54 protein-coding genes and 1 pseudogene (1 of these 55 cut by a window edge) are annotated in these 55624 nt (G+C 65.2%); 23 read left to right on the top strand and 32 right to left on the bottom strand.

Going from position 1 to position 55624, the window contains the following annotated elements; all coding sequences use genetic code 11:
* Positions 1-834 carry the start of a tetratricopeptide repeat protein gene (locus ACSFA7_RS31590; protein WP_435503007.1) on the bottom strand. The gene continues 1917 nt to the left of window position 1, outside the view, so 834 of the gene's 2751 nt are visible here — the first part of the coding sequence; it begins with the start codon at positions 832-834; the stop codon falls past the left edge of the window.
* Positions 835-1414: 580 nt separating this feature from the next.
* Here ACSFA7_RS31590 and ACSFA7_RS31585 point away from each other — a divergent pair.
* Positions 1415-2038: a hypothetical protein gene (locus ACSFA7_RS31585; RefSeq protein WP_435503006.1), complete on the top strand. Its 624-nt coding sequence runs from the start codon at positions 1415-1417 to the stop codon at positions 2036-2038.
* Positions 2039-2302: 264 nt separating this feature from the next.
* On the opposite strand, the gene ACSFA7_RS31580 is transcribed toward ACSFA7_RS31585, so the two are convergent.
* The 6 genes from ACSFA7_RS31580 to ACSFA7_RS31555 all read right to left on the bottom strand — a co-directional run bounded on the left by ACSFA7_RS31580 (position 2303) and on the right by ACSFA7_RS31555 (position 5462).
* The gene (locus ACSFA7_RS31580) at positions 2303-2626 is read right to left on the bottom strand and encodes a hypothetical protein (protein ID WP_435503005.1); all 324 of its coding nucleotides are present in this window, start codon (positions 2624-2626) and stop codon (positions 2303-2305) included.
* Between the two features lie 533 nt (positions 2627-3159).
* Positions 3160-3510, bottom strand: coding sequence for a hypothetical protein (locus ACSFA7_RS31575; protein ID WP_435503004.1), 351 nt, complete (start codon positions 3508-3510; stop codon positions 3160-3162).
* Positions 3511-3578: 68 nt separating this feature from the next.
* Entirely contained in the window at positions 3579-3968 is a 390-nt protein-coding gene (locus tag ACSFA7_RS31570; protein ID WP_435503090.1) for a hypothetical protein, read from the bottom strand.
* Between the two features lie 150 nt (positions 3969-4118).
* On the bottom strand, positions 4119-4481 hold the full coding sequence (locus tag ACSFA7_RS31565) for a hypothetical protein (protein WP_435503003.1): 363 nt from the start codon (positions 4479-4481) through the stop codon (positions 4119-4121).
* Between the two features lie 129 nt (positions 4482-4610).
* Positions 4611-5033, bottom strand: a complete 423-nt coding sequence (locus ACSFA7_RS31560; RefSeq protein ID WP_435503002.1) for a DUF7684 family protein — start codon at positions 5031-5033, stop codon at positions 4611-4613.
* A 129-nt stretch (positions 5034-5162) separates the two neighbouring features.
* Positions 5163-5462 (bottom strand): hypothetical protein, encoded by a 300-nt coding sequence (locus ACSFA7_RS31555; RefSeq protein WP_435503001.1) that lies wholly within the window; start codon positions 5460-5462, stop codon positions 5163-5165.
* A gap of 243 nt (positions 5463-5705) precedes the next feature.
* Here ACSFA7_RS31555 and ACSFA7_RS31550 point away from each other — a divergent pair, with 243 nt between their 5' ends.
* Positions 5706-6065 carry a hypothetical protein gene (locus ACSFA7_RS31550; RefSeq protein ID WP_435503000.1) on the top strand — a complete coding sequence of 120 codons (360 nt, stop codon included), beginning with the start codon at positions 5706-5708 and terminating at the stop codon, positions 6063-6065.
* A 128-nt stretch (positions 6066-6193) separates the two neighbouring features.
* On the opposite strand, the gene ACSFA7_RS31545 is transcribed toward ACSFA7_RS31550, so the two are convergent.
* The 3 genes from ACSFA7_RS31545 to ACSFA7_RS31535 form a co-directional block, all read right to left on the bottom strand.
* On the bottom strand, positions 6194-6616 hold the full coding sequence (locus ACSFA7_RS31545) for a DUF4279 domain-containing protein (protein ID WP_435502999.1): 423 nt from the start codon (positions 6614-6616) through the stop codon (positions 6194-6196).
* Between the two features lie 140 nt (positions 6617-6756).
* Positions 6757-7143: a hypothetical protein gene (locus ACSFA7_RS31540; protein ID WP_435502998.1), complete on the bottom strand. Its 387-nt coding sequence runs from the start codon at positions 7141-7143 to the stop codon at positions 6757-6759.
* Between the two features lie 531 nt (positions 7144-7674).
* On the bottom strand, positions 7675-9348 hold the full coding sequence (locus ACSFA7_RS31535) for an InlB B-repeat-containing protein (protein WP_435502997.1): 1674 nt from the start codon (positions 9346-9348) through the stop codon (positions 7675-7677).
* Positions 9349-9573: 225 nt separating this feature from the next.
* Here ACSFA7_RS31535 and ACSFA7_RS31530 point away from each other — a divergent pair, with 225 nt between their 5' ends.
* The 3 genes from ACSFA7_RS31530 (at position 9574) to ACSFA7_RS31520 (ending at position 12535) form a co-directional block, all read left to right on the top strand.
* Positions 9574-9963 carry a hypothetical protein gene (locus tag ACSFA7_RS31530; RefSeq protein ID WP_435502996.1) on the top strand — a complete coding sequence of 130 codons (390 nt, stop codon included), beginning with the start codon at positions 9574-9576 and terminating at the stop codon, positions 9961-9963.
* Positions 9964-10067: 104 nt separating this feature from the next.
* Positions 10068-10676, top strand: coding sequence for a response regulator transcription factor (locus ACSFA7_RS31525; protein ID WP_013543490.1), 609 nt, complete (start codon positions 10068-10070; stop codon positions 10674-10676).
* Positions 10673-12535 carry a sensor histidine kinase gene (locus ACSFA7_RS31520; protein ID WP_435502995.1) on the top strand — a complete coding sequence of 621 codons (1863 nt, stop codon included), beginning with the start codon at positions 10673-10675 and terminating at the stop codon, positions 12533-12535. The genes ACSFA7_RS31525 and ACSFA7_RS31520 overlap by 4 nt, the downstream gene beginning before the upstream one ends.
* 119 nt (positions 12536-12654) lie before the next feature.
* Here ACSFA7_RS31520 and ACSFA7_RS31515 read toward each other — a convergent pair whose 3' ends face one another.
* The 5 genes from ACSFA7_RS31515 to ACSFA7_RS31495 all read right to left on the bottom strand — a co-directional run bounded on the left by ACSFA7_RS31515 (position 12655) and on the right by ACSFA7_RS31495 (position 17323).
* Entirely contained in the window at positions 12655-13656 is a 1002-nt protein-coding gene (locus tag ACSFA7_RS31515) for a Bug family tripartite tricarboxylate transporter substrate binding protein (RefSeq protein ID WP_435502994.1), read from the bottom strand.
* A 92-nt stretch (positions 13657-13748) separates the two neighbouring features.
* The gene (locus tag ACSFA7_RS31510) at positions 13749-14735 is read right to left on the bottom strand and encodes a Bug family tripartite tricarboxylate transporter substrate binding protein (protein ID WP_435502993.1); all 987 of its coding nucleotides are present in this window, start codon (positions 14733-14735) and stop codon (positions 13749-13751) included.
* Positions 14735-15940: a 3-oxoadipyl-CoA thiolase gene (gene pcaF / locus ACSFA7_RS31505; RefSeq protein ID WP_435502992.1), complete on the bottom strand. Its 1206-nt coding sequence runs from the start codon at positions 15938-15940 to the stop codon at positions 14735-14737. Before pcaF ends, ACSFA7_RS31510 begins: the two co-directional genes overlap by 1 nt.
* 37 nt (positions 15941-15977) lie before the next feature.
* Positions 15978-16619, bottom strand: coding sequence for a 3-oxoacid CoA-transferase subunit B (locus ACSFA7_RS31500; protein ID WP_435502991.1), 642 nt, complete (start codon positions 16617-16619; stop codon positions 15978-15980).
* 2 nt (positions 16620-16621) lie between these two features.
* The gene (locus tag ACSFA7_RS31495; protein WP_435502990.1) at positions 16622-17323 is read right to left on the bottom strand and encodes a 3-oxoacid CoA-transferase subunit A; all 702 of its coding nucleotides are present in this window, start codon (positions 17321-17323) and stop codon (positions 16622-16624) included.
* A gap of 93 nt (positions 17324-17416) precedes the next feature.
* Between ACSFA7_RS31495 and ACSFA7_RS31490 the strand changes: the two genes are divergently transcribed.
* On the top strand, positions 17417-18202 hold the full coding sequence (locus tag ACSFA7_RS31490; protein ID WP_435502989.1) for an IclR family transcriptional regulator domain-containing protein: 786 nt from the start codon (positions 17417-17419) through the stop codon (positions 18200-18202).
* Between the two features lie 79 nt (positions 18203-18281).
* Here ACSFA7_RS31490 and ACSFA7_RS31485 read toward each other — a convergent pair whose 3' ends face one another.
* On the bottom strand, positions 18282-19289 hold the full coding sequence (locus tag ACSFA7_RS31485; protein WP_435502988.1) for a Bug family tripartite tricarboxylate transporter substrate binding protein: 1008 nt from the start codon (positions 19287-19289) through the stop codon (positions 18282-18284).
* Positions 19290-19465: 176 nt separating this feature from the next.
* On the opposite strand from ACSFA7_RS31485, the gene ACSFA7_RS31480 reads away from it, so the two are divergent.
* Positions 19466-19966, top strand: a complete 501-nt coding sequence (locus ACSFA7_RS31480) for a hypothetical protein (protein WP_435502987.1) — start codon at positions 19466-19468, stop codon at positions 19964-19966.
* Here the strand turns inward: ACSFA7_RS31480 and ACSFA7_RS31475 are convergent.
* From ACSFA7_RS31475 to ACSFA7_RS31435, 9 genes are all read right to left on the bottom strand, one after another.
* The gene (locus tag ACSFA7_RS31475; protein ID WP_435502986.1) at positions 19947-20969 is read right to left on the bottom strand and encodes a branched-chain amino acid ABC transporter permease; all 1023 of its coding nucleotides are present in this window, start codon (positions 20967-20969) and stop codon (positions 19947-19949) included. The genes ACSFA7_RS31480 and ACSFA7_RS31475 overlap by 20 nt on opposite strands.
* Before the next feature lie 14 nt (positions 20970-20983).
* Positions 20984-21847 carry a branched-chain amino acid ABC transporter permease gene (locus ACSFA7_RS31470; RefSeq protein ID WP_435502985.1) on the bottom strand — a complete coding sequence of 288 codons (864 nt, stop codon included), beginning with the start codon at positions 21845-21847 and terminating at the stop codon, positions 20984-20986.
* Positions 21840-22559: an ABC transporter ATP-binding protein gene (locus ACSFA7_RS31465; protein WP_435502984.1), complete on the bottom strand. Its 720-nt coding sequence runs from the start codon at positions 22557-22559 to the stop codon at positions 21840-21842. The genes ACSFA7_RS31470 and ACSFA7_RS31465 overlap by 8 nt, the downstream gene beginning before the upstream one ends.
* On the bottom strand, positions 22556-23275 hold the full coding sequence (locus ACSFA7_RS31460; RefSeq protein ID WP_435502983.1) for an ABC transporter ATP-binding protein: 720 nt from the start codon (positions 23273-23275) through the stop codon (positions 22556-22558). The genes ACSFA7_RS31465 and ACSFA7_RS31460 overlap by 4 nt, the downstream gene beginning before the upstream one ends.
* 1 nt (position 23276) lies before the next feature.
* Positions 23277-24530, bottom strand: a complete 1254-nt coding sequence (locus ACSFA7_RS31455) for an ABC transporter substrate-binding protein (protein WP_435502982.1) — start codon at positions 24528-24530, stop codon at positions 23277-23279.
* Positions 24531-24584: 54 nt separating this feature from the next.
* Positions 24585-26048, bottom strand: coding sequence for an aldehyde dehydrogenase family protein (locus ACSFA7_RS31450; protein WP_435503089.1), 1464 nt, complete (start codon positions 26046-26048; stop codon positions 24585-24587).
* 83 nt (positions 26049-26131) lie between these two features.
* Positions 26132-27139 (bottom strand): hydroxyquinol 1,2-dioxygenase, encoded by a 1008-nt coding sequence (locus ACSFA7_RS31445; protein ID WP_435502981.1) that lies wholly within the window; start codon positions 27137-27139, stop codon positions 26132-26134.
* Positions 27140-27152: 13 nt separating this feature from the next.
* Positions 27153-27674 (bottom strand): cupin domain-containing protein, encoded by a 522-nt coding sequence (locus ACSFA7_RS31440; RefSeq protein WP_435502980.1) that lies wholly within the window; start codon positions 27672-27674, stop codon positions 27153-27155.
* 117 nt (positions 27675-27791) lie between these two features.
* Positions 27792-28754 (bottom strand): LysR family transcriptional regulator, encoded by a 963-nt coding sequence (locus tag ACSFA7_RS31435; protein WP_435502979.1) that lies wholly within the window; start codon positions 28752-28754, stop codon positions 27792-27794.
* A 210-nt stretch (positions 28755-28964) separates the two neighbouring features.
* Here ACSFA7_RS31435 and ACSFA7_RS31430 point away from each other — a divergent pair, with 210 nt between their 5' ends.
* From ACSFA7_RS31430 to ACSFA7_RS31355, 16 genes are all read left to right on the top strand, one after another.
* Positions 28965-30116, top strand: a complete 1152-nt coding sequence (locus ACSFA7_RS31430; RefSeq protein ID WP_435502978.1) for a nuclear transport factor 2 family protein — start codon at positions 28965-28967, stop codon at positions 30114-30116.
* The gene (locus ACSFA7_RS31425; protein WP_435502977.1) at positions 30083-31588 is read left to right on the top strand and encodes a L,D-transpeptidase family protein; all 1506 of its coding nucleotides are present in this window, start codon (positions 30083-30085) and stop codon (positions 31586-31588) included. The genes ACSFA7_RS31430 and ACSFA7_RS31425 overlap by 34 nt, the downstream gene beginning before the upstream one ends.
* Before the next feature lie 424 nt (positions 31589-32012).
* Complete coding sequence (locus tag ACSFA7_RS31420; RefSeq protein WP_435502976.1) at positions 32013-32210, top strand: Flp family type IVb pilin; 198 nt, start codon at positions 32013-32015, stop codon at positions 32208-32210.
* 3 nt (positions 32211-32213) lie between these two features.
* Positions 32214-32711, top strand: coding sequence for an A24 family peptidase (locus ACSFA7_RS31415; RefSeq protein ID WP_435502975.1), 498 nt, complete (start codon positions 32214-32216; stop codon positions 32709-32711).
* Between the two features lie 72 nt (positions 32712-32783).
* Positions 32784-33782 carry a Flp pilus assembly protein CpaB gene (gene cpaB, locus ACSFA7_RS31410; protein WP_435502974.1) on the top strand — a complete coding sequence of 333 codons (999 nt, stop codon included), beginning with the start codon at positions 32784-32786 and terminating at the stop codon, positions 33780-33782.
* 44 nt (positions 33783-33826) lie between these two features.
* Positions 33827-35203 (top strand): type II and III secretion system protein family protein, encoded by a 1377-nt coding sequence (locus tag ACSFA7_RS31405; protein WP_435502973.1) that lies wholly within the window; start codon positions 33827-33829, stop codon positions 35201-35203.
* Positions 35204-35238: 35 nt separating this feature from the next.
* Positions 35239-36522: a CpaE/TadZ family protein gene (locus ACSFA7_RS31400; protein WP_435502972.1), complete on the top strand. Its 1284-nt coding sequence runs from the start codon at positions 35239-35241 to the stop codon at positions 36520-36522.
* A gap of 4 nt (positions 36523-36526) precedes the next feature.
* On the top strand, positions 36527-37840 hold the full coding sequence (locus tag ACSFA7_RS31395; protein ID WP_435502971.1) for a TadA family conjugal transfer-associated ATPase: 1314 nt from the start codon (positions 36527-36529) through the stop codon (positions 37838-37840).
* Positions 37833-38822: a type II secretion system F family protein gene (locus ACSFA7_RS31390; protein ID WP_435502970.1), complete on the top strand. Its 990-nt coding sequence runs from the start codon at positions 37833-37835 to the stop codon at positions 38820-38822. Before ACSFA7_RS31395 ends, ACSFA7_RS31390 begins: the two co-directional genes overlap by 8 nt.
* Positions 38819-39778: a type II secretion system F family protein gene (locus ACSFA7_RS31385; protein ID WP_435502969.1), complete on the top strand. Its 960-nt coding sequence runs from the start codon at positions 38819-38821 to the stop codon at positions 39776-39778. Before ACSFA7_RS31390 ends, ACSFA7_RS31385 begins: the two co-directional genes overlap by 4 nt.
* Positions 39775-40761 (top strand): tetratricopeptide repeat protein, encoded by a 987-nt coding sequence (locus ACSFA7_RS31380; protein WP_435502968.1) that lies wholly within the window; start codon positions 39775-39777, stop codon positions 40759-40761. The genes ACSFA7_RS31385 and ACSFA7_RS31380 overlap by 4 nt, the downstream gene beginning before the upstream one ends.
* Positions 40758-41141, top strand: coding sequence for a DUF3613 domain-containing protein (locus tag ACSFA7_RS31375; RefSeq protein ID WP_435502967.1), 384 nt, complete (start codon positions 40758-40760; stop codon positions 41139-41141). The genes ACSFA7_RS31380 and ACSFA7_RS31375 overlap by 4 nt, the downstream gene beginning before the upstream one ends.
* A 30-nt stretch (positions 41142-41171) precedes the next feature.
* Positions 41172-41672 (top strand): TadE/TadG family type IV pilus assembly protein, encoded by a 501-nt coding sequence (locus tag ACSFA7_RS31370; RefSeq protein ID WP_435502966.1) that lies wholly within the window; start codon positions 41172-41174, stop codon positions 41670-41672.
* Positions 41669-42166, top strand: a complete 498-nt coding sequence (locus tag ACSFA7_RS31365) for a TadE family protein (protein WP_435502965.1) — start codon at positions 41669-41671, stop codon at positions 42164-42166. Before ACSFA7_RS31370 ends, ACSFA7_RS31365 begins: the two co-directional genes overlap by 4 nt.
* A gap of 11 nt (positions 42167-42177) precedes the next feature.
* Complete coding sequence (locus tag ACSFA7_RS31360; protein ID WP_435502964.1) at positions 42178-44139, top strand: pilus assembly protein TadG-related protein; 1962 nt, start codon at positions 42178-42180, stop codon at positions 44137-44139.
* Positions 44140-44204: 65 nt separating this feature from the next.
* Positions 44205-45632, top strand: a complete 1428-nt coding sequence (locus tag ACSFA7_RS31355; protein WP_435502963.1) for a sigma 54-interacting transcriptional regulator — start codon at positions 44205-44207, stop codon at positions 45630-45632.
* Positions 45633-45770: 138 nt separating this feature from the next.
* Here ACSFA7_RS31355 and ACSFA7_RS31350 read toward each other — a convergent pair whose 3' ends face one another.
* The 7 genes and pseudogenes from ACSFA7_RS31350 to ACSFA7_RS31320 form a co-directional block, all read right to left on the bottom strand.
* On the bottom strand, positions 45771-47339 hold the full coding sequence (locus ACSFA7_RS31350; RefSeq protein ID WP_435502962.1) for a TolC family protein: 1569 nt from the start codon (positions 47337-47339) through the stop codon (positions 45771-45773).
* Positions 47336-48658, bottom strand: a complete 1323-nt coding sequence (locus ACSFA7_RS31345; RefSeq protein ID WP_435502961.1) for an HlyD family type I secretion periplasmic adaptor subunit — start codon at positions 48656-48658, stop codon at positions 47336-47338. Before ACSFA7_RS31345 ends, ACSFA7_RS31350 begins: the two co-directional genes overlap by 4 nt.
* Positions 48659-48699: 41 nt before the next feature.
* On the bottom strand, positions 48700-50514 hold the full coding sequence (locus ACSFA7_RS31340) for a peptidase domain-containing ABC transporter (protein WP_435502960.1): 1815 nt from the start codon (positions 50512-50514) through the stop codon (positions 48700-48702).
* Between the two features lie 91 nt (positions 50515-50605).
* Positions 50606-50860 (bottom strand): hypothetical protein, encoded by a 255-nt coding sequence (locus tag ACSFA7_RS31335; protein WP_435502959.1) that lies wholly within the window; start codon positions 50858-50860, stop codon positions 50606-50608.
* A gap of 20 nt (positions 50861-50880) precedes the next feature.
* Positions 50881-53964, bottom strand: coding sequence for a glutamate ligase domain-containing protein (locus ACSFA7_RS31330; protein ID WP_435502958.1), 3084 nt, complete (start codon positions 53962-53964; stop codon positions 50881-50883).
* Positions 53965-54081: 117 nt separating this feature from the next.
* Entirely contained in the window at positions 54082-54588 is a 507-nt protein-coding gene (locus tag ACSFA7_RS31325) for an OmpA family protein (protein WP_435502957.1), read from the bottom strand.
* Positions 54589-54673: 85 nt separating this feature from the next.
* Positions 54674-55624, bottom strand: a pseudogene (locus tag ACSFA7_RS31320) (hypothetical protein); the annotation flags it as partial.

The raw sequence follows: 55624 nt of genomic DNA, 5'->3' as shown, positions 1-55624 counted from the left end.
GCAGGCCACCAGCGCCCGCGCGTATTCGCCGGCGTCGTCGAGCATGTCGGCGCGCAGGAACCCGGCGCGCGCATGCACTTCGCGCAGCGCCTCGCGCGGATCGCCGGCGTAGGCGGCGAGCACCTCGTCGAGCATCGGGATGGCCTCTTCGACGCGCCGGCCGGCCTCGGCCAGAACCATCGCCTGGTTGATGCGTGAATGGCCGACGCGCGCGGCCACGGACGGCTCGGGCGCGTAAGCCAGGTCGCGCCAGACGGCATCGAAGGCCTCGCGCGAGTCGGCCGGATAGTCCAGGTCGGCGAGCAGTTCACCGCGCCAGATGCGGGCGCGCGCCACGATCTCGCGCGTGGCCTCGGGCGCATCGTTGGCGTAGCGGCGAGCGATGTCTTCGCAGCTGCGCACCATATCGACCTTGGCGAACGCGCCGCCCAGCGAGCCGGCCACCACCGCGCGCTGGAAGGCCGCATGGGCCACCCAGGTGCGCACTTCGGGCGTGGTCGCGTCGGCAAAACGGCGCTCGACTTCTTCATACGCCCCGATCTCGGAATTGGCCTTGCCGACGGCGCGCCATGCCAGGCCCTTGGCGTTCAAGGCCTGCACGATCCAGAGCGCGCGGCCGGCGGGGGCGGCATCGGCATGTGCGATCAATGCATCGCAGAGCTCGACGCGCTCGGCATGCCGGCCGAGTTGGGCCAGTGCTTCGCCCTTGCGCAGCCAGGCTTCGTAGAGGTGCTCTTCGAGCAACGGGTCGTTGGCGGCATGCAGGCGGTCGATCACCTGCTCGGCTTCGGCGATGCTGGCCAGTGCTGCGGCTTCGACTGCGGTGGGGGTCAATCGGGGTCCTTCCCTTCTTGCGTGCTGGTGCTGCTGGGGCGGCACGCTGTGTGCCTGCTTGTTGCGGGCAGGGCGGACTTTAATGGAAGGCGGGTCGAGGGATGGGTAGGACGCTGGCGGCAGTTCGAACTCGCGGGACATCGGCCTCGCAGCGCCAGCAGACGCCCAACTTGAGGGGCATTGCGCCGACCGCGCACATTGCCCTCGCCTCGTGATGAGCGGGGCCGGGTTTGACAGCCCGCCCACATCTGCGACGAAAGCCGCAGTCACCGCACAGGGTCTGCGGCTCATCGCTGTATCGCTGGGCCTACTCCATGCACGCATTGAAGGCCAGTGCGAGTCATTGACGGGGTAGCAGCGACGTACAACCTTGGCACGTACAGTTGCGGGCATTTCGGCCCATCTGCGAAGGCAGTGCGACCGGCTACAGTCGTCCAGAACCGGCCGTTCACAGTGTCGGCACAGTGTGCGAACAGCGATTCGAGGAGATCAAATGACACCGGACGAGGAGAAGCTCTTAGGCACAAGTGCCGTGGGTGTGATTCATGCTTGTTAAATTGCGAACTCTGCGGAGAATGCGATGCGTCTATTCACCGTGATTACCTCGGCGCTCATTGGCTGTGCCCTGCTGACGTCATGCGCGCACCCAAAGCCGGAGCCGCTACCTGCGGACGCAGGAGTGAGCCCTGTGCAAGTTGCCGAGGCGACCGCCGCAAGATTGGAGGGACTTCCTGCAAAATACCTTGTCCCTGCGGGTCGATACTTGCCAGTGATGGGAGATGCACAAGGCGTGTACTTCGCTTGCCCTTCCGGACTTGTGATCCACGTTCAAGATAGAAATATTGACCAATACTCGCGCGTTGCTGGCGGAGTATTTCTACCCAAGAATGGCGCGCCGCCGAGGCTGTGGATCGTAGCGGCGGGAATGGCGGCGTCTCGCGGTGATCGCAACCTAGCTAGCGAAAAAGGTCGCCGGCTTGGCAACGATTGCTTTCAGGATGAAGAAAATGCACTTCTGGGCGGCCGGGGCGCGACGATTGTGACTACGGTAAATCGTGCTGGGCCAACAAACTCGCGCGTTATCACCGGCGACCTAATGGGCGGTTCAATTGCCGGAGCTATCGTGACTGCCATCATTAACGAGGGAGGCGTCGTTTTTCCTTCCATCTCAGGATGGGGGAAGTCTCTCATCATTGAGCATTGACCTCGCAATCTCAGAGAGTGTCGACTGGACAGTTCATGAGGCTTGACCTCTGCGCAAACTGCAGGGGTAGCGACGTCGCCTGAGCATTCAAACCTTGAACACCGTCCAAATGGGCTCGGTCCGCGTTCAGAGAGCTCTCGACGCGAAGTCCGCTTTTAGAACCGGCGAGTGGCAGCTTCGGGCCCGGTGCAGACATAGGCGTATCCCAATAGCAGTCATTCAGGCGGCGGCATCGTTGCGCGATGCTGACCTCTTGGCGTCAAGCTACTCCCGCCGAATCGACCGCACTAGCAGTTCTGCCGGCCACAGTGAAAAGTGTCCACACCCGCCAAATTTGGGGTCAGGCCCACGTAAAACGCCGGTGACGATGACCCTCTTTCCTTCCCAGCGTGTCAGCAGCTCAGCGTCCAGCACAGGGGTCTCCTCGTCCACCTCAAGCCATAGCTTTGAGCGTTCGCTCCGCTCGGCCCAGACCGCGTGTTCAAGAGATTGATTCTCGAATCTCCATGCCAGTAGCCCTACGACTTCTGTCAGCCTGCCATCGAAGGTCGGGAAGCGTTCAAGAATTGCGTTAACGGTGAGAGTCATTTGAACGTCTGTTTCTGGCCGACTGTAGCCGGTCGTATCGCCGTCGTGAACGGGCCCCGGGCGGGCATTGCGATTGCTTCGAAGCGGGCGTTCGACACTATCTCGCAGGCAAATTAATTTGAGCACTCTCCCGTCTGACCCTCCGTGTGGGCATCGATCCACGCGTCCAATGCGGGGCCGCTTCGCACAATTCCACGCGCCGTAAGCACGTGTAGGCCTGCGTCAAACCTCCACGGTTGGCCGCGGCCGCCGTTCTGCAGCAGCCATGCCGCCACGACGCCGGGGTCGTCCGATTCGAAGCGGCGCTTATCAAGAAACCAGTGCTCCTGAATAACGCGAAACTTCGCCATAGGTTGCCGCGTGAACTTGAAAACCGACAACATCGAAAGGCCTTATGCCGTTAGCTCTGGTTGCAGTGGAGTGTGGCGCATCAGAGATGCTCGGACGACCGAGCGCATTTGGCCGACTGTAGCCTGTCGCGCCGCCGTCGTGAACGGGCCCAAAGTGGACCGTCGATGCCACCGCCATCGCTATCAAATTGCGGGCGACATGAACGTAACTCGAAGAGTTGCTCCGTATTGAAGTGCCGCTTGGAGGATCTCCGGCGGCACATGAAAATCTGCCCAGTTGCGCGACGTTTGAATGCTGATGGCGAGCTCGACTGCACGGTATCTTCCCGGTATTACCTCGGCAATCCAACGGAGACTCGCGCTCACATCATCCAATTTGCAATCGACTACGCGATAGATTTCTCGGGGACTTGGACCCGGGGTGGCACCGCCCCTTGGATGAAGGAATTTTTCGCCAAACAGTTTGTATGCGGCATCGTGCAGACCACGCACCACGACCACATACGAAACGACATCCGCAACAGAACTGCTCATTTTCTTGGCACCTAGTTTCGTTCAATGCGGCCCGCTGTGAATGTCCGGTTGTGGCCGCTATGCGACCTCTATTCTGCTTTGTTGAAAGCAAGTGGTCGGTCGATCAGCTCAGCGGCGTTCACCGCCAGGGCGAACGCTTCTGCGGCGGCAAAGGTGTAGCTGAGCTCGTTGGAATCTGTCTCATGGTGTGCGCCATCGACCACCCGGACCATCGTCTGCTGAAGCTCATACCCATCAAGCGCGCTGCCGTGGCTGAACCATCGCTCGATGCCTTCCAGAGTGGCCTGGCGGTACATGGATGGAATCTGCGCTTCAGAGACCTCCCAGGCGTAAGCCATGCCCGGCTCCTCAGACGGCTCTATCCTCAAAACTACGCGGCCAAACCGATGCATGCCACCGGCTTGTCGGATGAAGCAACCTTCAGCTGTGACGGGACTCAAGAAGCGGAGGGGGCGCATGGTCATGAGAACTCTGGAACTGTCGGTGGGCATGGAGGCTCTGCCAGATTGCAGCCAGCCAAAAGGGCATCCTACAAGGGACAAAACTGGGAGCCCGTGACGAATGTCTGGTCCTGGCCGAATCGCGTCCGAAGTTGAGCATGGCTAGTTCTACTCAGCAACGAGCTTGGGATGCTTGCGAATGAGGTCGGGGAGCATCCATCGCGAGTCGTTGTGAATCGCAGCTTGAACCGACGCCAAGAATGTCAACAATCCGTCCCGCCCAGCCGACGTCGACTGCAGATTTGCTGTGAGGCTATCGAACGCTTCGCCAAAGCGGCGAAAGTCGTATACATCCAACTTATCTGCAACAAGCAAATCCATACCATATTCGTCGTGTGACTGAAGCACAGCCGAGAGGGCCGAGTTGTTTTCAACTGTTCTGCGCGAGCGGAGCTCTTTCGCGACCCATTCAAAGTCAATCGTCCGTAAGTCAAAAAAAGCGCCCGCGCTTATTGAAATGGTTCCTGCCATTGGCCCTCCAGGATGTCGAACGAATGCGGCGGTGCGCAGAAACGCAGCGACCGGCTGTCTCTAGCCGGATTTTGGCCGATGCCGCGAACGACTGGTTGTGGCCGACTGTAGCCGGTCGCATCCACCACATCAGGCGCGGACGTACGCATGAAGCATCGAATCAGCATTCCCATTGGGAGCGATGTGCAGCAAGATCACTTGCGGTAGTTCCACTGTTGCATGAATGGCAAGGTGTTTGCAGAAGTAGAAAACATCATCCAGTGGGTCACGGTCATGCCAGGTCGTCACGACAAAGCGGTCTTCCGGAATGTTCTCGAACGGAAATTGATCTATGTTCGCCCAGTCGACCGAGTCATCCCACAAAGTGCAGTCCCGACCCCAAGCCATCATGTAGAGGCAGCCAGAATTCACCAGCCAGTCGCTGACATCGGCGCGCCACTTGACGGAGACGTCTCCCTCGATGATCACGACCGCCCGAAAGGGAGCCAAGTGCCCAATGCTAGGCAGCGCGGCGCCAGGTTGCACATGGAAGTAGACCGGAAGTTCTGACATGAAACCCAATACTCTTGAGGACTTGATCTCATCTTGAACAACGAGCATTGCCCGCCGATGTGAGCGTCCGGTTGTGGCCGATGGCCGTCATCCTAACTAAGGCGCTAGGTGCCTGAGGGGGAGGAAATTTCAGGCATCGGCTTCGTCAGGCCGCACTCGTTCGATAGTCCACTGCTCTTCAGGACTCGTGCGAGTGGCCTGGAATCCGGGCGCAAGGTCGGCGAGTTGAACTATTGCAGGGTCGATTTCCAGAACATGGCCTAGACCAGCAAGCGCAACGTCTTCCAACTCGTCGCTGACTCCGTCCAGAAACTGCCATCCATGATCATCTTCATCATGTGAGACCAGCAGGATCGGCCTACTACGATCTAAGACGCTTTTAGAGAAGACCGTAGCGCAGTTTTGGGGCTGATCGAATGGCCATTTCATGATGTCGCTGGTATCTTCTGATATGTCTTTGGTTGCGCTAAATGACTGCTGCTGGCCGACTGTAGCCGGTCGCGCTTGCGTTGCGAACGGCCCACGCCAATCATCGTCGAGGGCGTAAAGCGGTCACCGAATACTTGGATGGTGGATCAAACCTTAGGATGGTTATCCGACTAGCAGCCAGAATTCGTATGCATCAGCAATGGCGTGTGCGAAGCTAGAAGCTTTCATCTCTTTGAGTGCGTGATGGTCAAAAAGACAACTGAACAGAAAAATGCAGAGGAGCGTCGCTACATTGCTGCCAGTGGTGCAGCCAATGCAGTTGAGCTTGAGCCCTTTTTGACTGACCCCAATCAAGCTATACGCGCCATGGCAGCCATGAACCCGGATGCAGACGCAGAGATTTTGGATCGTTTCGCGAACGACAAATTCTGGGGCGTACGAATGGAAGTGGTGCGCAATGCCAACGTCAACCAGGCCACCCTGCGCAGGCTGTTGGAGTCTGACACGCGCAAACGCGGAGTAGTGCACCACGCAGCGCGCGCGAAGCTGGAAGAGCGCGGCGTGAAATTTGGTGTTAATGGCATGCCGGAAGATGCGGTGTAGAAAATAACGCCGCGCTTTCCGAGCTCCTCTCGTTGTAGATGCGCCGCGAACGTCGGCCTCCACGCGAATTTGGCCACCTCGGCGAGTGTCTGGTTCTGGCCGAAGTCGGTGGTGAGTATCGGGGCACTCTACCCGTGTTCGCCTTCGACATTGGGGCTGTAGATGTCAACAGACAGAACGATCCCTCGCGTGCCAAGGGCGATCATTGTTGCAGGGGAAATTTCAACGCCCTCATTGCTACCGCTCATGAACCACCCGAAAAACAGATCGACTCGGAAGCGGCTCGAGAGGGCCTGCCAGACGCCAAGATCCGCGGTTGTGCGACGAAGTAGTTCAGAAACCTGCTGACCTAAGTTCTCAGGCTCGACGACCTCTGCGTCCAATCGCCGCATCCCAGATGTGCGCACGCCAACGCTACTTGGCAAATGCCACTCGTCCCCCTTAGCGTATGCCGCGGTCGGAAATGTTCTGAGGAGCCTGGTGATTTCGGCCGGTACGACATCGTCTCCGATGACTCGAAGCGAGGCCGCGGCGCGTTGAAGATGAGCCATTTGCGAAAGGTTTCAGCGGGTCGATGGAGCGCTTGCTGCCGAATCTTGCCGGTCAATCGTCGTGTGCGTTCGCACGGAAGACCTCACCGTTGTGCGCCAGCGACGGATGTCGGCTCTTGGCCGAATTCTGCAGAACAAGACTAGGTTAGGGTTTCATGGAATGGTTCAGCCGCGACTTGAAACTCATCCTCGTAAACAACATAGCCAGGTCGCTCACTACGCAGAATCTCAACCATCACATCGTGCGCTTCCAGCACCCGAGCCATCCCGTGCATCATGCTGATGTGCTGAGTTGCAGTGTCCTTGAACCAACTGAGTGCCACCTTCTTCGCGTGCGGTTTGGATGAGCGAGTGAAGCTCACGGGCTTGCGAAGATTTTTTCGGAACCAGTCACGAAGTTCGTTGTAGCGCTCAACTTCGTGCTCCAAGAGCAACCCTTGTGTCTCGAGTTCTCCGAGTGCCTGAAACAAGCCCTGCCTTCTGCCGGAGTCGATGTCGTTGCTGTGGATTACAAAGCGAATGAACATTTCGATAGGTTTGAGTGCTCGCGCCGAACGACTGGTCCGAGCCGCATTCTGCCTTTCCTGCTGAACCCGCAACAGGCGTCGAGGACCGGCGGGCTACGTGGAGCTCCCGCGATCCATGAGGTCCCACGCAAGGCCTGCAACCCAACCGATGCCCACCAACCATGCCCCGGCCTGAACCGTGTCGACGTCGCCCGGCGCGACCCAATGGACCACGACCGCGAGCGCTAACCCGACAAGGGCGCCAAGACAAGACCACGGTGAGACGAGCGCATCGAGCATTTGAGAAGTATGGGCGAATGTTTGATCCTGGCCGCATTCTGTCGTCGATGCTCACACAGCTTCACGACTTTCGCAGGTCGCTGCCAGGCCGCACTTGAAGTTCCAAAGCGGGCAGGCCCTTGGGCACGGCAATCGCGCTCCAGCCGATCACCTCGAGCCCTCGGGGCCGCCCGATTCGGCGACGGTCGATACAGCACTTCCGCCTTCAGGCGCCATCGCACGGCAGGCGCGCCTGAATGGCAGGCGGTCGCTCTACCTGCCGGAAGCGTAGTGGCGCACGAAGATGCGCGTTCCCGCGCTCGGCTCGAACTGCTGCCAGGCCAGCACCGCGTTGCCCAGTTCGTTCATGCCGACATCAGGCGTGTTCGCCGCTTCGTCGCTGGTCTCCTGCAGCGCCTGCGTACCCCAGCCTCCCGCCAGCGTGTGGCGGGATGTGTAGAGGTCGCCGGGGGCCTGCGTCCACGCGGCGATCGCGTTGCTCGCGTCGTCCACGCCCAGGCCGGGCAGGCTGGTGAGCGCTTGCGAAGCAGCCGCCCGCACCACTGTGTCCGTGCCGAATGCCGCGCCCGGTGCCGCGGTTGCAGCCATGAGCGCGTTGTCTTGCCGCCCCCAGCTCACCACCGCCGCACCGGCCGCGTTCACGCGCAGCACCGGTGTGCTCATCAAGGCCTGCGTCGACAGGAACGGGGCGCCCACGCGTGCCGTGCCGCCCTGCCATGCACCACCCGAGAAGCGCTTGAACCACACGGCGCTTTCCCACTGGTTGCTGCCGCCGGGCAGGTCGGCCTGGCCCCAGGCCAGCAGCGCGTTGCCGCCGGCGTCGATCGCCAGGTCGTGCGCGCCTATCGACTGCGAGGTGCCGGCATCGGGAACCAGCTCTGCCGCCGCGCCCCAGGTGCCGCCCGCGTTGGCGCTGTTGGTCCACAGCGATGAGCTGATGCCGGTGGAGCGCTTCCACACCGCCAGCGCTTCGCCCGAGCCCGCCACCACCACGGCCGGATCGCCGTTCACCACGCCCGAGACCTCGTCGGTCTCGATCAGTTCGGCCGTGCCCCAGCCACCCGATGGCGTGTAGCGATTGGCATAGATGCTGAAGCGCGTGGCCGGGCCGATCTGCGACCACACCGCCACCGCGTTGCCGTTGGCGTCGATGCCCGTGCTCGCGAAGCCGACCGTGCCGGCGCCCGTTTCCAGCAGCGCCGGTGCACCCCAACCGGTGGCCGGGTCGACCTGCAGCGCCCACATGTCGTAGGCGCCCGGCGAGCTCAGTTGCGTCCATGCCACCACGGCACGGCCGCTGTTCTTGTCGATGGCCACGCGAATGTCGCGCACGCTGCCGCTGTTGGCTTCCAGGCGCTGCGGCGCGCTCCAGCCGCCGCCCGGGCGGTAGAGACTGCCCCACAGCCTGTCGATCAACTGGCCGGCCTCGAGCTGGCGCCACACGAGCAGCGCGCGCCCTTGCGCATCGACCGCCACCTTCGGCTGGCTCGCGCCACCGGCGGACAGCGTGAGCGCATCGCCCCAGCCGACGACCGGCGGCGCGGCGACGAAGGTGGCCGTCACGGCGAGTGCGGAATCCATCCGCACGGTGCACACGCTCGCATTGCCGCTGCAAGCGCCTGCCCAACCACCGAGCACCTGCCCCGCCGCTGGCGAGGCCGTGAGCGTGACCTGCGTGCCCGCTGCGAAATCCGCGCCGCAGCTGTCGGCGCAGTCGATGCCCGCAGGTTGCGAGGCGACCCGGCCGCCACCGGTGATGGCGACGTCCAGCCGATGCGTCGCACCCGCGGGCGGCGGAAAGCCGATGGGCGGAAAAACGCCGCCACCGGAGCCGCCACCCCCACCGCCGCCGCAGGCCGTCAAAGCCATCAGGGCCACGGTCCACACACCAGCCATCCATCGCCTGCAAGTGCTCTTCTTCGTCATGTCTGTCATTCCTCGTTCCCTGACGCCGGGGGCCGGCGCCTTCTGTGCTCGTCCAAGAGGGCCGGATCGTAGGAAGGCAGGCCGTTGCAGGCCATAGCACCTTCGGGCACGTGTGCGCTCCTTTGCGCACCTGCCCTAAGGTGCTGTTTCGCTGCGGGCGGTGTCTGGCTAGGCTTGGTGTTCGAGCGCGAGTTCGTTCGCATCCCCTGAACCTCACACCGTTGCATGACACATTCACCGCCCCCTCTTCTCCTCGCACTGCTGATGGCCGCTGCGCTTGTCGGTGGGTGCGCCTCGACGGCGGTGACCGACGACGCCATCGTCACCAACACCTCGCGTGCGCTGGGCTTGCCGCCCTCCGCGTTCACCATCTCGAACCGCGCGGACAGCGGGGTTCAGACCACCTTCATCGCCAAGACCGACGGCGGACGCACCTACAACTGCTACGTCGAGGGCTCGGTGTCGGTGGTGGGGCGGGTGGTCAGCGATGCCATCTGCCAAGAGATGCGCCAGAGCGATGCCCCCGCGTCCGCACGCCGCTCCAACGCCAAGCCGAGCGGTCCCGCACCGGCACCGGCCTGCAACGCATTGCTGCGCGCCGCCGGCCGCTGCTGAGAGACCCGACCGATCCTGCGATGCGCGCGCCGCGCCAGCCCGCGTGGACAATGGCGCCCCACGAGGAGATGGCGCGGCCCGCCGGGCCCGCACCGAGGATCACCATGAAACTCCTGCTTGTCGACGATCACCCGCTGTTCGGCGTCGGCTTTGCGCATGCGCTCTCGCACGCGCGGCCCGACTTCGAGGTGGAGACCGCCCTGTCGCTCGGGCAGGGCGTGGAACGCGCCTCGCAATGCCCGCCCGACATCGTGCTCATCGACTACCGCCTGGGCGGCGAAGACGGCCTGGAGGGGCTGCGCCTCTTCGGTGTTCGGCATCCCCTGGTCTCCCGCCTGCTGATCTCGGGCGATGAAGAGCCGGCCCTGGCCGCGCGCGCACGTGCCGCGGGCGCGGCCGGCTTCATCGGCAAGTCGCAGCCGGTGGCGCGCATCGCCGCCGCGCTGGACGAAGTGGCCGCCGGCGGCGAGGCCTTCGATGTGCTGCAGCCGCGCGCCGGCCTCGTGGCTTCGGGCCTCACGCCGCGGCAGCTCGAAGTGCTGCTGCTGGTCGCCCAGGGCCGCCAGAACAAGCAGATCGCCGCCGAGCTGCAGATCGCGGAGCGCACCGTCAAGCTGCACATCACCGCCCTGCTCGATGCGATGGATGCGCGCAACCGCACCCACCTGCTGGTGCAGGCGCGGCGCGCGGGGTTGATGCTGGACTTGCGATGAGCGCCCCCGCGCCCCAATCCGCGCCCGCGCCCGAGACCGCGTCCGGCGTGCGCGGCTTCATCGCCTCGCGCCTGGCCTTCTCGGAGCTTCAGCTCCAGCAACTGGAGCAGATGATCCGCTCCACGCCCTGGGCGTGGATCCTGGCCGCGATGGCGGGGTTTCTTTGCTACATCGAATACGCCGACGGGCCCGACGGCCAGCGCGTGCGCGTGTGGTTCGTCGTCTACTGCGTCATCGTCGCCGTGCGCATGGGCATCTGGCTCGCGTGGGTGTTGCGGCCGGCGCTTCGCGCCAACCTGCCGGCCATGATGCTGCCCGTCATCGCCCTCACCCAGCTCATGGCCTTCTCGCTGGGCGCGCTGAGCGTGCTGCTGCGGCACGACGGGCCGGCGCAGGCCGAGGCCATTCTTCACATCACCATGGTCACGGTGTCCCTGGGCGGGGCGATCCGCATGGCCACCATCGGGCGGGCGTCTTACGTCTACGTGGCGCTCATCCTCGGCCCCCTGGTGCTGCGCGACATGTGGTTCGGCGGCAGCTACCAGATGGCCATGGCGTCGATCGTGTCGCTGATCGGCATCTACACGGTGCTGAGCGCCAGGCTGCTGTCGTCCGCGCTGCACGAGATCCAGGCGCAACGCCGGCGCAATGCCGAACTGGTGATTGCGCTCAGCGCCGAAAACGAACGCACCCACGCGGCCCGGCAAACCGCCGAGGAAGCCGTGGCCGCGCGCATGCGCTTCTTCGCCTCGGCCAACCACGACCTTCGCCAGCCGCTCAACGCGATGGCGCTGCTGGCGCAGACCGTGCACAACGTGAGCACCGAGCGGCATGTGAAAGAGATGTCGGAACAATTGGTGGCCTGCGCCGACGGCATGACCGACGTGGTGGACGACCTGCTCGACATCACCCGCGCCGACGCCGGCTCGCTCAGCCCGCTGTGGTCGTCCTTCGCCATCGACGAGCTGCTGGCCGAGTGCTGCCGACCGCACCAGGCCGTGGCCGCCGCGAAGGGGCTGCGCCTGGAGATCTCTGCCGGCCACGTGGCCGTGCGCAGCGACCGGGCCTTGCTGGCCAGGGTCGTCACCAACCTCCTGGCCAACGCCATTCGCTACACGCGCGAAGGGCAGGTGCGCATCGGCAGCCGCATCGCCGACGGCCGGCTGCGGCTGTCGGTGGAGGACACGGGCATCGGCATCGCTGCCGAGCACTTGCCGCAGGTTTTCGAGGAGTTCTTTCAGGTCGACAACCCGGCGGGCGACCGGCGCCTGGGCTACGGCCTGGGGCTGGCCACCGTCAAGCGATTGAGCGAGCTGCTGGACCTGCGGGTGACGGCGCACTCCGTGCCGGGGCAAGGCAGCGTGTTCGAGCTGCAGCTTCCGCTGGCCGATGCCGCCGTGGGCGAACGTGGGCATGAGGCCGCTCGCCCGGACGCATCGGCATCGGCATCGACCACGGCATTGGCGATGCGCATCCTGGTGGTCGACGACGACCAGAGTTCGCTGCAGGCGCTCGGCGGATTGCTCACTTCCTGGGGCATGGATGTGCGCTCGGCGAGCGACGTGCAGGGCGCCCTGGGCGTGCTTGAGCCAGGGCAGGCAGGAGCACATGGAGGCTTCAGGCCGCAAGCGCTGGTGGTGGACTTGCGGCTGGGGCCGCAGGTCAGCGGCATCCAGGCGATCGAGGACATTCGCTCGGCGCTGGGCGATGCCGAACTGCCCGCACTGATCGTCACCGGCGACGTGGGAGGCGACTATCTGGACGCGGCGCGCGCGGCGGGCCTGCCCGTCATCGTGAAGCCTGTGCGGCCTTCGCACCTTCGGGCGTTTTTGGGGCATGTGCAGGCGCTTGGGCGGTAGGGAGGGCCCCTGCCGACCCTCGAGGCACCGCTCGCGCCCCACACCTTGCAAGATCAAAAGCAGCCCAGCCACTTTGACGAGGGCCGCATTGCGATCAGCGCGGGTACCCCGGCAGCCTGTCAATCCAGCGAAACATTCGCCTTCTTGATCACATCCCCAAACCGCTGCGTCTCACTCGCCACAAACTGATCAAACTGCGGCCGCGTCGTCGGGAACGGCTCATAGCCGAAGCTCTTGAACTTCTCCAGCACATCGGGTTCCGCCAGCCCCATCTCGATGTCGCGCTTGATCTTCTCGGTCACCGAAGCGGGCAGGCCCTTCGGCACGGCGATCGCGTTCCAGCCGATCACCTCGAAGCCCTTGGGGCCGCCCGATTCGGCGACGGTCGGCACGTCGGGGAAGCCGGCGTTGCGTTGGGGCGCGGCCACGGCCAGAAAGCGCAGCTTGTTCGCGCGCTGCAGCGGGCCCGCGGTGGCGCTGCTGCCCAGCGCAAAGGCCAGTTCGCCCGTGGCGACCGACGTGTAGAGCTGCGTGGTTTCCTTGTAGATGATGTGTTCCATCTGCGTGCCGGTGGCCGACTCGAAGAGTTCCGAGCCCAGGTGCACCGGGTTGCCGACCGACCACGAGCCGTAGTCGAGCTTGCCGGGGTTGGCCTTGGCGTCGGCGATGAGGTCGCCCACGGTCTTGTACTTGCTGTTGGTGGCAACGGTGAAGAAGAAATACGTCTTGAAGAGCGGCAGCAGCGTGTCGAAGTCCTTGGCGCTGTCGTAGGGCAGCTTCTTGAAGAGCGCGGGGTACGCGGCCAAGTGCACGTTGTCCAGAACGATGATGTCGTGGCCGTCCTTGGCGCCGCGCTTGAAGGCGTCGATGGCGATGAAGCCGTTGCCGCCCGGGCGGTTCTCGACCACCACCGGTTGGCCCCAGGCGCGCGAGAGCTTGTCGGCCACGAGGCGGGCCACGCCGTCGGGGCCGCCGCCCACCGGGAACGGCGTGATGATGCGCACGGGCTTGGTGGGGAAGGCGGCCTGCGCCGATGCGGTGGCGGGTGCCAGCGCGGCGGTGGCCAGCGCGAGTGCTGCCGCCACGCCGATGGCGCGACGCGTTGTGTTGGTGTTCTTCATCTCTCTGATCCTCTTCTTTCGGTTCTCTTGGTTTGAAACTTGTTCTCTGCCCGTGCGATGCGGGCTGCGCGGCGACTGCGTGACTGCTGCTGCTACTGCGCCGTCGCGCCCGAGCTCTTGACGATCCCCGCCCACTTCACGCTCTCCCGCGAGATGAGCGCTGCGTACTCGGCAGGCCCGCCGAGCAGAGGCACGGCGCCTTCCACGTCGAGGCGCGACTGGAATTCTTTGTCCCCTGCCACCTTGAGCATCTGCGCCGCCAGCGCCTTGACGAGCGCATCGGGCGTGCCGCGCGGCGCGAGGAGGCCGTAGGTGAGCGTGCTCTCGAAGCCCGCGAGTTCGCGCAGGCCCGACTCGGCCACGGTGGGCACGTCGGGCAGCGACGGCAGGCGCTTGTCGCCGGTGACGGCAATGGCGCGCAGCCGTCCGCTTTTCACGAGCGCGAGCGCGGGCGGGATGACGCTGAACATCATCTGCACCTGCCCGCCCGCGAGGTCGGTGAGCGCGGGGTTGGTGCCTTTGTAGGGAATGTGATTGAGCCTGGTGCCGGTGCGCTGCGCGAAGAGCTCGCCGGTCAGGTGGCCGCCGGTGCCGCTGCCGCTCGATGCGTAGTCGAGCAGGCCCGGTCGCGCGTTGGCTTCGGCCACGAGGTCGGCCACGCTGCGCACCTTCGATGCGGCGGGCACCACGAGCACGAGCGCGGACGAGGCGAACATCGCGACGGGCACGAGGTCCTTGCGCGCATCGAACTTCAGGCTCTTGTAGAGCGCGGGGTTGATCGACACGGTGCCGGTGTGCCCGAGCAGCAGCGTGCTGCCGTCGGGCGTGCTGCGCACGACCTGCTCGGTGCCGAGGTTGCCGCCCGCGCCGGGCTTGTTGTCGACGATGACGCCCGACTTGCGCAGCTCGCCCAGGCCCTTGGCCATCTGCCGCGCGAACACGTCGTTGCCGCCGCCGGCCGCAAAGGGCACGACGATGCGAATCGGCTTGTTGCCGGCATCGCTCTGCGCGTAGGCGGGCAGGCCCGCTCCCGCGAGCAGGCCCAGCAGCACCAACAGCTCGCGTCGGGCGAGACGCATCAGACGCGTTCCAGGATCACGGCAATGCCCTGCCCCACGCCGATGCACATCGTGCACAGCGCGTAGCGGCCGCCGCCCTTGTGCAGCTGGTTCACCGCGGTGGTGGCCAGGCGTGCGCCGCTCGCGCCGAGCGGGTGGCCGAGCGCGATGGCGCCGCCGTTGATGTTCACGCGCGCGTCGTCGTCCTTCAGGCCCAGGAGGCGCAGCACGGCGAGGCCTTGCGCCGCGAAGGCTTCGTTGAGTTCGATGACGTCGATCTGGTCGAGCGTGAGGCCGGTGAGCGCCAGCACCTTTTGCGTGGCGGGCGCGGGGCCGATGCCCATCACGCGCGGCGCGACGCCGGCGGTGGCCATGCCGACGACGCGGGCGCGCGGCGTGAGGCCATGTTTTGCGGCGCTGGCTTCGTCAGCCAAGAGCAGCGCGCAGGCGCCGTCGTTCACGCCGCTGGCATTGCCGGCCGTGACGGTGCCGTCGGGGCGCACCACGCCCTTGAGCTTGGCGAGGGATTCGAGGCTGGTTTCGCGCGGGTGCTCGTCCTTGTTGACGATGATCGCGTCGCCCTTTTTCTGGGGCACGGTCACGGGCACGATCTCGGCATCGAAGAAGCCGGACTTCTGCGAGGCCACGGCGCGCAGCTGCGAGTTGAGCGCCATCAGGTCTTGCGCTTCGCGCTCGATCTTGTAGTCGGTGGCCACGTTCTCGGCCGTCTCGGGCATGGAGTCGACGCCGTACTGCGCCTTCATGAGCTTGTTGACGAAGCGCCAGCCGATGGTGGTGTCGTACACCGCGTTGTTGCGGCTGAAGGCGCTCTCGGCCTTGGGCATGACGAAGGGCGCGCGGCTCATGCTTTCCACACCGCCGGCGATCATGAGGCCGGCTTCACCGGCGCGGATGGCGCGGGCCGCGGTGCCCACGGCATCGAGGCCCGAACCGCACAGGCGGTTGATGGTGCCGCCGCCGATTTCGAGCGGCAGGCCCGCGAGCAGCGCCGACATGCGCGCGACGTTGCGGTTGTCTTCGCCGGCCTGGTTGGCGCAGCCGTAGAGCACGTCGCTCACGGCTTGCCAGTCGACGTTCTTGTTGCGTTCCATCAGCGCCTTGAGCGGCACGGCGCCCAGGTCGTCGGTGCGCACGCTGCTGAGCGAGCCGCCGTAGCGGCCGAAGGGGGTGCGAACGGCGTCGCAGATGAAGGCTTGGTTGGTCATGTCGTGTGTCTCTTGTGGATTGGATGGATCACGCTGCTCAGTTCGAGATGGGCAAGCCGACGAGCTTCTCGAGTTCTTCGCGCGTGAGCCCTTCGACGAGGTCGACGAGCTTCAAACCCTGCGGCGTGCATTCGAGCGTGGCGAGGTCGGAGTACACGCGCTTGACGCAGCCGATGCCGGTCAGCGGATAGGTGCACTCCTGCACCAGTTTGCTCGTGCCCTGCTTGGTGAGCAGATCCATCATCACCCACGTCTGCTTCGCACCGATGGCGAGGTCCATCGCGCCGCCGACGGCAGGAATGGCGTCTTTCTCGCCGGTGTGCCAGTTGGCGAGGTCGCCGGTGGCCGAGACCTGGAACGCGCCGAGCACGCAGATGTCGAGGTGGCCGCCGCGCATCATCGCGAAGCTGTCGGCGTGGTGAAAGAACGAGCCGCCCGGCAGCAGCGTGACGGGCTGCTTGCCGGCGTTGATGAGGTCGTAGTCTTCTTCGCCGGCCTCGGGCGCGGGGCCCATGCCGAGGATGCCGTTCTCGCTCTGCAGGATGACTTCGCGGCCCTGCGGCAAGTGGTTGGCCACGAGCGTGGGCTGGCCGATGCCGAGGTTGACGACGGCGCCGTCGAAGATGTCTTGCGCGACGCGTGCTGCGAGCTGGTCTTTGGTGCGACGTGTGTATGCCATGTTCATGCTGCCTTCTTGAAGCCGCCGGCCTGGGTGGCGACGCGTTCGATGCGCACCACCTGGTGCACGAAGATGCCCGGGGTCACGACGGTCTCGGGGTCGAGGGTGCCGAGCTCGGCGATGTCGTGCACGGTGGCCACCGTCTTCTTCGAGGCCATGGCCATCACCGGGCCGAAGTTGCGCGCGGCCTTGCGGTAGACCAGGTTGCCCCAGCGGTCGCCGCGCTCGGCCTTGATGAGCGCCACGTCGCCGTGGATGGGGTACTCGAGCACGTACTGCTTGCCGTCGATCTCGCGGGTTTCGCGCTTGCCCGCGAGCTGCGTGCCGTAGCCGGTCGGGCAGAAGAAGGCGCCGATGCCGGCGCCCGCGGCGCGGATGCGTTCGGCGAGGTTGCCCTGGGGCACGAGCTCGAGTTCGATCTTGCCGCTGCGGTAGAGCCCGTCGAACACCTGGCTGTCGGCTTGGCGCGGGAAGCTGCAGATGATCTTGCGCACGCGGCCAGCCTTGAGCAGCGCCGCGAGGCCGGTGTCGCCGTTGCCGGCGTTGTTGTTGACGACGGTGAGGTCCTTGGCGCCCTGCTCGACGAGGCCGTCGATGAGCTCGCCGGGAATGCCGGCAGTGCCGAAACCGCCGATGAGAACCGTGGCGCCGTCTTGGATGCCCGCGAGGGCATCGGCGACCGAGCGCGCGATCTTGTTGATCATGAAGCTTGTCTCCGGGGTGAAAAGAGGGTGACCCGAAATGTTCGCATACAGAACATTTGTTCGTATAATGAATTCTAGAGAGGATCGCTCACCATGGCAACCCAGCCCCCCAAGACAGAAACACCCGCCCCCGGCGACAGCTACGTGCAGTCGTTTGCGCGCGGCCTGCAGGTGATCCGCTCGTTCAGCGAGAGCGCGCCTCGCCAGACGCTGAGTGAGGTCGCCGCGGTCAGCGGCCTCACGCGGGCGGGCGCGCGGCGCATCCTGCTCACGCTGCAGGCGCTGGGCTATGTGGTGACCGACGGCAAGCTCTTCACGCTCACGCCGCGCATCCTCGACCTGGGGTTCGCGTACCTCTCGTCGATGCCGATCTGGAACCGCGCCGAACCGGTGATGGAGGCGCTGGTGCAAGAGGTGCAGGAGTCGTGCTCGGCCGCCGTGCTCGATGCGACCGACATCGTTTACGTGCTGCGCGTGCCGACCAAGAAGATCATGCACATCAGCCTGGGCGTGGGCTCGCGGCTGCCGGCGTACTGCACGTCGCTCGGCCGGCTGCTGCTGGCCGACCTCGAAGACGACGAGGTGCGCGCGCGGCTCGAAGCCTCGAACATCGAGGCGCTCACCAAGCACACGGTGACCGACATCGATGCGCTCATGGCCAAGGTCGCACAGGCACGCAAGCAGCAGTGGTGCCTGGTGAACCAGGAGCTCGAAGAAGGCCTCATCTCGGTGGCCGCGCCCATCGTCAACAAGCAGGGCCAGATGGTGGCCGCGCTCAACATCAGCGGGCAGGCGAACCGCACGAGTGCGAAGGTGATGCAGGAGACGATGCTGCCGGCGTTGATCGATGCGGCGAAGCAGGTGTCGCGGCTGCTTTAGGGAGCAACGAGGCCAGCCTCAGGTTGAGGCCGTCGCGCCCTCACCCTAGCCCTCTCCCAGAGGGAGAGGGGACAAGACATCAGGCCTCGGAGTGGATGCCCTTCATGATGATCACGCCGCCCAGGCGCGCCGTGTCCGCGCGCATGCGGCGGGCCAGCGCTTCGGGCGTTCCGGGCTGCGCTTGCCAGCCAGTCTTGAGCAGCGCCTGCGCCACGTCGGGCATGCTGGTCACTTCGACCAGCGCCGCGTTGAGCTTGATGACGGCGTTCTTGTTCATGCCCGCGGGGGCGGCCAGTGCGGTCCAGATTTCGAGGTCGGCGCCGCGCACGTCGGCATCGCGGATGGTGGGCAGCTCGCTCGCGAGCGGGCTGCGCTCGGGCGAGGTGACGCCGATCGCCTTCAGCTTGCCCGACTTCAGATGCGGCAGGGCCAGGCCCGGCGGCAGCAGCGCCAATTGAATTTCGCCGGCGAGCAGGCCGGCGATCACCTGCGGGTTGCCGGTGTAGGGCTTGTGCTGCGCGGTGATGGCGGCGCGGCTCTTCAGGAGCTCCATGCCCAGGTGACCCACGGTGCCCACGCCCGGCGTGCCGTACTTGCCGCCGGTGCCCAGGTTGCGCGCCCACAGTAGCCACTCGGCCGGCGTCTTGCCGGGCGCGTTGCCCGACACCGCGAGCACCAGCGGCGCGGTGCCGACCATGCCGACGGGCGCGAAGTCTCTCTCGGGGTCGAAAGGAATCGCGGGGTTCAGCAGCTTGGCGATGGTGAGGTTGCCGTTGATCAGCGCGCCGATGGTGTGGTCGTCGGTCGCCTTGGCCACCTGGTCGGCGACGAGGTTGCCGCTGGAGCCGGGCTTGTTCTCGACCGTGACCGGCTGGCGAAGGATCTTGGCCAGCGGCTCGGCGATGGCGCGGGCCGCGAGGTCGGGCGAGGCGCCTGCCGGAAAGCCCACGAGGATGCGCACGGGCTTGGTCGGCCATGCGGCTTCGCCGGCCGCCGGCTTCGGCTGGGACCACGCGCCGGGCGCGAAGAGCGAGGTGGCAACGGCCGCGGCGCCGCCTTCGAGCAGGCGGCGTTTGGTGATCATCAAGGGAGACTCCAGAGCGATGAAAGAAGTGATGAAATGTCACCACATTGTTTCAAACGTTACAGGATCATGCTGTATGGCGCAAGTCCAAAGTCGGTTCGCGCGGGGCCATTAGGATGGCCCGCCCGCGCGTCGCACGGGGCGCCGCAGCGAGGCCGCCAGAGGGAGATTCAGCACCGATGATCGAGTTTTTTCATACCAAGGAACGCCTTCGTTTTCTGTTGTTCGTGGGCGCCATTGCGACGCCGATCCTGCTCGTCGCGATATGGGTCGTGAGCAGCATGGAGACGTCGTCCGCCGCCAAGGGCGAGCCCAACGACAAGGGCGGGCTGCACTACCGCATCCAGGAAAAAAGCGGCGCCAAGGAACTGCCGCCCGCGCTGGCTGCGCTGGTCGCAGTGCCGCCGAACACCGCGATGACCGACGTGAGCGTGGACACCGACGGCGCGGGCCGCGTGACGAGCGCGGCGATCAAGGCCTTCAGCACCGACGACTTCAAGACGGTCGCAGCCTTCCACAAGCCCACGCTCGCCCCGGTGACCACCGACAGCGCGGCGTCGCTCGAGGGCGTGCGCGACGGCTACGAGATCCACATCTCGCACGAGAAGAAGTTCTTCGACAACGACCCCTACAAGGACCGCACGAAGATCGAATACACCATCAACCCCGTGAAGAAGTAGCCGCGGCCGGCGCGCGCAACAGCCTGCGCTGCGTCGGAAAAAGCGACCACCCCCAGCGCTGCTGCGCGTAGCCCCACAAGCCTTGCTTGAAGAACAGCGTGACCCCGATCGCTAGCAGCCCAAGGCCGAGCAGGTACCAGGTGCCGTAGTCGCTCAGGAACTTGTTGAGCGCCCAGAAGATGAGCGCGCCCACCAGCGGCCCTTCGATGCGGCCGATGCCGCCAATGACCACCATGAAGATGGCGAAGGCCGTCCAGTTGACGCTAAAGGCCGCATCGGGGCTGATGCGCAGGTTGCCCACGAAGTACAGCGCGCCTGCCAGGCCCGCGCCGAAGGCCGCGACCACATACACCGCGAGCTTCATGCGCGCCACCGGAATGCCTTGTGATTCGGCCGCCACTTCGTTGTCGCGAATCGCCAGCAGCGCGAGCCCGCGCTTGCTGCGCAGGAACAGGTACACCAGCGCGATGGCCGCGACCACGCAGGCCAGCGCCATCCAGTAGGTGGTGCGCTCGCGCGTGGCCTTCTCGATGCCGCGCAGCGCGGTGAGCGTGGTGCCCGAGCCGCCACCGACTGCCGACACGTTCGCGAAGCTCAGCCGGAACACCTCGGCGATGACCCAGGTGCCGATGGCGAAGTAGCCGCCGGAGAGGCGGAACGCGACGAACGACACGGGCACCGCGATGAGTCCCGCGGCCAGCGCGCCCAGCGGTATCGCCACGAACGGATTGACGCCCGCGAAGTTGCCGAGCATCAGCATCACGTAGCCGCCGAAGCCGAAGAAGGCCTGCTGCCCGATGCTCACCATGCCGCCGTAGCCCGCGAGCAGGTTCCACATCATCGCGAAGATGAAGTAGCAGGCGATCTCGACGAACTCGCGCATCCAGCTCGATTCGCCCCAGAACGGCAGGCTCGCGGCGATGAGCACGAGGGCGATGCCGAGAAAAAGCGCGGTGCGGCTTGCGGCGGTGGCGCGCTCCACGGCAATGAGGGTGGGAGGCATGTTCGTCATTCGCTTCATCCACGTGTCTTTGGAAAAAGCCCCTGCGGCCGCAGCACCAGCACGACCAGGAACACGATGTGCCCGAACCAGATGCCCCAGCCCGGATCGAGCCGGAAGCCGATCTGCTGCGTGATCCCGAGGATCATCGCGCCCGCCAGCGTGCCCCAGAACGAGCCCATGCCGCCGATGATCACGGCCTCGAAGGCGAAGAGCAGCAACAGCGGGCCGTCCGACGGCGACACCGTCGTGCGCATGCCCTGAAGCGCGCCTGCGATGGCGATCAGCACGAAGGCGATGGCGGTCGCGAATGCGTAGACCTTCTTCGCGTCGAGCCCCATGAGCTCGGCGATCTCGCGGTCGTCGGACACTGCGCGAAACGACCGGCCCAGCGCGGTGCGCGCGAAGAGCCACTGCAGCGCGCCGGTCGCGACGACCGCGATGGCCAGCACGATCAGCGGCAGCACGCCGAGCGAGAGCGAGTCTCCGAGCGCGAGGCCCTGCGTGTTGAGCCCGTTCGTCTCGATGGCGCGCGGGTCGGCCGAGAACAGTTCGAGCAAGAGGTTCTGGATGACGATCGACAGGCCGAAGGTGACGACGAGCGAAGGCAGCGGGTCCTTGCCGAGCGTGCCGTTGAGCACGTAGCGCTGCAGCGCATAGCCGAACGCGAAGGCGATGGGCAGCACCGCGAGCGCGACGAGCCAGGGCATCGCATCGCCCGCGAGCGACACGCCCGCGATGACGGCGAACGCGCCAAGGATGATGAAGTCGCCTTGCGCGGTGTTCGTGAGCCGCATGACGCCGAACATCAGCGATTGGCCGAGCGCGAAGAGCGTGTAGAGGCCGCCGAGCAGCACGCCCTGCACGAGGGTTTCAAGCATGGGTCGCCTCCATGCCGAAGTAGGCCTCTGAGATCTGCTCGCGCGTGAGGTCCGCGGACCTGCCTTCGAGCGACACGCGGCCTTCCTGGAAGCAGTAGATGCGCTGCGACACCTGGCGCGCCATCGTCACGTCCTGCTCGACGATGACCACCGTCATGCCCTCGCCGGTGATGGCGGGCATGGCCGCGTAGATCTCGCGGATGACGATGGGTGCGAGGCCGAGCGAGAGCTCGTCGCACAGCAGCACTTCGGGGTTGCTCATGAGCGCGCGGCCGAGCGCGACCATCTGCTGCTGGCCGCCCGAAAGCGAGGTGCCGGGTTGGTGGCGCTTCTCCGCAAGGATGGGGAACAGGGCGTAGAGGCGCTGCAGGTTCCAGGGGCCCTTGCGGTTCGCGGTGGCGCCCATGAGAAGGTTCTCTTCGACGCTGAGGCTGGGGAAGAGGCGGCGGCCCTCGGGGACCATGGCGAGGCCGCGGCGGACGATCTCTCCAGGCGGCAAACCGCCGATGGATTCGCCCTTGAAATGGATCGCATCGCGGGGCGCCCGCACGAGGCCGGTGAGGCTCTTGAGGAATGTCGATTTGCCTGCGCCGTTGGCGCCGATGATCGCGACGAGTTCGCCGGCGGCAAGCGAGAAGTCGATGCCGAAGAGCGCCTGCGCATCGCCGTAGGAGGCTTTCAGGCCATGCGTGGCGAGCAGCGGCGCGCTCATGCTTCCATCCCCATGTAAACGCGCCGCACTTCGGGGTCGTTCATCACCGCACGCGGCTCGCCCTCCGCCAGCTTCTGCCCGAAGTTGATGACGAACAACCGGTCCGCGAGCGACAGCAGCGCATGCACCACGTGCTCGATCCAGATCATCGTCACGCCGCGCGCCTTGATGCGCTTGAGTTCGTCGACCAGCACCGCGGCCTCGGGCTCGGTGAGCCCGCCCGCGATCTCGTCGAGCAGCAGCAACTGCGGCTTCGTCGCCAGCGCGCGCGCAAGTTCGAGGCGCTTGCGGTCCAGCAGCGTGAGCCCGCCCGCAGGCTTGTTCGCATGCGCCATCAAGCCCGTCTGCTCCAGCACCTCATGCGCCGTGCGCCACGCCTCGCGCTCGGTCTGCTGCCCGCCGAAGCAGGCGGCCGTCACGAGGTTCTCGAACACGCTCATGTTGCCGAACGGCTGCGGCACCTGGTAGCTGCGGCCGATGCCCGCGTGGCAGCGCTGGTGCGGCTTGAGCCGCGTCACGTCGCGGCCCGCGTATTCGACGCGCCCCGCATCGACGCGCACGTCGCCCGAGATCAGGTTGAACAGCGTGGTCTTGCCCGCGCCGTTCGGGCCGAGGATGCCCAGCGTCTCGCCCTCGGTCACCGCGAGCGTGATGTCGTCGGTGACCTTGAGCGCGCCATAAGCCTTGCTCACGGCATGCAGTGCCAGCAGCGCCATGTCAGAGCAGCCGCAGCGCGCCGCCGGTCGGAATGCTCTTGGCCGCCTCGTTGTTCACGATGGTGAGCTCGACCTTGTACTTCTTGCCCCTGCCCCACTGGCCGAGCACCAGCGGTGTCTTGCTGACATTCTTGAACGGCCCCTGCCCGCCCCACTTCACCGGGCCGACGACGGAGTTGATCGAGGTCGTTGCAACTGCATCGCGAACGTCGCCAGCCTTGAGCGACTTTGCGCGCCCAAGTGCATTCGCCGCCACCTCGAACAGCGCATGCGCAAAGCCGATGGGCTGCGTCCACTGCTTCCTCGCACCGGCTTCGTAAGCCTCGGCCAAGGCCTTTGCGCTCTGCTGCGTGAGGCTCGATGTGAACGGATGCGACGGGCTCCACCACACCTCGGTAGAGAGGCCATCACCCAAATCACCGAGCGCCTCGATCGCACCGGGGAACAGCAGCGCCTTGCCCAGCGTGATGACCTTCGGCTTGAAGCCCTGCTGCCGCGCCTGCGTGAGGAAGGTCTTGGCATCGGGCGGAATCACCACGCCGGTGACGATCTCCACGCCGTCTTTCTTGAACGCCGCGATCTGCGCGCTGAAATCCTGCGTGCCGTTCTGGAAGCGGCCGGGGTCGGTGAGCGTGAAGCCCATCTGCGCGAGCGGCTTCGGGAAGCCCAGCTCCTTGTCGCCCCATGCATTGCCATCGCCATCGTTCGGAAACAGGCCGCCGACCTTCTTGTTGGTGGCGAGCGTCTTCCAGCCGTTGGTGAAATTGGCGATGACGTCTTCGAGGCCCCAGAACAGGTGGTACGTCCAGTTGAAGCCCTTCGCCGGATCGCCCTTGCGGCCGAAAAACCACGGCTGCCACGGCACCACGCTGGAGATGCAGGGCACCTCGTTGAGCTCGCATGCATCGCTCACCGGGTTGGCGGTTTCGGGCGTGCCTGCCGTGAGCACGAGCGCGACTTTGTCCTTGAGGATCAGGTCATTCGCCACTTCGCCCGCGCGATTGGGGTTCGACTGGCTGTCCTTCAGCACGATCTGCACCGCGTACTTCTTGCCGCCGATGCTGATGCCGTCCTTGAACGCGGTCTTCATCTGCTCGATGACCCATTTATCGGCCTCGCCGAAAGGCGCGAGCGGGCCGGTCTGCGGCGAGACGTAGCCGATCTTGAGCGTGTCGACCGCGAACACCAGCGGTGCCGCGCCCGAGGCCACGAGTGCGGCGGTGGCCTGCGTGAATTGCCTGCGATTGAATGTCATGGTTGTCTCCGTCTTTTGTATGTGTGTCGTTGCCGCGGGGCCAAGGGTCAGGAGTCAGCGCGCGAAGTGCGGCGGTATCTGCGCGTCGACGTTCACCCACACGCTCTTGACCTGCGTGTATTCGCGCATCGCATCGAACCCCATCTCGCGGCCGTAGCCGCTCTGGCCGACGCCGCCAAAGGGCGAGCCAGGGTTCACGCGCTTGTAGCTGTTGATCCAGACCATGCCGGCGTGCAGATCGCGCGCGACCTTGTGGGCGCGCTGCAGGTCGCGGGTCCAGAGGCCGCTGCCCAGGCCGTAGTCGGTGCCGTTGGCAATCTGCATCGCCTCTTCGTCGTTCTTGAAGGTGAGCACGGTGACGAAAGGGCCGAAGACTTCTTCCTGCGCGACGCGGTCCTTGTACGACTTCGCGCGCATCACGGTGGGCTCGACGTAGCAGCCCTTCGCGAGATCGCCGCCGGGCGACTTGCCGCCCGCGAGCAGCTCGCCGCCCTCGCCTTGCGCAACCTCGACGTAGCTCAGCACGCGCTCGCGGTGCTGCGCGCTCGTGAGAGGGCCCATCTCGGTGTTCTCGTCGAGCGGGTTGCCCAGGCGAATCGACTTCGCGAGCGGAATGAACTGCTCGAGAAACGCATCGGCGATCTTCTCGTGCAGCATGAGCCGCGAGCCCGCGATACAGGCCTGCCCCTGGTTGTGGAAGATGGCCCAGGCGCTGCCGTTGACGGCCGCCTGCAGGTTCGCGTCCTCGAACACGATGTTGGGCCCCTTGCCGCCGAGTTCGAGCTGCACCTTCTTCAGGTTGCCCGCGCTGGCCTGCACGATGCGCCGGCCCGTCGCGGTGCTGCCGGTGAAGGCGATCTTCGCGATCTCCGGATGCTCGGCGATGTACTGGCCCGCGACGCTGCCCAGGCCCGGCAGCATGTTGACCACGCCGGGAGGCAGGCCCGCCTCGGCCATCAGCTCGGCGATGCGCAGTGAACTGAGCGGCGTGATCTCGGCCGGCTTCATCACAATGCAGTTTCCGGCGGCGAGCGCGGGCGCCATCTTCCAACTGGTGAACATCAGCGGGAAGTTCCATGGCACCACCTGGCCGACGATGCCGACCGGTTCGCGCAGCGTGTAGTTGAGGAAGCCCTCTTCGACCGGAATGGTCTCGCCCTGGAACTTGTCGGCCATGCCGCCGAAGTAGCGGAAGCACGCCGCCGTGCGCGGCACGTCGAGCCGACGCGAATCGCGGATGGGGTGGCCGGTGTCCAGCGATTCGAGGCGGGCGAGTTCTTCGGCGTTGGTTTCGATGAGGTCCGCGAGCTTCAGCAGGATGCGACCGCGGTCGGCGGCGGCCATGCGGCTCCATTTCGGGAACGCGCGCTTGGCGGCAGCAACGGCTTTGTCGACGTCGGCCTTGCCGGCCAGTGCGACATCGACGATGGGCGTGTTGTCGTGCGGGTTGAGCGTGGCGAGGGTCTCGCCGGATTCGGCATCGACGAAGCGGCCGTCGATGAAGAGCTGGTGGCGGATGGACGAAGCAGGCATGAGTTTCCTCTCCCTCCCCGCAAAGGGGAGAGTTGGATGGGAGCGTTGGGGGCGAAGAAAAAGACCGGTCAGAACTGGACCGGAATCTCCGGGCTCTCACCCTTCTGGATCTCGTACACCAGGCTCGGCGACCCGTTCTCCCACACCAGCAACATCGAGCGCTTCGGGCTGAAGCCCTGGTGCCGGCAGTAGGCGGGCATGGCGGCCATGTCGCCGGCCTTCATGATCACGCGCGCCATGGGCTTGCCGGTGTTCTTGTCGCCGCAGTCCCAGTGGATCTCGTCGGTCATCTGGAAGAACCACTCGACGCGGTCGTTGCCGTGAATGATCGGCAAGATGTGCTCCTCGGTCGTCGGGCACATGTAGCTGTGCTTCACCACCGAGGTGAAGCTCGGGTTCCAGGTGACCTGCGAGCGGCTCAGGAAGCCGAAGAGGTTGAAGGCGTGCACCTCGTTCTCGAAGCCGGGCTCGGGGTGCAGTTCGGGCTGCGCCTGCGGCACGTCGGCGAAGGCGCGGTTGATCGGCGCGCCGCGCTCGTCACTGCGCAGGTCGAGGTCGCCCTTCAGGCCCACGCAGCGCTTCGCGAGTTCGCGCGCCCTCGTGATCTTGGCGGTGTTGTTGCCGCTCTTGCGGCCGTAGGGCGAGCCGGTTTCCTGCGGCGCGCTGAAGGGGTCGAAGCTCTCGTTGGTCCAGTCGTCGAGCATCGCCTCGAAGGTGGCGCGGATCTGCGCCGTCGGGAAGTTCTCGAGCAGGTCGATGCCCGCGTCCTTCATCGTGCCGTTGAAGCTGCCGGCGTAGAGGTCGACCGAGTCGTAGTGGTTGACGGTGCCGAACACGTCGTCGAAATTCACCCAGCCGTAGAAGAAGCCCCAGGCCACGTCGCGCATCAGTGCGCGCAGGTAGTTGCCGGCATCGAGCGTGTGGCTCATGGGGCGGCCGTCGCGGGTCTTCCAGCCGATGTGCACGAAATACTCGTCGCGGCGAAAGCTGAAGCTGCCGAGCGAGAAGTCCTTGTAGCCGAGCGTGGCGTCGGGCTGCGATGCGATCACGCGGGCGAGTTCTGCGGGTGCGTTCATGGTGCGGTTCCTCTCAATGCGATTGGCAGATGTCGGCCCACTTCTCCACGGAGAGGTCGCCCTTGCAGCTCTGCAGGACGATCACACCCGGGTCGCCGGCGGTGCGGAACTGGTAGGCGGTATTCTTCGGCAGCAGGCCCTGGTGGCCGCGCGAGAGCTTCATCCAGCCCATCTTCCTGCCCTTGGGCTCGCCCTTCACAAGCACGGCGCCGTTCTTCTCCGTGTCGGCGACGGCCTGGCTGGCGTCGAGCTGCACGAGGTGCACTTCGACATCGCCGTCCATCACGAGTGCGAACTCGTCGTGCGCGCAGGTGAACCAGGGCGAGGTGCCCTCGGCGCGCAGCGTCTCCAGCACATAGATCTGGTTCTGGCCGAACACGACTTTCTCGTAGGGCTTGCTGATGCTCGCGATCTCGAAGCAGTTGGAGAACGCGTAGTGGCGCACGTCGTCGTCGATCGGCTCGACGTGGCCTTTCTCGAAATGCTTGAGCGATCCGAAGCGGGTCTTGTAGGCGGTGGAAGCGGGGGCGGTCATGGTGTCGTCTCCTTGGATGGACGAACTCTAGGAGTCATGCCGTCCCGCCGGTAGGGACCAGTTTGGAAGAGGATTATTCGGAGTCTCCGAACAATCGGCCGGGTTTACCCGGGATCGCTAGCCGCTCGACCGACTGAATTCAATGAGTTCGGCCGGGATCATTCCGCGCTCGATCAGCGTGGCGTCCCACGGCGGTACGCGCGTGAAGCGCGTGGCGATGTGCTCGATGAACAACCGCAGCTTGAGCGCGTTGCGCGAGGTGCCCGCATACACCGCGCTCAGCGAGAACGACGAGAGCTGGTGCTCCGCCAGCACCACGCGCAGGTCGCCGCGCGCGATCGCATCGCCCGCCACCAGCGTCGGCAGGCAGACGATGCCCGCGTGCTCCAGCGCGTATTCGCGCAGCAGGTGCACGCTGTTCGTGAGCAGCGCCGCGGCGAGGTAGATGGTGGTCTGTTCGCCCTTGTGGTGAAAGGTCCAGCGGTCGCGCGTGGGGTAGCCCGAGTACAGGCCCAGCTTGTGGCGGTGCAGCTCGCGCGGCGTGGTCGGCGTGCCGTGCGCCTCGAGGTAGGCGGGCGTGGCGCACAGCAGCCGCCGCACCGGGAAGAGCGGGCGCGACACCAGCTCCTGCGAGGCCGCGGGAAAGATCTGCAGCGCGCAGTCGACGCCGGCCTTGACCGGGTCGGCCACCGCATCGCTCACGATCAGTTCGAGGTGGATGTCGGGGTAGTTCGTCTGGAACTCGCGCAGCAAGGTGGCGAAACGGCCGAGCACCATGCCGGTCAGCGCATGGACGCGCAGCGTGCCCGAGGGCGTGCCGCGCGCATCGCGCATCTGGTCGACGATGTCGTTCGCGCGGCCGACCAGCTCGGTGCAGTCGCGCAGGAACGCCTGGCCCATGTCGCTGAGCCGGACCACCCGCGTGCTGCGGTGGAACAGCGGCGCGCCGAGGAACTCCTCCAACTGCTTCACGCGGGTGGTAACCACCGAATTGGCCACCCGCAACTGGCGCGCGGCTTCCGCAAAACTCTGGGTCTGCGCGACGCGAACGAAAGTTTCAATGCTTTGGAGGCGGTCCACGGCGGCACTGTACTGCGCAGGCCTGCTTTTTGCGTCCGGGAACGGGGTGCCTGAAGCCCCATGGGGGTAAGCCCGGAGCCGGGCGTTGCGGGCAAGACGAAAGACCTGTCATCCCTGTTTCGGAAGGTTAACTGCCCCACTTACAATGCCTGCCGCTATCCCTGCAGCCATTCCCGCCGCGTCATTTACCCCTACGAGGTCTTGTCCGCAATGCCCAAGAGCCCCCGGCCTCGCGCCCGTTTCAGCTTCTCTCCCACCGTGCGAGCCCTGCTCCTGGCCGTTGCGGCCTGCGGCGTGACGCTTCCCGCATTGGCCGCTATCGAGCACGAGGACGTCGACCGCCTCATGCAGGCCGGCAAGCTCGACGAGGCGATGGCAAAGGCCGACGCATTCCTGAAGGACAAGCCGCGCGATCCGCAGATGCGCTTTCTCAAGGGCGTGATCCAGCTGGACACCGGCAAGCGCGCCGAAGCCATCGCCGCCTTCACCCAGCTCACGGTGGATGCGCCCGAACTGCCCGAGCCGTACAACAACCTCGCGGTGATCTACGCGAGCCAGAACCAGTTCGACAAGGCCCGCGGCGCGCTGGAAAGCGCCATTCGCACCAATCCCAGCTACGCCACCGCCCAGGAGAACCTGGGCGACGTGTACGCGCGGCTCGCGAGCCAGGCCTACAGCAAGGCGCTGCAGCTGGACCAGAACAACACCGCGGTGCAGCCGAAGCTGGCCGTGATCCGCACGCTCTTCACGCCGACGCCGGGTGCTAAGTCCACGACGCTGGTGGCGGCAGCGCCCGAGGCCGTACGGCCCGCGCCTGCGCCTGCCGCGAAGGCGCCCGCCCCGGCACCTGCCGCTGCACCCGTGCCCGCGCCGGCTCCTGCGCCCGCCAAGGTGGCAGCAGCGCCCGCTCCCGCCGCTGCGCCTGCGCCGGCGCCGGCCTCCGCCAAGGTGGCAGCAGCTCCCGCAGCCAAAGCGCCTGAGGCCGCTCCGGCGCCCGCATCGGCACCTGCCGCCGCACCGGCCTCCGCCGCCGAAGTCGAATCCGCCGTTCGCGGCTGGGCTTCGGCCTGGGCCGGCCAGGACATGGAGCGCTACTTCGCCGCCTACGGCTCGGACTTCACCCCCGGCGGCGGCCAGAGCCGCAAGGGCTGGGAAGAAGACCGCCGCGCCCGCATCGTCGGCAAGTCGAGCATCAGCGTGAACATCGAGAACCTCGTGATCAAGGTCGACGGACAGAACGCCACGGCGAAGTTCCGCCAGATCTACCGCGCGGACAACCTCAACATCTCGAGCCGGAAGACGCTGGACATGCAGCGCTCGGGCAACCAATGGCACATTCGCAAGGAAAGCGTCGGCGGCTAGTGACAGACATCGTCCGGCGCGGCCGGCTTCAGAATCCTCCGTTCCCGCGCCGCGGGAACCTGCTCGCAGCGCTGATGACCGCATCGGCGCTGATGCTGGTGGCACCCAGTGCCGCCTTCGCATCGAACAAGACGGGCAGCGCAAAGACCAGCAGCGGCGCCAAGGCCGCCAGCAAGAGCGCCGGTAGCCGCAGCGCCGCGCACGCATCGTCGTCCGGCAAGAGCCGCGCTTCCGCCAGGGAAGCACGGGGCGACGCCGGCAAGTCCGTCCAGGCCAAGGGCAAAAAGGCCGCACTGGCAGAGACCCGGACCGCCTCCGCAGCCAAACCCGGCCGCAAGGCGGCACCTGCCGCCTCCATTCAGGAAGCCAGCAGCGCCGAAGCCCGCCTGATCTCCGTCTACGAAATGTTCGGCCGCGGCCAGGCCCGCCCCGCGCTGGCCAAGGCGCGCGACCTGGTGCGGGACTATCCGAACTTCCAGCTTGCGCAGCTCGTCTACGGCGACCTGCTGGCGGCCCAGGTGCCGCCCACGAATTCGCTTCCCGACACGGCCGGCATCGCCAAGATGCGCGGCAACCCGGCCATGTCCGAGCTGCACGAGGAATCGCGCCGCCGCCTGCAGGCCCTGCGCGAGCGGCCGCCGGTCGGCACCGTGCCATCGCAGTTCCTGTCGCTCTCGACCAAGAGCCGCTACGCCATCGCGGTGGATGCCTCGCGCTCGCGCCTGTACCTGCTGGAGAACTCCGACAAGGGGCTCAAGCTGGTGGCCGACTACTACATCTCGGTCGGCAAGTCGGGCACCGACAAGCTCGCCGAGGGCGATGCCCGAACCCCGCTGGGCGTGTACTACATCACCAGCCGCCTCGACCCGAAGTCGCTGAAGGACTTCTACGGCGCGGGCGCCCTGCCCATCAACTACCCGAACCCGTACGACATGCGGCGCGGCAGGACCGGCGGTGGCATCTGGCTGCACGGCACCCCGCCCCAGCAGTTCGCCCGGGCGCCGCTCGCGAGCGACGGCTGCGTAGTCATGGCCAACCCCGACCTGAAGCAGTTGCTGCGCAAGGTTCAGGTCGGTGCCACGCCGGTGGTCACCGCCCGCAGCCTGCAATGGATTTCGCCGCCGCAGGCCGAAAAAGAAGCCCAGACATTTACCAGCGCAATTACCGCGTGGAAAGATACGCGGGCCAGCGGAAATGAAGCGCAATTGAAGAAATTCTATTTGCCGGATTTCCAGCGCAGCAATAAAAAAACAACCGAAGGTATTTCGGTCCACGACGAAGTGGAATATGCGCAAGGCAAGCGTGTCCAGTTCAAGGACATGTCGTATTTGCACTGGCGTGACGGCGACGACACCATGGTCGCCACCTTCGGAGAAGTCTTCGAAGGCGAAAAGAGCGGGCGCACCCGGCGCCAGTACTGGCTGCGCCAAGGCAGCGAGTGGAAGCTCTTTCACGAAGAAATCCTGGGCTGAACACCCTCCGATCCCCTCTCGGCGAGGGGGTCACCCCCTCCCATCTGTGATTTTTTGCGCAGCCGCAGCACCTATTTTGGGTGTTACATCTCGGCCTTCGCGACCCCGTGCTACGTAACACGTAACGCCTTTGTTCCCGTAACACCGCCATCCCGCGCGTTCCCGGCACGTAACGCGCCCTCCCATCTTCATGGGAGTTTCGATGCGGTTTACAGAGGGAAAAATACGTCTCTAGATTGTTAACGAACCTGACCAGGAGCTCCTGGGCCTGGGTGGCAGGAGGCTGGCCGCTATCCTGCTATGTACTCCTTCAATATCACACGAAGGACCTCACTCCCTCGGGTTTGTCATGTTGATACACGGAGTTACGCTGTATAACATCCACCTTGCCAGTCGTTGTTCAACTCTCCTCAAGAGGTAAATCATGCTTAGTTCTATTACTCGCTTTATTCGTGATGAAGAAGGTGCTACCGCAATTGAATATGGCGTCATTGCTGGTTTGATTACGATTCTTCTGGTCGCTCTTTTCAACCCCACGGGAACCACTGGCTTCGCCGGCGCGATCAAGGGACTGTTCACCAATCTCGCCGCGCAATTGACCAAGGCAGTTCCCGCGAGCTGAAAAATGACTGGGGTAGAGCTGATTTGGCTTCTCCCGGTCATCGTCTATGACTTCTACCAGCGCCGCGTTCCCAATTGGTTGGTCCTTACAGGTGCTGCCTTGGCTTTGACAACTCTCTCCCTGGGACAGCAGCCGGTCGGCGTTGGCTGGTTCGACGCATTGGCCGGTGCCGTCCTGGGGTTTGGTTTCCTGCTGCTTTTCTATGCTTTCAACCTGATGGGCGCTGGCGACGTGAAATTCGCAGGCGCCCTGGGTTTGTGGGTGGGCTGGCAAGGGTTGGTCCCGATCTGGATCGGCGCCACCCTTCTGGCAGGAATGCACGGCGTGCTCTGGCTGGTACTGCAGCGTTGGCCGTGGTTTCCGCGACTGGCCCTGGCACTGTCCGGCCCGGTCAAGGAGTCGGGCACCCACAGCGCCCGGAGTTCAAAGCGCGTCATTCCCTACGCCGCCTATCTTGCAATCACCGCCGGGATTTGGATCGTCTGGGGTCGACAGCGCTGAGCTGTCCACGTCGTCAGAGGCTCTTTCACCAACTCCGTCGATAGACCATCCAACCGCCTCACCCCAACGCCCATGATCCACCTCACGAAAATCATCGCCGCCGTTCTAGTGCTCGTGGCCATCGCGCTAGGGGGCTACGCCTGGATACTCAGCCGCCAACCACCACCGCCGTCAGTGGCGGCTGCGCCTCCCGCCGTGACGGTCAAATCCGACGCCCAAACCTACGCCGTCGTCGTCGCGGCCAAATCCATCCCCGCAGGCAAGGTCATTTCGGCCGATCTCCTGCGCGTCGCGCGCCTGCCCATCAATCCGTCGGGCGCATTCAAGGATGTGACCGAGGCGGTCGGCCGGGTACCCGTGCTCGATCTGGGAGAAGGAACCCCGCTTCAAGAGGGTCAGTTGGTCTCCGGTCTGGCTCTGCGCGTGAACGAAGGCGAGCGAGCGATCGCCATCAAGGCCGATGAAGTCATGGGTGTGGGCAACAAGGTGCAGCCCGGAGATTTCGTCGACGTCTTCGTCATGCTCAAGTCCGAAGGAAAGGACATAGACCGAAGTCAGGCCCGCCTGCTTCTTGCGCGCAAGCGCGTGCTGGCGTTCGGCAACGCATCGGTCGACGGGCTGCCTTCCAAGACTGCCGACGGGCCCATGACCCAGGCGCAACAACGAGCAGACAACGCGCGAACCGCCGTGCTCGCGGTACCCGTGGACGACGTCAACCGCCTCACGCTCGGCGAATCCAGTGGCCGCCTGCTCCTGGCATTGCGCCATCCATCCGACCTCTCGGAACCGGACCCGGCGCTCTTTGCTGCGCTGCCCACGGCATTGCAACCCGTAGCCACCAAACCAGGCGAGCCACGCCGGGCACCGCTGGTCGGCTTGGACAAAGCACAGGCGGGTCTCACGGTGGCCGATCTGGTGAATGGCGGGGCCGCTTCGGAGACCGGCCGACGAAGCGGCGCCGCGACTCGTGTGTCGACGGGCTCCGCCGGAACTCATCCGGGCGGCGGCACACGTCCGGGCATCGAAGTCGAAATGATTCGAGGCGAACGCAGCGAGACCGTTCGCTACTGAACGCAACCATCCGTCATGACTGTCACTGTTTCAGAAAGAAAACCATGCCCTTGCCCCGTGTGATGACGAAGCCAGCCAATCGCCGCTCCACGACAGGCAGTCATCTGCGGCCGCGGCGTGGCCGACTGGCAACCGCGTGCATCCTGAGCATCGGCATCTGGTCGCCAATTTTTGCCGCCGGTGTGCCTTCGTCGTCGCAGACGGCATTGACGATGCTCGCTGGCACACAACAGGAAGTGCTGATCGACAAGGGGGTGGACCGTATCGCGATCGCAAACGAAACGGTTGTAGGGGTCACGATCACGCGCAAGACGGCAGGCTCTCCCTCGGCACGACTTATCCTGACGGGAAAGGCACCGGGCAATACGACGCTCATGGTCTGGGAGAAGGGGCGCCCGGCAGCAACCATCTACGCGGTGGAGGTGCGACGCCGTGATGCGAAGCTCGACGGCACGATGGACAGCGTTCCCGCCTATCAACAGGCGCGCGATGCCGCGCTGGCAAGCCACCCCGAAAAAGCAACCGTGAACGACCGCTCGTCGATCAACGTTCGCAGCGACACCGTGCAGGTCGAGGTCAAGGTCGTCGAATTCAATCGCAGCGTGCTCAAGCAGGCAGGGCTGAATATCTTCAGCACTCGCGCCAATTCCAGTGGCTTCAGCTTCGGCGTCTTTACGCCGGCCTCGGTCAAGAGCGCAACTTTCAATTCGAATGGCGCCATCACTGGCGAATACAACAACCCGCTGGCACAGGCCTTCAGCCTGCTCTTCAACTTCGGCAAGGCAGGCATCGGGCTGAACGTCGGCTTCCTCGAAGGCAACGGCATGGCCCGAGTCCTTGCAGAGCCCACCCTCGTCGCGATGTCCGGTCAGAGTGCGAGCTTCCTCTCCGGCGGGGAGCTGCCCGTACCTGCCCCGCAGGGTCTGGGAACCACGAGCATCGAATACAAGCCGTTTGGTATCGGCCTGACACTGACTCCCACCGTGCTGTCGAACGATCGCATCGTGCTCAAGGTTGCACCCGAGGCCAGTGATCTGGACTATGCCAACTCGCTGAGCATCGGAGGCGTTGCAGTGCCGGCGATCACCACCCGCCGGGCAGACACGACGGTCGAACTTGGCGACGGCGAAAGCTTCATCATCGGCGGGCTGGTGAGTCGCACCACAACGTCCAGTGCAGACAAGGTTCCGCTCCTGGGGGACTTGCCTGTCCTTGGCTCCTTCTTCAAGCAAAGCAAGTACCAGATGAACGAGAAGGAACTGGTGATCGTGGTCACACCGCACTTGGTAAAACCCATTGCCCGCGACACCGACCTGACCCCATTCCTGCCCGGCGCTGCGGAGCAACGTGATGGTGCCGTCTGGCGCTCCATCTTCCTCAACAACCCGGCCAACGCGGCCCTTCCCGGCTTTTCGCGCTGACTGGATGACGCAACCATGAACAGCAGACTGGCGCCATGAACGCTCCACGCGACAGCATCCCGGAAACGGGTGCCGAAACCTACCTGTTCGCATCGAGCAACGACAGCCACGTCACCTGGCTGACCGATGCCCTCGGGCGCCTCGGTTCTGTCGTGGTACTTGCGTCCGATACGAAATCGCTCGACGAGCGCATCGCGCTCCTCGGCCCGTTGGCCGTGTTCCTGGATTTCTCTCCAGACCAAAGCGCAGCAGCAAGCCAGCTCCATCAGCGCCTCAAACGGGACTGGCCCGCGTTGCCCGTGCTTGCAACCGGGATCTCGGCCGAACCCGCAGCCATGCTGGCAGCTTTGCGTGCGGGCGTCGATGACTTCATCGATATGGCGGCCCCCCCGAGCGACGCGGTCGAAACATTGAAGATGCTGCTCGAACGGCGCAGCAATCTCCAAAGCGGCACACGCGGCGCCACGCTGGCGCTGCTGGGCGCGCGAGGTGGACTGGGCGTCACCACATTGGCCACCAGCCTGGCCCTTGCGCTGAATGATCAGTTGGCACAGGTGCCGGCGCGCCCGCCGGGCCGCAGCACGCGGCAAGGCGTGGCGCTGCTCGACCTGGGCCTGCCGGCGCGCGATGGCCTGCTGTACCTCGACACGCAAAGCGGCTTCAGCTTCGTCGACGGCGTGCGCAACCTGCGCCGGCTTGACCAGACGCTGCTGCACACCGCGCTGGCGCATCACACTAGCGGCGTTGCAGTGTTGCCGTTGCCGGCCAGCCTCACGCAGGTCCGCGAAATATCGCATGCCGATTCAGTGGCGTTGATCAAGCGCCTCGGCGATTTCTTCGACTTCCAGATCGCTGACCTGGGCGGTTTCTCCACGATCGATTTCGTCGCCCAGACCGTGCGCGAAGCTCAGAGCAGTTGGGTCGTTTGCGACCAGAGCATCGGTGCGATCGTCTCCACCGCCAACATGCTCAAAGAACTGCGCACACGTGGCGTCGAGACGGAGCGGCTCTCGCTGGTGGTCAACAAGTTCGACAGCCATGTGGGACTGTCTGCAAAGGATATTGCAGAGCGCCTCGAACTGCCCCTGCGGCATGTACTGCCGGCCCGCAGTTCCGCACTCCTGGCGGCTGCGAGCCGCGGCGAGATGCTGGTTCGCACGGCGCGCAACGATCCCTACTCACAGGCAGTGACCGGATTCGCTCGCGGCCTGCACCAAGAATATATGTCTGCCACGGGCACCCCCCCAGCTAAGGATCCACGCTGGCTTGCGCGCATCTCGCAAGTCACTGGTCTTTGGAAGAGCTCAAACGAAGGCTGATCCCATGTCCACCGATATCGAATTTGCCGACGACGATCAAGCGTTCATCAACTCGCAGCAGTTCCAGGACATCAAAAGTTGGACGCATGACCATCTGCTGAGCCGCATCGAGGAACTCGGCGCGGAATTTGGCCGTTGGTCGCGCGCCTCGATCCAGCAGTTCGTCGAGCTGGAGGTCGACAGCTTCGTGCGCCTGCGCCGCGTGCCGATCAACGATCGCGAGATGCAGCTCATCGCCAACGCGTTGACGAAAGAGCTGGCGGGCTTCGGCCCGCTCGAAGATCTGCTCAATGATCCGGCTGTCGAGGACATCCTGATCAACGGCTATCAGAACGTCTATGTCTCGCGCCACGGAATTCTGGAACGCGAGACCCTGCGCTTTGCCGATTCGGAGCACGTGATGCGCATCGTGCGCCGCATCCTCGCGCCGCTCGGCCGCCGGCTCGACGAAGCCAATCCGATGGTCGATGCGCGGCTACCCGACGGCGGCCGCATCAACGTGATCATCGAACCGCTTGCCATCGATGGGCTCTCAGTATCGATTCGCAAGTTCCGCAAGGATCCGCTCACCCCGGCCGACCTCGTGAAGCTCGGCACGTTCGACGCCGGCATGGCGCAGCTGCTTGAGATCGCGGTGCGCGCGCGCTGCAACATCCTTGTTAGCGGCGGCACCAGTTCAGGCAAGACCTCGCTGCTGAATGCGCTCGCCAGCTTCATCCCCTCGAGCGAGCGCGTCATCACGATCGAAGACACCGCCGAGCTCTCTCTGAGAACGAGCCATGTCGTCCGGCTCGAGAGCAGGCCGGGTGGCTTCGATGGCGCCGGCGTTGTGTCGATTCGCGACCTGCTGCGCAACAGCCTGCGCATGAGGCCGGACCGCATCATCGTGGGCGAGGTACGGGGTGCCGAGGTCATCGAAATGATGCAGGCAATGAACACGGGGCACGAAGGCTCCATGGGAACCATCCATGCAAGCTCGCCACGCGAGTGCCTGTATCGGCTCGAAATGCTCGCCGGCTTTGCCGGTTATCAGGGCAGCGAGGTGAGTTTGCGGCGGCAGATCGCGAATGCCATCGATTTCGTGGTTCAGATCGGTCGACTGTCAGGCGGCCAGAGGCGGATCCTGTCTCTCAGCGAAGTCACCGGCGTCAATGACAACGTGGTCGCGATGCAGGAGTTGTATCGCTACGAGCCGGTCGTTTCACCCAACGGCGAGGAGCACGATCGCTGGGTCTCCCTGGGCATCGCGCCCCATTCACCAAAGATCACCCGCTTCCGCCAGACGCTGTCGCGAGCACACGGAGAGCAACGTGCGTGAAGCCATGCTCATGGTGGCCGTGATCGCGTTGCTGCTGGCAGCAAGCGGTCTACTGCTGTGGCAGTGGGCTGCGGGACTCCAGTCGCGGCGAACCAGGGACCGATACCTGGCCCAGCAGATTCACCCCAATCCCGTTTCCGAGAACCCTGTGCTTGCGCCACTGCAGAGCCCGGCCGTGGAAGCGGCTGGATTACTCAGTGACCCCTGGAGCGACGCAGCTGCAGCAGAGGCGGCTGCAGCACCACGCCAGAACCGCCTGCAGGCCCTGTTGCCAGGCTGGCTCGAAGGCGTCGTTGCCCCTCGCACGCTGGTTCTGTGCGCCCTTGCGATCATTGCACTGTGTGTCCTTGCTGGCGTCCTGGGAGGCTGGCCCACGGCGCTCGGCGCGCTGCTCATGCTGCTGATCCTGGCAGCGTTTGCGCTCTGGCTTCGGCTACAGAAGTATCGGCGGGAGTTGGTCAGCCAGTTGCCGGCCTTCATCGATGCAATGGTTCGCCTCATCACTATCGGCAACTCCACCCAGGCATCGTTTCAGCTTGCGATCCCGACCACCCGCGCACCGCTGCGCGCGTACATGGAACGCGCGGCCAGTCTCGTGCGCGCAGGTGTGGATCTGGATCGCGCCTTGCATCAAACGGCTGGCCATGCACGCATCGAGGAGCTGTATTTGCTCGCGTCGATTTTGGGCCTGGGCGTGCGCTACGGCGGGCGAGCCGACCTCCTCCTGGAACGCGTTGGAAACTTCATGCGCGATCGCGAGCAGGCCGAACACGAGCTTGTGGCCATGTCATCCGAGACACGTCTCTCGGCATGGATCCTCGGCGTGCTTCCCGTCGGCGTCGGCCTGGCCATCATCATGCTCAATCCGGACTACTTTCTGCGGATGTGGCAAGACTCCACGGGACAGATGCTGATCTTCGGCGCAGTCGGCCTGCAGCTCCTGGGAGCGGCATTGCTCTATCGTCTGGCGAGGCTCACATGAACTTCACGCCTTCACAGCTCATCACGTGGAGCCTTGTCCTGTTGGCGATTGCACTGCTGGTCGCGGCCGGCTCGCTGATAGCCAACGAAGTGATGCGTGCTCGCCGCAGTCAAACCATCGGCAGAGCCATTCTCCGCGGCATCGCCGCGCCAGCCGATCCCCAGCCGGCAGCCGCGGAACCCGAGGCGGTCGGCTTGCTGTCCGACATCGAACTTCCATTGCACTGGCTGAACACGCGTATCGGCCGGGCCCTGGTGACGGACGAGGATCGACGGCTGATCGATCAATGCGGGTTCTCGACTCAAAGGGCCCAGCTGGTCTTCCTTGTGGCGCGCATCGCGCTGGCCTTCCTGCTGCCGCTGCTGGCCTACCTGTTCTGGAATGCCAACCCATCGGAGCGATATGGAACTGCCGTACTGGCCTGCGCCTTCGTGGGTGGATTCATGGCTCCCAAGTGGCTGCTTGCGCGGTATGCGGCCAAACGCCGCGAGAAGGTGGCGCACGAACTGCCTCTGTTCGTCGACCTGCTTCGCCTGCTGCAGGGCGTTGGGCTGAGCCTAGACCAGAGCCTGCAGATCATGTCTACCGATTTTTCCCATGTGCTGCGCGTTCTGGGCTACGAGTTGACCCTTGCCAACCGGCAGTACAGCCGAGGCCGCACCCGCGAGCATTCGCTGCAGCGCCTCGCGACGCTGCATGGCAACGAGAACCTAAGCGGCCTGGTTTCGCTGCTGGTGCAAGTCGACCGGCACGGTGGCGCGGTGCAGGAGCCGCTACGGCAATTCAGCGAACGGCTGCGCGAGCATCGCCGCTCGGAGATGAAAGAGCGCATCGGCAAGATCACTGTGAAGATGACCGGGATCATGGTGACGACCTTGCTTCCCGCCCTGGTCATCGTGACCGCGGGCCCTGGTTTTATTGCGGTCGTCAGATCACTGGGAGCCCTCACCAAATGAACGCGTCCACCCGAATCAAATCCCGCTGGCCTCGAACTGTCAGCGCTGCCGCATCTTCCCGACGACTCGCCTGCATTGCCGCGGGCCTGACACTGACGATGGTGACCTTTGGCTGCGCGGCTCCCAAGGATCAGTACGCCGGAGCCGCGGAGGCACAGCAGCGCATGGCGGCGGAGGACGCCGCCTCATCCAAGGCCAGTGCCTCGATAGATACCCAGGCCACTTACCTGAGACTGGTCGAGCAGATGCAGCGCGAAGGCCTGTGGTTCGCCTCGCTGGCGCACATCGATGCCCTCGAGCAGCGCTGGGGTGTTTCGCCCGAAATCAACCGTGCACGGGCGGACGCACTGCGCAACACGGGTCAGTTGGCGCAAAGCGAGGAGTTCTACAGGCGCCTGATCGGCACACCCATGGAAAGCTCGGCGTATCACGGCCTCGGGCTTCTCGCCGGTGCGCGAGCCAACTACGTCGAAGCAGCAGAGCTTCTCAAGAAGGCCCAGTTGCGCAGTCCGACGGATGCCATGCTGCTAAACGATCTGGGCTACGCGAACCTGCGAGCTGGCCGGATTGCCGACGCACGCCTGCCGTTGATGCAGGCGACGCAACTCCAACCGGACAACCCGCAGGCCCAATCCAACCTTGCGCTGTATCTTGAAGCCAGCCAGCAGAGCGAACAGGCAGCGGCACTGATGGAAGCCCGCCGGATGCCTGTGGCGACGCGCGCCGCCATCCGCGAAGCTGCGCGGCAACTCGTCGGCACCGGCTCCTTGCCGACAGGTGCCGCTCCGCTGCTGCCTTCAGCCACCACAAACAACTACAACTCATCCGACGCCGGAGCCGCACCCCTTGCGCTGAAGCCGTCGCGCCGATCGGGCAATCTTCGCGCCCCTCCCGCGACCACGCTGCCGGACGAATCCGCGGCATCCGTCTCTGTCGTAGCGACTCCTTTGTCATCCACTCCGCTCTTGCGAGGCACCCCATGAAACACCGCTTGTCCGCTCGTGACCTCACATTGCCGCGACTCTGCCTTGTCGTCTCGGCCATCGCCTTCGGGTTACCGGCAACCGCCCAACAGCCGGCCGAGAAGCCCGTGCAGGAATCCAACGCTCAATCGGCATCGGAAGCGATGGATGACATTGCCCCGGCGGCAGAGCACGCCACCATGGAAGAGGAGCCCCTGCGGGTCGGCGACGCCACACAAGACCTGTTGAGTTGGCAACGCTCGGGTGTGATCGCATCGAAGACGCCGCGTCCCATTGCAGGTCCGATCGCATACCGCAGCTATGAGCGCTACCTGAAGAGCTTCGAATACCAGATCCCGGAGCGCTTCAACTCGACCGTCAAGGCCAAGACCGGCAATTGATCGCAAGAAGATATATCGCGGGGCCGCCTCATGAACCTCTTTACGCCAAGAACCAGGGGTCCGAAACACGTTCAGACGGGCGCGTTGCGTCAGCGCGGGGTTTATGCCGTCGAGTTCGCGTTGGTATTCCTGCTCTTTTTCGGTTTTCTTTACACGATCATCTGCTACGGGATCATTTTCACGCTGCGTTTCGGCCTGCAGAATGCCGCGGAAGATGGCGCACGCGCGGCGTTGCGCTATCAAATCGACCTGCCTGCTCGCGAGAGAAAGGCCGCCGAAATTGCGCTCTTGCAGACCAACGGCTGGCTGCCGGTCACGCCCCAGATCGTTGCCGAAATATGCGCAATTGACTCCGGCAACTGCGCAGCACCAACTCGCACGTGCAGTTCTCAATGGGACCAACGCTGCCAGATTGTGGTGACAGTGACCGCGAATGGAATGGGGGCCATCCTTCCACCCCTGCCAAGTTTTGCAATGCCCGACAAGCTGGTCGGAAAAGCGAGCATGCAACTCGATGGACGGGCGTTATGAACTACATCCCACCACGCTCGGCATCGCCTTTTGCAGTCTCCCGCCGGTTGCAGCGCGGGGTGGCAGCCATCGAGTTCGCGCTGATCTTTGGCGTGCTGTTTCTCGTGCTCTATGGAATGGCAACGTTCGGTGCCGTCTTCTATTTCCAACAGGCCGTTTCCCGCGCAGCCGAGGACGGTGCACGTGCCGTCTCGCAGCTTCCTGCATCGCCTGGCCTGAGCGAGAACGACCCGCGAATCGTGAGTGCAGTGCGCGCCTCATTGCTTGAGGCACTCGTCGTTCCTGTCTCCGAAAGCGTAAGCGTCGATCGCCGGCGGAGCTGGATTGCGGCGAACGTCGCAGCGACCATCGCCGTGACCGAGGGTACCGGTGCACGAGCGGTTGTGACCGTGACATACAAGTACAGCGCCAATCGACTCCTGCCTAAATTGCCTGCTTTTGGCTGGATGCCGGATGAGTTGACGGGCCGGGCAATCGCCATGCGGCAAACCTGAGAGGTAATGACATGAACTCGACCTCCAATAGACGGCGTTCCCCCTTTCGAGGCGGCTCGTCGATGCGGGCTGTGCGGCAAAAGGGTTCGGTCATTGTCAATGCCGCCATCGCGTTGAGCCTAATCATCATTGTTCTGGCGGGCACCGAACTCGGGTATTTGTTCTACATGAAGCGGGAATACCAGAAGGCAGCGGATCTTGCCGCGCTGGCGGGAGCCTCTCAGCTAGACGGGCCCACCGGCTGCCAAGGAGCGAGACAAGCTGCGCGCACGAATGCAAATGGGACCGGCATCAGTGACCCCATCAGAAATCTTCCAGCAAACTTCTCTCTCGGAGATGAAAATATCACCTGCGGTCGCTGGGATCCGAGCATCGCCTCCGAGAGTCACTTCGTCGTCAACGACCCCAAGCTAAACGCCGTCCGAGTACTTATCGCAAACGCACCCGTAGGACTCCTTTCTCTTTTTCCCGGCAATCGAATCATTCGTGTCCAGGCGATTGCCGCGAAAGCAAGCGATCCTGTTGCCTCATTTTCGGTAGGAAGTGGCGTGGCGAGACTCGACGCAGGAGCTCTCAATCAAGTACTGAGCATGCTGCTCGGCACCTCGGTCAATCTCAGCCTCCTCGATTACAAGGGTCTCGCAAATGCGAAGGTCAATCTTCTTGGATTGGCGAAGGCGCTCGATCTGAACCTGGGTTCATACGATGCACTGCTCGCGGCGAACGTCAGTCTCGGGCAGTTGATCACTGCCGCAATCAGTGCCCTTCCGCAAAGCAATGACAGCGCCACGGTGAGGCTGGTCACAAATCTGCTGAATGGTTTGCTGAGTCTCGATGCAGGGCTCGATCTGGACCGAACCACGATCAATCTTCTCAAGACGGCACAACAGGCCGGCCTGATCAGCGTGGACCTGGACCCCACGAACCCAAGTTCCGCGTTGAACGGAGAAATCAATGCACTGAACCTATTGCTGGTGAGTCTTCAGATCGCAAACAGCAACTCTGCAGCAGCCGCGCAGGTGGCGATTCCGCTTGATCCTCTTGCCAATGTGCAACTGAAGGCGGCGGTCATCGAACCGCCCAGCATCGCCGTTGGACCGCCGGGCTACTACGCCAACGGCAGCGCCAAGACCGAGGCGCATACGGGACAAGTTCGCTTGCTCCTGAACGCCAAGGTGCTGACACCTCCAAGTGGCGGCAATCTCTTGAACCTCGACCTCCTCGGCCTTGCAAGCGTCAAGGTCTCACTCCCAGCGGGACAACTGGTCAACTTGCCGGTCTACGTCGAAGTCGCGTCTGGCGACGGGGAATTGGAAGAAGTAAGTTGCAAGGCCGCCGATGGAAAGTACGACGTGAAAATTGGCGTCATGCCCGGCTTGGCTCATGTTTTCCTTGGAAATATTCCAACCGCCTTCACGAACAGAGCTGCCAAGTGGAGCGCACTCCCGAAGGAGCACTTCGATCTCTTGAATGTGAAGGCCGAGATCAAGCTGTTGTTTGGCCTTATTCCGGTCGTCGATGCGCCCATCGGGTTGAAAGCCAAGCTGGACCTTTCCATTCCCGGGGACGATCAAACCACCAGGACCTCCCAGACATTCAGGTTTGATCCCAAGGTTCCAGCATCTGACCAAGATCTAGTGCGATCTGTCGGCAGCGAACAGCACCTCGGGGCGGCCATTGGAAGCGCAATCGGTGCTGGCAAACTGGACGTCAAACTGGACACAAGCGGCCTGACCATCTTGGGAATTCCAGCGGGCCCCCTCAGCTCGATCATTGATGGGCTGGTAAACAATCTGATCACCATCGTCGGTGGTGTTCTAGGCCTCCTCAATGTGGTCCTCATGCCCGTCCTCAACCTTCTCGATGGCGCGGTACTCGGCCCCTTGCTCAAGGCGCTGGGCCTGCAACTGGGATACGCCGATGTGCAACTGCTTTCCGCCAGCTGCGAAAGCGGTGCGAAGTTGGTCTACTGAAAAAGTAGAGAAGTCATTGACCGCAGATTCTCACGATCGCCTGATTCGCCCGCCCATACATATACATGAGTTCCCCCTCCAACTTCGACGAACTCGACCTCTTTGTCTGGGAAGGCAAAGCCGACATCCTTGACCGCATCGCGCGGTGCATGGCGAGCTTCGACGTGGAAGTCACACGGGCCGACGGGCTGCCGCCCCCGCAGCAGGAGCGCGGCGCGGCGATGCGTCCTGCCGTCGCGATCATCAGCGTCACCGTCATCGACAGCGGCGGCCTCGCGCACGCCACCGAATTCCTCCAGGGCATGCCCGTCATCTGGGTCGCCGCGGGTTCGCGCGAGCGCGATTCGCGGACCTATCCGCCCGAGTACCTGCACGTCCTGCCCTACGACTTCACCTGCGCCGAGTTGCGCACGCTGGTCGCAAAACTGGTGCGGCAGTTGCGTGCGCGCGATATCGCGCCGCAAGCGCCTGATGTGCTGGTGGCGCATTCCGAAGCGATGAAGGCGTTGCTCGCCGAAGTGGGCGCCTTTGCCGACTGCAACCATCCGGTGCTGGTGCGCGGCGAAACCGGCGTGGGCAAGGAGCGCATTGCGCAGCAACTGCACCTCGGGCACGGGTCTTACAGCAAGGGCGCGTTCGTGGCGGTGAACTGCGGTGCGATTCCCGACGGGCTTTTCGAATCGCTGTTCTTCGGCCACACCAAGGGCTCGTTCACCGGTGCCGTGCATGCGCACCGCGGCTACTTCGAGCAGGCCACCGGCGGCACGCTGTTCCTCGACGAAATCGGCGACCTGCCGCGCTATCAGCAGGTCAAGCTGCTGCGCGTGCTCGAAGACAACGCGGTCACGCGGCTCGGGGCCACGTCGCCGATCCGTGTCGACTTTCGGCTCGTGGCGGCAACCAACCGCAACCTGCGCGAGATGGTGGCGAGCGGCGAGTTTCGCGCCGACCTGTTCTATCGGCTCGCGGTGATCGAGCTGCATGTGCCGAGCCTCGAAGAGCGCGGCGAGGTCGACAAGATCGCGATCTTCAAGGCGCTGCTGGGCAACGTGCTCGGCGACGAACTCGAGACGCTGGGCGAAACGCCGCACTGGCTCAGCGATGCGGTGGCCGAAACGTACTTCCCCGGCAACGTGCGGCAGCTGCGCAACCTCGCGGAGCGCGTGGGCGTGATCGCGCGGCAGCTGCGCGGCTGGGACCAGAACCTGATCCAGCGCGCCATCGCGTTGACGCGCGGCACACCGGCGCCGGCGATCTCCGCCGACAGGAACGGCGGTGGCGGCAGTGGTGGCGGTGTCGCGCTCGACAGCAACGGCGACCGCAAGGGCTGGAACAGCAGCGAGCGCAACCGCATCATCGCGGCGCTCGAGATCAACGACTGGAAGCGCCAGGACACCGCGCAGCACCTGGGCATCAGCCGCAAGGTGCTGTGGGAAAAGATGCGCAAGTACCAAATTCTCGACGGCGAACCGGGCATCCCAGAGGATGCCTGAATAAGGCTCGCCCCCAGGCTTCGCGCACTCCGTGTCGCTTCTCCTACCCCCTACCGGGGGCAACACCTGAGGCCCGGCAAAGCCGGTTCCTCGGTGTTTCCCGAACGCACAGGGCTTTGCTGCGCTCGCCCCCGCTTTTTAACGGGGCGTTAGACGAGGCGTGCGACGCAGCGGCGGGTTGTTGGCCGCGGCGCCCGGTGAGCGTTCGACGACCGGCTCGTTCGGGCAGGCCGAGTTGCTCGAGAGGCACAGCGCCGACAGCAACCCATCCTCGGTGATCACCGACCGGTTCGGCGGGCCGAAGATGCGGTCGAGCCAGTTGTTGGTGCCGTCGGGCTCGATGCGCAGTTCGCCGGTGGTCCGCGCCAGGCGCAATTCGGAAATGCGCAGGTCGAAGACACCGTCGACGTAGTCGAACAGGAGCGTGTAGTAGTCCAGTTGCGCGTCGAGCACCTTGGGCAGGGTCTCGCGGCCGAATTCCATCAGGCGGCGGCGGCCGCGGAAGGCCTGGCCCGAGGTGCTGACGGCTTCCATGAGCTGCTTCTCGCGCTCGCGTCCCGACACGGTGCGGGCCCATGACGCCGAGGTGAGCTCGAACAGGTTGTTCTTCACACCTTCGAGCTTGGCTTCCTGGTTGGCGACTTCGGAGAGCGCGCTCCTCAGGCGCAGTTGCCGGTCGAAGCCGTTGCCGAAGTTCCAGTTGAGCTCGAAGGCCGCGCGCGTCGGGTCCTGCGGCGACACGCCACGCGGGTCCTTGCTCTTCACGACCACGGCGTCGAGCGTCGGGTAGAGGCTCGATTCCTGCTGGTCGACCAGCGCCCTCGCGCGATCGATGCGGCCCTGCGCTTCGGCGATCTCGGTGCTGCGGCTCTCGGCGCGGCGCAGCGCTTCTTCCTGCGAGCCGATGCGCCACTGCGGCGGCGCCGCGAGCACGGGCAGCGACTCGGTGTTGGGCGAGAACTTGAAGTAGTTGCGGAACTTCGCGAGCGCCTCGTCGCGCTGGGCTTCGAAATCGGACTCGCGCGCGGCCACCAGGGCGCGGCGCGAGGCGGCCATGTTGAGGTCGTTGTCGCCCGACACGCCGAGCGCGACGCGGCGGGCTTCCGCCTTCGACAGCTCCGCCACCACTTCGGTGGCGCGGTGCGCGATCTGCTTCTTCAGGTCGAAGCGCTGCACCTGGAGGTACGCAGTGAGCGCGTCCAGCACCACCTTCTGCGAGGTGGTGATGACCGCTTCGTCGTCCGCCTTGTTGCCGGCCTCGGCGGCGCGCTGTGCGGCGCTCATCGCGCCGCCGTCGATCAGGCTCACGCGCGCTTCGGCGGTGAGCACTGTGTAGCTCTGGGTCTTGGCGTTGTCCGCGCCGCTGTTGTAGTTGCCGGACGAAGTGCCGATCTTGAAGCGCGGGTAGCGCGCCTGCCTGGCGGCATCGACGCTGTAGCTGCTGGTGTTGGCGGCGGCCTGGGCCGACTGCACCTCGGGGTATTCCTGCGAGAGCGTGATCAGCGCCTGCTTGACGCGCTGGGCGTAGCTCGCCGCACCGATGGACGGCGTCGAGAGGCGGCGCGAGAGCGAGAGCGATGGCGACGGCTGGCCGTCTTCTTCCTGCGCGAAGGCCGTCGCCGGCGGAAGCGCGAAGCTCGCGCACAGTGCTGCGCACAGCACCCCGGTGCCCGTTCGGCGCCGGCCTGTAGCGTTGCGCTCCTTCATGGCTCGCGGAAGGCTTCGCGCCGCAACTTGAGCACTGGACGAAGGATGTACCAGATGAACGGATCGGTGCCGACGCGCAGGTCGACTTCGGACTCCATGCCGGCGGTGACGCGGTTCTCTTCGCGGCCCACGTGCGACTGCGACATGCTGATCAGCAGGCGGTAGTAAGGCGCACCCTGGGAGATGGCCGCGTCGCGGTCGGCATCGGCCGCCACCAGCATCACCTTGCCTTCGACGGCGCCGTAGCGCAGGTAGTCGTAGGCGGTGATCTTCACGCGCGCCGACTGGCCGATCTCGACGAAGCCGCGGTCGTTCGGGTTGAGCCGGGCCTCGACCATGATCTCGTCCTTGTCGGGCACCACTTCGAGGATGGCTTCGCCGGGTTTCACCACCCAGCCCGGGCTGGAGTTGCGCAGGCCCTTGACGATGCCGTCCGACGGCGCCTTCACCACAGTGCGCGAACGCTGGGTGCGGGCGCGCGCCAGGTCTTCGCTCAGGCTGGCGAACTGGCGCTCGACAGTGGCCAGTTCGTCCGAGGCGCGGCGGCGGTAACGGCCTTCGGCCTCGGCCATCTTGGCCTGGGATTCGGTGATGGCGGCGTTGGCGGAAATCACGCCCTGGCGCGCCACCGCGAGTTCGCTGCGCACGCCTTCGGCCTGCCGGCGCTTCTCGAGCACCTCGACCTGGCCGACCAGCTTCTCGCTGAGCAGTTGCTCGGAGATCTCGAGCTCCTTCTGCATCAACTCGAGCCGGTCGCCAAGGCCCTTCACCTTGGCCTGCTGCTCCAGCTGCTTGCTTCGCGCCTGCTCCAGGCCCGAGACCGCGCCGGCCATCACGCCGCGCTGTTCGAGGGCACGCGCCTGGTAGGCGCCTAGTTCGCCTTCGAACACGCTTTCGTCGATGTCGGCGGCAAAGGACTGGCGGCTGAGCGGCTGGCCGCGGCTCTCGGCCATGAGGCGAATGCGGGTGGCCTGCGTGGCCGCATAGCGGGCGGAGAGTTCCTCCAGGTTCAGGCCGCTGCCGCCCAGGTCGATCTCGACCAGCGACTGGCCCTGGTTGACCCTCTCGCCCTCCTTCACCAGCACGGCGCTGACGATGCCGCCTTCCAGATGCTGGATGGACTTGACGCGGTCCGAAGGAATCACGCGGCCCGGCGCGACGACCACGGTCTCCATCGGAAAGCCGAGGCCGATGACGGCCAGCACGGCGACCGCGCCGCCGATGATCCACTGGCGCCGCCGTCCTTGCGGCGAGGTCTGCGCCGCGCGCTTCGTGTCTTCATCCTGAAGAATCTGCGGCAGGTCTGATTTCAAGTTCACGGTCCCCAATCACTCGTCATGAGTCAAGCAGGCGGGCAGCATCACGCCATGGAGCGGGAGGCCGGAGCCCCCGCGTTGTCTTCATCGCCCACCGCCACCAGCGGCTTCTTCACGCCGAAGAGCTTGGGCACCATGACCGCGGCGGTGCCCTGCTCGACGTCGCCCTGTCCGGTCACGTGATAGACCACGCTGGCCGCCGAGACGATGCGCAGCGAGTGCGTGACCACCACCACGGTGCGCACCTTGGCCACCGCCAGCAGCGTGGCGAGCAGGTTGCGCTCGCTTTGAAAATCCAGGTCGTTGCTGGGCTCGTCGAGCACCAGCACCGAGGGCTTGCGCAGGAAGCTCATGGCCAACGCGAGCTTGCGGCGTTCGCCCACCGAGACGCCGGTGCCGCCTTCGCCGACCATCGTGCGGTAGCCGTCGGGCAGCCGCGAGATGAATTCGTGCGCGCCCGAGAGCTTGCAGGCCGAGACGATCTGCTCGTCGCTCTGCCCGGGCGCCGCGCGGCGCATGGTGTCGATCAGCGTGCCGCCGAACCAGTAGACCTCCTGCGAGAGGTAGCTGATCCAGCGCGAGAGTTCTTCGCGGCCGAACTGCGACAGGTCGTACTCGCCGATGCTGATGATGCCGCGCGTGGGCGCATAGAGGCCCGAGAGGAGCTTGACCAGCGTGGACTTGCCCGCGCCGTTGCGCCCCACGATCACATGCAGCCCGCCCGGGCCGATGTCCAGGTCGACGCTCTCGAGCACCGGCTGCTGCGCGGTCTCGGTGAAGCTGAAGCTCACGTCCTTGAGCGTGATGCGGCCCAGCGGCTGCGGCAGCGTCATGCCCGTGGGCGGCTTCTCGACCTGCTCGCCCAGCACGGTTTCCAGGCGCTTGGCGGCTTCCTTCGCGGTGGCCAGCGAACGCCAGTTCGAGACCAGCCCGGCCACCGGCTGCAGCGCCTTGAGCGCCAGCATGTTGGAGGCGACCAGGCCGCCCACCGTCATCCATTGCTCCATCACCGAGATCGCGCCCACCGTCACCACCACGACCGAGAAAACGGTGAGCAGCACCGTGGTGCCGTCGCGCGCGGTTTCGATCTGGCCGTTCTTGCTGAAGCTTTCGGTGAGCCAAGCGTTGTAGGTCTGGCGCCACATGTCGCTGATGGGGCCGTCGTTGGCCTGCGTCTTGAGCGTTTCACGCGCGTTGCAGATCTCGGAGGTCATGCGGTCCAGGCCGCGACCGCGCTGCACTTCCTCGACGCGGCCGGCGCGCACTTCGTCGGCCCACCACCAAGCCAGGAACGACATGATCGCGAGGAACGCGGCCACCACCGGCAGCACAGGCAACGCGACGATGCCGATCACCACGAGCGCGAAGACCGCCATCGGCAAGTCGAAGATCGATTGGGCGAGACCGCCGGTGACGGTGCCGCGCACCGAGCCCACGTCTCGGAAGTACTGCTGCCACACCGAAGCCGGCCGCGCTTCGAGCGCACGCAGCGGGCGCGCCAGCATCGACTGCAGCAACGCGCCCGAAACGCCGTGGTCGATGATCGCGCCCGCATTGCGCAGCATGCGCGAACGCCGCGTGCGCAACCAGAACTCGATGCACAGGAAGAACAGGATGCCGCTCACCAGCGCCGCGAGCGTCGAGGTGCCGCTGCGCGACAGCACGCGGTCATAGACCTGCAGCAGGAAGATGGAGGGCAGCAGCCCGAACAGGCTGATGGGCAGCGAACGCCATGCCGCACTCTTCACGAGCGGGTAGGCCGCGCGGAACGCCGTGTTCAGGGCCTTCGCATAAGGACTGGCACCCGGCTCGTCCGGCGTTTCGGCAACCAGTTGGCTGGGCAAGAGAAACTTGATCATGAGAAAGGGCCGATCCGTCGTGCAATGACGCCTGCGTCATTATCGACTGTTACCCAACTGTTACAAGGCAAAAATTCGCGCTTTGTGCACCTCAGCATCGAGGCACGCTTGCCTTTGTCGAGTCGACCTGTTGCTCATTTCTCATGTCGCGCAGCGATGACGTTTGCGTGGCCGTGCAGCCGGCTTGCCGGTCCACCGTTGCCTCCCCTCGCACTGCGGGCAAACCCTCGGCCAGCACCAGCGCGATGTTGGCGCACAACAGCATGCACAGCACCCATGCGAACAGCAGTTGCAGCCAGCCCAGCCACCAGCGTCGCGGCGCCTCCACGTCGCGTTCGTAGGGCATGTGAATCAATGCGTTCCATCTCATGGCAGTGCTTTCAAAACCCGGGCGAGCCGGGACAGACCGACACCCGCTGAACTCTTGGCCAGCACCCAGTCGCCCGGTTGCAGCAGACCGCCCAATGCGGTCGACAGGTCCGACACGTCCACGAACCAGTGCGAACGGACCTTGGTACGAATGCTCGCGTGCAGCGCCCGCATGAGCGGACCGCACAGCAGCACCCGGTCGGGCTGCGACGCCAGCAACTCTTCCTCCAGATCGAGGTGATGGCGTTGCGCCGCGGGACCCAGCTCCTGCATGTCGCCGAGGATGGCGACACGTCGCGCAGGTTCGCAGGGGGCTTGTGACAGCAATTCAAGCGCCGCCCGCATCGAGCTCGGGTTGGCGTCGTAGGTCTCATCGATCAGCTTGAAGCTTCCGCCGCCGATGTGGATGGTGTGCAGCGCGCCGCGTCCGCCCGGCGGCTCGAAGTGCGCGAAGGGCTCGACGGCCGCGGCCAGCGGCAGGCGCAGCGCCTGCAGCGCGCCGAGCGCGGCGACGGCGCTCGCGCCCATGTGGCGGCCCGGCGCATTGAGCCGCAGCTGGAAGGGCTCGCCCGCCACCTGCGCCTGCACCTCGCCGTGGTCGAAGGCGAGCAGGCGCACGTCGGCGTCCTTGTGCTCGCCGTAGGTCACGATCTGCAGCTGGTGCGCCATCGCGGCTTCGGCGAAGGTCGCGAACTCGGGCATGTCGCGGTTGAGCACCACGCTGTCGCCGGCGGCCATGCCCTGGAAGATCCGGCTGTCCATGCGCGCGGCGGCATCCGAGGGGCCGCGGTGCTTCTGCGATGCGGCCGAGAGTCCGGTCACCACCACCAGCGAAGGCCGCACCAGTTGCGACGAGGCGGGCATGTGCGAGGTGCCCATCTCCAGCACCCAGTAGGCCGCATGCCGTGGCATGCAGGTGAGGTTCCATGCGATGCCCGAAGGCAGGCTGATGTTGCCTTCAGGCTGTCCGACCTCGCCCCACACGGTGAGCGCGCCGGCCATCATGGCGGCCACGGTGCTGCTGCTCGTGCCGCTGCCCAGCACACCGCAGACGCGGCCGGTGAATTCGGTGCGCGCATGCTCGCCCAGTTGCAGCACGGCCTGCAGCACGTTCGGCACCTTGAGCACCGGCACGCGCTTGTCCAGGTGCGGCTTGGGGTCGGTACAGAGCACCGCCGCGGCCGGCTGCAGCACGCCCTTGAGCGCGACGGCCGCCAGCGGCGTCTTCGACGGACGCGTCTGGTTCTCGAACACCACGCGGCCCTTGCGCATGAAGGAGCGCTGCGTCACGCCGCTCGCGCGCCAGCCGTCTTCGGGGCGCACCACCCATTCGCCGCCGGTCACGCGCGCCATTTCGCTTGCGGTCCAGGCGGCGCCGTCGTCCCGCGGGTTGCCGGCCAGGTTGCTCGCGCCCTGCGGCACGCGGCGCTCGAGCAGGAAGCGGTGGTACGACGCGAAGCCCGACACGTACTGCTCGACGTCGTCGATGCGCACGCGGAACGCGTGATGCCGGATGAAGAAGGAGCCGACGACCGTGGAGGGCCGGCGGAAGTACATCGCCACCTCGGGCCAGAAGAAGCCGTTGAGCAGGTAGTGGGCGCGGTAGTCGAGCGCGCGGTAGAACTTCTCTGTGTCCAGCTCGTCGAGCAGGTGCCGCATCGCGGGCATGCCTTCCAGGCGCTGCAGCATCTGCTGCGCGGCCAGCATGAGCCCGAGCAGCGTCGGGAAGGTGGTCTTGCGGTCGAGCACGAAGTCCAGGTAGCCCGCGACGTTCTGCAGCCCGAAGCGGAAGTACTTTTCCTGCGGGCTCCAGTGCGTGAGCTCGTTGACGCAGCAGCTCAACCAGTGGTCGTGCGCCTGCCAGTGCTGGCTCGCGATGAAATGGTCGAAGGCCTTCTCGACCGCGGCCAACCAGCGCGCGTCGCGCGTGAGGCCGTAGAGCCGCATGAGGCCGTAGGCCGCCTCGCCGTCGTAGTAGATGACGCGCGACGCCTGCTTCACCGCCAGGTCGGTGGCGTGCAGCACGTGGTTGAAGCGGCCGGTGGCCGGGTCCTGCAGCGACACGATGCCCAGCGCCAGCTTTTCCAGCAACGGCAGCCAGCGGCGCGTGTCCATGAGCTCGCAGTACTTCACCAGTGCGAGCACGCAGGCGGCGTTGCCGCCGAGCTTGATCTCCCCGCCGGTGTCCACGAGGAAGGCCACCTCGCGGCCGTCGGCGAGCTGGTAGTCGCGGATCAGCCAGTTGGTGAGATGGTCGAGCGCGCGGTCGATGGCCGAGCGCAGGGTTTCGTCGCGCGTGACCTCCCATGCTTCGAGCATGGCGTGGATCGCGCTCGCATGGCGCATCGCGTCGTAGGTCGGGATGCGGCGGTCGAAGCACGGGAAGTAGCCGTACACGAAGAGTCCGTCGCTCTGCACCTGGCGCGCGAGGTAGGACGAACCGCTGCGCACGAGGTCCAGCGCCGACTGCGGATTCAGCGCCGGCAGCTGGCGGCGGCCCGCATCGAGCCCCGTGCCGATGAGCTTGTGCACCACGCCGTCGGGCTGGCAGAACACGCCCACGGTCGCGAGCAGGTAGACCGGCTGGTCCGTCGGCATGTCCAGCGCGAGCGTGCGCTGGAAGCGCGCCTGGCCGTAGGCCTCGAAGTTGCGCGGGTTCATCACCGCATGCGCGATCGTCGAGTCGCCGGCCAGCATCGCGTTGGCGTTGAGCTCCTGCTCGGTGAAGGCGATCTCGAAATCTTTGTCGAAGGCCAGGCCGAGGCGGAAGTAGTTGCGCTTGACGGCGGTGAGCTGGGTCTTGAACTGCGCCCAGTCCATCGGGCTCGCGCCCTCGACCCAGTCGATGCGCAGCCAGGGCGAGACCACGCCGTGGTCGCGCACCCAGCCTTCGACGAAGTCGGCGCCTTCGCGCCATGCGGTCTCGAACTCGGCGGCCCGTGCATGCACGACGTGCGCGCGCTGCGAACCGTCGCTCACCGAGAAGAACAGCGTGAACGCCGGGTAGGGAGCAGGCAACGCCGCGCACACTGACGCCAGGCGTTCGTGGCAGGCGTGGAGCTGGTCTGAAAAGGACATCATTCGGCCCCGATCGAGTGCGGGAGACCGGCCGCGTCCGTCATCTATCTGCTCTCGCTTGGACGACGGAATCGCTGACCGGAGACTGTTGCCTTCGACGTCATCGCTTGGGCTCCGGCTTCAGCGGTAGCTGAACTCGGCGCGGCGATTGAGCTGGTAGCCCTCCTCTGTGGTTTCCAGGGACGCGGGCTTTTCGATGCCCCAGCTGATGGCCTCGACACGCTCGGCCGGCACACCGAGCTGCGTGAGCGCCCGTTGCACGGATTCCGAACGGCGCTGCCCCAGCGCGAGGTTGTATTCGCGGCCGCCGCGCGAGTCGGTGTGGCCTTCGATGACCACGCGGCTCGTCGAGCGGTTCTTCATGAAGCTCGCATGCGCTTCCACGATCCGCTGGTCCTGCGGACGGATGTTGTATTTGTCGAAGTCGAAGTACACGATCTTCGGCACGCCGGACGGGCCGTTCTGCATCGGCGCCGGGGGCGCCGGCTCCACCTTGGCCACCGCGGCCGCGCCCTTGTTCGAGTAGTAGTAGTTCGCGTCGTCGCGACCGCTCTTGGGCCCCGTACCGCAGGCGACGAGGCTGGCCCCGAGCGCAACGATGGCCAATATCCGGAATTTCTTTTTCATATCAATCCTTTCGCGGGACAGACCGGTGGCCGGTCTGTCCCTGTCTGCGGTTTCCCTCTTCCCTCTCTCCTTCGCTCTTCTTTGATCAGCCCAGCAGGCCGTGCAGGATGTTGGTCACCGGCGACGCCGCGTGCTCGACCAGGCTGGTGATCGGGGTCACGACATCGGTCACCAGCGGGGTGACTGCGTGGTCGACCGTGTTCACCACGGTGGCCACTGTGTCGACCACCGGTGCCACTGCACCCGACGCGCCGGCCAGGATGTCGGCCACCGGCTCGACCACGCTGGTGGCGGCACCCGCCACCGTGGCGACGATCGGAGCGACAGTGTCCGTCAGGCTGCTTGCCACTTCGGAGACCGGCTGCAGGATGTTGGCGACCGGACCGTCGCTGCCCAGGAGGCCGCCGAGCAATCCACCCACCAGACCGTCCTGACCCAGCAGGCTGCCGACGAGACCGTCGTTGCCCAACAGGTTGCCCACGAGGCCGTCGTCACCCAGAAGGCCGCCGACCAGGCCGTCGTTGCCGAGCAGGCCGCCGACGATGCCGTCGTCACCCAGCACGCCGCCGAGGAGGCCACCGTCGCCGCCGAGGACACCGCCCAGAAGGCCGTCGTCACCCAGGATGCCGCCGAGCAGGCCGCCGTCACCGCCGAGGACGCCGCCCAGAAGGCCGTCGTCACCCAGGATGCCACCGAGCAGGCCGCCGTCACCGCCGAGGACGCCGCCCAGAAGGCCGTCGTCACCCAGGATGCCACCGAGCAGGCCGCCGTCACCGCCGAGGACGCCGCCCAGGAGGCCGTCGTCACCCAGGATGCCGCCGAGCAAGCCGCCGTCACCGCCGAGGACACCGCCCAGAAGGCCGTCGTCACCCAGGATGCCGCCGAGCAGGCCGCCGTCGCCGCCGAGGACGCCGCCCAGAAGGCCGTCGTCACCCAGGATGCCGCCGAGCAGGCCGCCGTCGCCGCCGAGGACGCCGCCCAGAAGGCCGTCGTCACCCAGGATGCCGCCGAGCAAGCCGCCGTCACCGCCGAGCAC

It is taken from the genome of Variovorax trehalosi (assembly GCF_051216415.1).
Lineage (GTDB): Bacteria > Pseudomonadota > Gammaproteobacteria > Burkholderiales > Burkholderiaceae_C > Variovorax.
Note: the sequence above shows the minus strand (reverse complement) of the source record. Positions and strands in the feature narration are given on the sequence as shown.

Bases quoted from the DNA above. Each gene is read 5' to 3' on its own strand.
- ACSFA7_RS31585 (WP_435503006.1), top strand. From the start codon at position 1,415: ATGCGTCTATTCACCGTGATTACCTCGGCGCTCATTGGCTGTGCCCTG.
- ACSFA7_RS31580 (WP_435503005.1), bottom strand. From the start codon at position 2,626: ATGACTCTCACCGTTAACGCAATTCTTGAACGCTTCCCGACCTTCGAT.
- ACSFA7_RS31575 (WP_435503004.1), bottom strand. From the start codon at position 3,510: ATGAGCAGTTCTGTTGCGGATGTCGTTTCGTATGTGGTCGTGGTGCGT.
- ACSFA7_RS31570 (WP_435503090.1), bottom strand. From the start codon at position 3,968: ATGCGCCCCCTCCGCTTCTTGAGTCCCGTCACAGCTGAAGGTTGCTTC.
- ACSFA7_RS31565 (WP_435503003.1), bottom strand. From the start codon at position 4,481: ATGGCAGGAACCATTTCAATAAGCGCGGGCGCTTTTTTTGACTTACGG.
- ACSFA7_RS31560 (WP_435503002.1), bottom strand. From the start codon at position 5,033: ATGTCAGAACTTCCGGTCTACTTCCATGTGCAACCTGGCGCCGCGCTG.
- ACSFA7_RS31555 (WP_435503001.1), bottom strand. From the start codon at position 5,462: ATGAAATGGCCATTCGATCAGCCCCAAAACTGCGCTACGGTCTTCTCT.
- ACSFA7_RS31550 (WP_435503000.1), top strand. From the start codon at position 5,706: ATGGTCAAAAAGACAACTGAACAGAAAAATGCAGAGGAGCGTCGCTAC.
- ACSFA7_RS31545 (WP_435502999.1), bottom strand. From the start codon at position 6,616: ATGGCTCATCTTCAACGCGCCGCGGCCTCGCTTCGAGTCATCGGAGAC.
- ACSFA7_RS31540 (WP_435502998.1), bottom strand. From the start codon at position 7,143: ATGTTCATTCGCTTTGTAATCCACAGCAACGACATCGACTCCGGCAGA.
- ACSFA7_RS31535 (WP_435502997.1), bottom strand. From the start codon at position 9,348: ATGACGAAGAAGAGCACTTGCAGGCGATGGATGGCTGGTGTGTGGACC.
- ACSFA7_RS31530 (WP_435502996.1), top strand. From the start codon at position 9,574: ATGACACATTCACCGCCCCCTCTTCTCCTCGCACTGCTGATGGCCGCT.
- ACSFA7_RS31525 (WP_013543490.1), top strand. From the start codon at position 10,068: ATGAAACTCCTGCTTGTCGACGATCACCCGCTGTTCGGCGTCGGCTTT.
- ACSFA7_RS31520 (WP_435502995.1), top strand. From the start codon at position 10,673: ATGAGCGCCCCCGCGCCCCAATCCGCGCCCGCGCCCGAGACCGCGTCC.
- ACSFA7_RS31515 (WP_435502994.1), bottom strand. From the start codon at position 13,656: ATGAAGAACACCAACACAACGCGTCGCGCCATCGGCGTGGCGGCAGCA.
- ACSFA7_RS31510 (WP_435502993.1), bottom strand. From the start codon at position 14,735: ATGCGTCTCGCCCGACGCGAGCTGTTGGTGCTGCTGGGCCTGCTCGCG.
- pcaF (WP_435502992.1), bottom strand. From the start codon at position 15,940: ATGACCAACCAAGCCTTCATCTGCGACGCCGTTCGCACCCCCTTCGGC.
- ACSFA7_RS31500 (WP_435502991.1), bottom strand. From the start codon at position 16,619: ATGGCATACACACGTCGCACCAAAGACCAGCTCGCAGCACGCGTCGCG.
- ACSFA7_RS31495 (WP_435502990.1), bottom strand. From the start codon at position 17,323: ATGATCAACAAGATCGCGCGCTCGGTCGCCGATGCCCTCGCGGGCATC.
- ACSFA7_RS31490 (WP_435502989.1), top strand. From the start codon at position 17,417: ATGGCAACCCAGCCCCCCAAGACAGAAACACCCGCCCCCGGCGACAGC.
- ACSFA7_RS31480 (WP_435502987.1), top strand. From the start codon at position 19,466: ATGATCGAGTTTTTTCATACCAAGGAACGCCTTCGTTTTCTGTTGTTC.
- ACSFA7_RS31475 (WP_435502986.1), bottom strand. From the start codon at position 20,969: ATGCCTCCCACCCTCATTGCCGTGGAGCGCGCCACCGCCGCAAGCCGC.
- ACSFA7_RS31470 (WP_435502985.1), bottom strand. From the start codon at position 21,847: ATGCTTGAAACCCTCGTGCAGGGCGTGCTGCTCGGCGGCCTCTACACG.
- ACSFA7_RS31465 (WP_435502984.1), bottom strand. From the start codon at position 22,559: ATGAGCGCGCCGCTGCTCGCCACGCATGGCCTGAAAGCCTCCTACGGC.
- ACSFA7_RS31460 (WP_435502983.1), bottom strand. From the start codon at position 23,275: ATGGCGCTGCTGGCACTGCATGCCGTGAGCAAGGCTTATGGCGCGCTC.
- ACSFA7_RS31455 (WP_435502982.1), bottom strand. From the start codon at position 24,530: ATGACATTCAATCGCAGGCAATTCACGCAGGCCACCGCCGCACTCGTG.
- ACSFA7_RS31445 (WP_435502981.1), bottom strand. From the start codon at position 27,139: ATGAACGCACCCGCAGAACTCGCCCGCGTGATCGCATCGCAGCCCGAC.
- ACSFA7_RS31440 (WP_435502980.1), bottom strand. From the start codon at position 27,674: ATGACCGCCCCCGCTTCCACCGCCTACAAGACCCGCTTCGGATCGCTC.
- ACSFA7_RS31430 (WP_435502978.1), top strand. From the start codon at position 28,965: ATGCCCAAGAGCCCCCGGCCTCGCGCCCGTTTCAGCTTCTCTCCCACC.
- ACSFA7_RS31425 (WP_435502977.1), top strand. From the start codon at position 30,083: ATGGCACATTCGCAAGGAAAGCGTCGGCGGCTAGTGACAGACATCGTC.
- ACSFA7_RS31420 (WP_435502976.1), top strand. From the start codon at position 32,013: ATGCTTAGTTCTATTACTCGCTTTATTCGTGATGAAGAAGGTGCTACC.
- ACSFA7_RS31415 (WP_435502975.1), top strand. From the start codon at position 32,214: ATGACTGGGGTAGAGCTGATTTGGCTTCTCCCGGTCATCGTCTATGAC.
- cpaB (WP_435502974.1), top strand. From the start codon at position 32,784: ATGATCCACCTCACGAAAATCATCGCCGCCGTTCTAGTGCTCGTGGCC.
- ACSFA7_RS31405 (WP_435502973.1), top strand. From the start codon at position 33,827: ATGCCCTTGCCCCGTGTGATGACGAAGCCAGCCAATCGCCGCTCCACG.
- ACSFA7_RS31400 (WP_435502972.1), top strand. From the start codon at position 35,239: ATGAACGCTCCACGCGACAGCATCCCGGAAACGGGTGCCGAAACCTAC.
- ACSFA7_RS31395 (WP_435502971.1), top strand. From the start codon at position 36,527: ATGTCCACCGATATCGAATTTGCCGACGACGATCAAGCGTTCATCAAC.
- ACSFA7_RS31385 (WP_435502969.1), top strand. From the start codon at position 38,819: ATGAACTTCACGCCTTCACAGCTCATCACGTGGAGCCTTGTCCTGTTG.
- ACSFA7_RS31380 (WP_435502968.1), top strand. From the start codon at position 39,775: ATGAACGCGTCCACCCGAATCAAATCCCGCTGGCCTCGAACTGTCAGC.
- ACSFA7_RS31375 (WP_435502967.1), top strand. From the start codon at position 40,758: ATGAAACACCGCTTGTCCGCTCGTGACCTCACATTGCCGCGACTCTGC.
- ACSFA7_RS31370 (WP_435502966.1), top strand. From the start codon at position 41,172: ATGAACCTCTTTACGCCAAGAACCAGGGGTCCGAAACACGTTCAGACG.
- ACSFA7_RS31365 (WP_435502965.1), top strand. From the start codon at position 41,669: ATGAACTACATCCCACCACGCTCGGCATCGCCTTTTGCAGTCTCCCGC.
- ACSFA7_RS31360 (WP_435502964.1), top strand. From the start codon at position 42,178: ATGAACTCGACCTCCAATAGACGGCGTTCCCCCTTTCGAGGCGGCTCG.
- ACSFA7_RS31355 (WP_435502963.1), top strand. From the start codon at position 44,205: ATGAGTTCCCCCTCCAACTTCGACGAACTCGACCTCTTTGTCTGGGAA.
- ACSFA7_RS31350 (WP_435502962.1), bottom strand. From the start codon at position 47,339: ATGAAGGAGCGCAACGCTACAGGCCGGCGCCGAACGGGCACCGGGGTG.
- ACSFA7_RS31340 (WP_435502960.1), bottom strand. From the start codon at position 50,514: ATGATCAAGTTTCTCTTGCCCAGCCAACTGGTTGCCGAAACGCCGGAC.
- ACSFA7_RS31335 (WP_435502959.1), bottom strand. From the start codon at position 50,860: ATGCCCTACGAACGCGACGTGGAGGCGCCGCGACGCTGGTGGCTGGGC.
- ACSFA7_RS31330 (WP_435502958.1), bottom strand. From the start codon at position 53,964: ATGATGTCCTTTTCAGACCAGCTCCACGCCTGCCACGAACGCCTGGCG.
- ACSFA7_RS31325 (WP_435502957.1), bottom strand. From the start codon at position 54,588: ATGAAAAAGAAATTCCGGATATTGGCCATCGTTGCGCTCGGGGCCAGC.